Here is a 42,316-nt window from a genome sequence, read left to right as displayed (position 1 = left end):
TAAAAAGTCTTTTTTACAGGCAGTGTTAAGTTTTAAGTGATTAAGTATTAAGTAAAATCAATAAGTTGTCTCTTTAGTGGTTGACGGTGATATCCGTTTCAGGACTTTTTACGGCACCATCAAACCCTGACAGGTTATTCTTGTTTCTCCGCAACCGGCACAGATTCGGTGCCGGGGGGCATGGGTACCAAAAAAACCGGTACAGGGCTGTGTCTGAGCAGGTTTTTTGAAGAAAGTCCCGTAATGGCGCTTTCAATAAATCCGTAATCTTGGCGGCCCATTACCAGACAATCGTAATTGCCGGTTTCAACATAATTGAGAAGGGTCTCCCGGGGCCGGCCGAATTCCACAATGACATCGGCAAGGGAAAACCGGCAGTCCGGCAGCTGGCAGCCGAGTTCGCCGCACATTTGCCCAAGGCGTTCTTTTATTTCTTCAGTGATCTGGGCCCGGCTTTTCTGCTTTACCTCCTCTTTGCTGCTGTAGCCCAGAAATGCCTGGATCAGCAGCTCTGCATTGGGAGAGGTCTCCTTAATAACATGGACCACTGTAAGGGATGCTGACATGGCGTTTGCCAGGGCCACGGCATATCCCATGGCCCTGCGGGCCCCGTCGGAAAGGTCGGTTGCATAAAGTATATGCTTGATGTGCGGAACCATGTCAGAAGCCTTATTCAAAGGTAAATTCTGCAAGATAGGCATCCAGCCTTTCTTTGCTTTCCGGGGCCAGTTCCGTGCAATCACAAACCCCGCGGCCACCTTCCGCCGCCTGGGCGGCAAAGACCATGCAGGTGGGAAGGCCGCATTTTCTGCAGTTGGTTTTGGGCAGCAGCTTTAAGATCTCAAATACCTGCGGCTTTTTCCGGCCCTCTTCGCTGGGGGTGATGGTATCTTTTTCCGTCCAGACCCGGTTGATCTCGTTTTTAAGCCATTGCAGGATCTTTTCGGCTTCAGCCTCGTCAGCCAGGGCATTGATGGCGATTTCGGTGCCGCCCACTTTGATGATCTTGCCGTGCGCGTGGAGCATGACTGCCGGGGGTTCCCTGAAATACTGGTTGCCGCCCAGTTCAGCATTCAGGTAGGGCAGGGCGGCCGAGATATCCTGATCCAGCCGGGCGATGCAGTGCACGGATTGGAAACTCGGATTGCATTCCGGCCGGAATATGGTTTTGGTATAGGATTGCAGCAGCATTTTACCCCCCGGCGGGTCTTTTCTATTTAATCCATTTGAGGACATCGTCTTTTGTGGGGATTTTGCCTACGACCTTGACCTCTCCGTCCACCACCACGGCCGGTGTGCCAAATACCCCGTAGCCGGCGATCTTCATGGTGTCAGTGACTTTTTCAACATCTGCCTCAACACCGGCCTCGGCCACTGCCTGCTTTACGTTTTCCTCTGTTTGCTGGCATTTCGGGCATCCCGGGCCCAATACTTTGATTTCCATAATGACACTCCTTTTGCTTGAAAATGGATATTGTGCATCCGGTTCAGATTGCGACCGGATTCATGTTTCGTTAAAACAGAATATAACAATCTGCCGGCCAGGTTCAAGTCTTTATTTCATGTCCATTTCCTTTATATCGGCCTTCTGCTGGATCTGTATGCAGGGATGCAATATTAAATCGTTATATCATAATATATAAATAGTATTCTGTGGTGTCAAGTCTGATCTGAAATTACCGTTCCATGCGCCGTCCGGAAGGGTGCGAGTTTGTGAGATTCTACCTTGCTTATGCCGTTGTCCTGAATGCAGACCAGATGCTGCCGTTGGCTGCCCGGTCATTTGAAACAACCGCAGCCTATGTGCAAGGCGGATGAAACCATCTGAAAAGGGGGCGCATCTTGGCCACGACCGCTTTGACACACTGGTTTTTTTTCAATATGTTTATTTTTTTCGGTTCTTAAGTCTGTTTTTGGCAAACATCCATAATAATAACCTTTCGATTTGAAGGCGTATTGTATGAAAAACGCTCGGAAAAAGACCGACGGCAGCTTTGGGGAGAAAAACCCTGGCGTTTTCTGTGATATCACTTCGGTGGTCCGCTCTCCGTGCTGTGCCATTCTGGAAAGCATCAGCGACGGGGTTTTCACCATAGATACGCAAAAGCGGATCACGTCCTTTAACCGGGCGGCTGAAAGCATTACCGGTTTTACCCAGGAAGAAGCCGTCGGCCAGTTCTGCTTTGATGTTTTCCGGGCCGATATCTGTGCAAAAAATTGCGCTCTGGAAAAAACGCTTACCGACAAAGCGCCGCAGATCGACATTTCCGCCCGGATTATCACCAGAGGCGGGGAAGAAAAGCCCATCAGTCTCAGCACAAATCTGCTTTGCGATGCCGGGGGCCGGGTTATCGGGGGCGTGGAGACCTTCCGGGATCTTTCGGATATACAGGAACTCCGGCGCCGGATTGACAGGCAATATGTAAAAGAAGACATTGCGGGCAAGAGTCCGCAAATGCAAAAGATCCTGTCTTTTCTACCGGATATCGCAGAAAGCGACAGCGCGGTTTTGATCCAGGGCCCCACCGGCACCGGAAAAGAGCTGGTGGCCCGGGCCATTCACAACCTGAGCCAAAGAAGCAAGGGCCCGTTTGTTGCGGTCAATTGTGCGGCAATGCCGGAAGGGCTTATCGAGTCCGAACTTTTCGGCCATGTCAAAGGGGCGTTTACCGGTGCAGACCGGGATAAGTCCGGCTACTTTCGTTCAGCCGACAAGGGAACCTTGTTTCTCGATGAAATCGGGAGCACGTCGTTTGCTTTTCAGTCAGACCTGCTTCGGATCCTGGAGCAGAAAGAATTCATCCCGGTGGGCGGGACCCGGACCCGAAAATCCGATTTCCGGATCATTGCCGCGGCCAACATTGCTCTCAGTGACCGGGTCGCCGGCGGACGGTTCAGGGAAGATCTGTTTTACCGCTTAAACGTGGTTGCCCTGGAGCTGCCCCCCTTGCGGGAGAGAACCGAGGACATCCCCCTGCTGGTGTATCGTTTTATTGAGAAGTTCAATCGAAGCAAGGGGAGAAATATCCGGGACATCAGCACCCAGGCCCTGCAGGTGCTCATGGAATACCCGTTTCCCGGAAATGTGCGCGAGCTGGAAAACGCCATTGAATTTGCCTTTATCGCCTGCAAGGGCTCGGTCATCCGGTCGGAGCATCTGCCCGGCAGCCTGATTAAGGATAAAGCGTTTCATCCCCCGCGGCTCACAGAAGAGCAGAAGAAGGAAGCCGAAAAGATCCGGGCGGTTTTGCAGCAATGTGCCAGCGGCCGGGAAAAGGCCGCACAGGCACTCGGCATCAGCCGGAGCACCCTGTGGCGGAGAATGAAAAAGCTGGGCATTACAGCCCCCGAAAGTGAAACATAGCCGGCAACGGTTTTAATGTTTGAAACATCTTCTGTCGGTCAAACCCGTGCCTTTCTTTTCCAGGTTCTTCCAAAAACCCCTTTAAATACGAAATCTGGTTAACCCTTTTTCTTTCATTCTTGACGGAAAAGATGCGGCATGTTTGAAAAAATTGCGTGTCCAATAAATTTTTGCATTAATCGGCAGATTTTTACCGGTTGATTCGTGTGGTTCCCTTTTGGATCAGATTATCGGCCCTGTAATCAGAATCCTGATGGCCGCCGCCCTTGCTCAACCCGCACCCGCTGGATATCCCAGATCCTTCCACCGGTCCCAGCCTTTTTCCAGGACCCGGGCGTTTGCATAGCCCATGTTTTTGAGCATCCGCACCAGTTCCCGGCTCAGGGAGCAGGGCGCTTTTTGGCAATAGACGACAATAATTTTGTTTTTATCCGGTACCGCTTCCATGAGGGTTTCCAGATGCCCGAATACATCATGCTTCGGGATGTTGATCGCTCCGGCAATGCGGCCTTCGGAAAATGCCTTGGCAACACGGGTGTCAATAAAAACGGTCTTGCCGGATTTATGGAAAGCCGCTGCCCGGTGAGCTGATATTGTTATATCTCCCTGGTCTGTTGCGGCTTCCAGCCGGGCGGAAGGGGACCAGTCTGCGATTACAGCAATGCCGTCTTCCCGGAAATAATGATTGACCGCAAAGGCCATAAGGCTTGCCGCGGCAACAACAGCGCCCGCCTGCCAAAAAGCCTTTTTCAGATTTTGCCGGTTGTTATCTCCCATTGTGTCAGCACGCAGCTTTCAATTATTTTGATGACATTTCATCAAGCAGTCGTCCCAGCGCCTCTGGTATGGCTTTGCCGCCCCTGTATTGCCGGGGTTCTTTGCCGGGCCGGATAATTATGCAGGTCGGGGTGCTGCGGAGATCATGGGTCTCCATGAGTTTTTTCCACTGGTCGATCAGCGGCTGGGTATCGACAAGCTCGATATCCACGCTGTTTTCTTTCAGCGCCTTAACCATGTCCGGCTCGGATTCAATTTTGTCTTTTTCCGCCAGGTCAAACAGCACGCTTCTTGCGTGTATGATGGATTCAGGCGAAGAAGCCGCTTCGGCCGCATAAAGAAAATAACGGGAATACAAAGTGGATTTCCGGCTGAAGGGGGCATCCACAAAGGTCACTTTTGCTCCTGAAGACACCAGTTCGGGCAGTGTATTTTCAAGATAGGGCTCGATGTCCTTACATGGCGGGCAAAAATAGTCTGTGAAAAGAAGAATTTCAACCGGTCCTCCGCCGATGGCAAACGCCTCTGAGGGCTGGGGGCCCACCCCCATTCTGGACAGTTGGCTGTAAACTTTTTCTTTGGGCAAAAACCCCGTGTGCCGCAATACTTCTTTTCCGTCTGCATCGTAGAACACCTGTACCGGAATTGACCGGACACCGAAGCGGGCTGCCAGCATCTGATCTTCTCCCACATGCACGAATACCACGTTGAGACTGTCCGGATAATCTTTGCGCATTTGATCCAGTATGGGCTGCATCCTGTCGCAGGGGGCACAACCGTCGGCTCCGAATTCAACCATTGTGGGCAAGCCTGAGTTCCGGGCTTTGTCCACGGGGTTGTCCATGGCAATACGGCTCTGCTTTTGCACCCACTGCTTGTTTACCTGCATGTCGGTTTTTGCGGCCACTTCATCGATATAATCTGAAATGAATTGCTGCTTTTTTCGCTGAATCAGATAGTCGTGAATGGCATCTCTGACCTGTTGAAAAGGCGCTTGATTGACGATGTCTTTGTTTTCCTGATAGAATTTGCGGGCTTCAATTTCAGTTACCTTGATTGTTTCGGCCTTGTGCTCCAAAAAGGCCTGGAGATTTTCCCCATCGCTTAGATCCCTGGATGCAAACCCGGCTTTTTCCGCCTCGTTTTCCAGGATCGCCCGGGTTGCTTCCTGGTCCAGGAAAAACAGCAGATTTTTTTCCAGTTGTGAACGGGTTGCATCATCCATGGCATTGAGTTGCCTGGTCAGCCCGGCCTGATTGATTGTCACTTTATCTGATTGGAAAAGCATCTGCTCATCCATGGAAGCCAGGCGGGCGTATTTGAGAACGCCGCTGACCAGTCCCGGGTATTTTTTTTCAACGGTTTGGCCCGGTGACTGGCAAAAGACAGTCTCTGCTGTAAATACAAGCAAAAGAGCTGGTATTGCAAGTGCCGCACCTGCAATTCTGAGCCAGGTACCTGTTTGTTGCGGATTCATGTTAAATCCTTTCTGCATCAGATTTAAATGAGATAATGTCTGTCCAATGAATAGAGGATGCTGTTTGTGGATTTTCCGGCAGCCTCATGGTTTGTTCCGCTGATTCTGGCGGTCTTTGGCCCGGCAGATGTCTTCGCGCCGGATATCAAAAATCTGCTTGCTGAGGTCGGCAATTTCTTCTTCATCTTCCAGCCAGTGTCGGATGTTGCCGAGCATTGCGGCGGCATAGGGACTGTCAGAGCCGTCGGCCAGGGTGTAGTTGACCCAGAGACCGTCTTTTTTATAGGTGGTCAGCCCGGCTTCCTCCAGGATTTTTAAATGTTTGCTGGCCGTGGACTGGGCAATGCCCAGGGCATTTTGGATCTCGCAGACGCACATCTGCTTGCGCTGCAGCATTTTTAAAATCTTGACACGGCTGGGATCGGAAAGGGCTTTCATTACTTTCGTGAATTTTTTCATCTGCCGTCGCTCCGTTTTGCAGTGCTGGATAAATCGTTAAATTATAATATATAGATTGAGTGCAGATTGTCAATCCGAAAACATGCAAGCAGCACGCAGGATAAAAGTCGGGGTCAGGATCGGGGTTTTTGGCTGTTATGCCGGTAAGTGATGATATGGGCCTTTTCCAGGGTAACCAGGGCTACGTTGATCATTGGCTCCGCCTGTAGTACTGCATGGCCTCGGGGATCAGGCGCCGGATGTTGGCGATGCGGGTATCATCTGCCGGGTGGGTACTTAAAAATTCCGGAGGGGCCCCGCCTTCTTTCTGCCCGGCCATCCGGGTCCAGAAATCTTCTGCCACCCGCGGGTCATAGCCGGCCATGGCCATGAAGATCAGGCCGAGCCGGTCGGCCTCCTTTTCATGAAGACGGCTATAGGGCAGCATCAGGCCCACCTGTGTGCCAACCCCGTAAGCCGTCATCCAGAGTTGCCGGGTGGTGGCCGGGTGGGTTTGTAACGCTTCGGAAAGGGCAATGCCGCCCATCTGGGCCAGCATGCCCTGGCTCATGCGCTCGTTTCCGTGGTTGGCCACGGCATGGGCGATCTCATGGCCCATGACCACGGCCAGCCCCTCTTTGCCCCTGGCTACGGGCAGAATGCCTGAATATACAACCACCTTGCCCCCGGGCATGCACCAGGCATTGACCGCTTCATCTTCCACCAGCTGAAACTCCCAGTCATAGTGCTGCAATTGGTCTTCCATGCCGTTTTGCCGCATGTAGGTCTCCACAGCATCGGCAATGTCGCGCCCTACATTCCGGACCATTGCAGCCTCTTCAGTGTCCCGGACCGGTTCATGTTCGGCCAGAAATTCGTCATATTGCTGATAGCTCATGGAAACAATCGTATCTGCGGGGATCAGGCTGACCTGGCGGCGGCCGGTGATCGGAACCGTGGCACAGGCGGCCGCCAGAAAACAGATGACGCATAGCGTTCCAATTTTTTTGAGCAAATTGCCGTGCATGGTTCTTCCTTTAATTAATCAATACCCGGAGCAGGCTGCTGGCTTATCCGGAAGCGTTCTCATAGGCCTCATCCAGCCGCTTGCCGATATATTCCACAAGATCCGGATCATTTTCCTCCAGGTCAAAGCAATAGCCGTCTTCACCCATGAGTCCTTCGGGTACCAGGTCCCCGTATTCTTCGGGATCTGTGATCAAGTCCCCGTAAAAACAGACCGAAAGCCATCTGGGATTCTCATCAATGACATCCATGAGAACAAACAGGGGCCGATCCTGACCGATACGCGTTGCCCGAAGGGAATAGGTGAGCCCGGGCCGGTCCACAAAAACGATCGTGATATCGGAATGCGCCTGGATGCGGGACTGAAACTGCAGAAAAATTTCCCGGCAGCCGTTTGGATCCGAGGTCCATTGTCGGAGAAATGTATCGAGTTCCGCTGGTGTTTGCATGCCAGTGCTCCTTTGGGTTGCCTGCTGCCGGGCATTTCCGGCGTTATGGCCCGTCTGTTGTCTGTTTATTCAATAATAATTTCCTCTTCTGGGGCACAAATGTCAAGACGGATTTGCGTGATCCGCCTTGACAACGCCCGGGGTGCCTTTTAAATCTGTCAGTGCAGGATATTGGGTTTGCCGTCGGCTCACTGTTTCTTTCGGCGGGCAGCGGCATTGGCAGGGTTTGTGAAAACCGGCTTGCGGTCTGATTTTTACTATAAGGAAGGATATATGCGTACCTGTGTTTCACCTGAGGGATCTTTTGTTTACGGCATCCATGCGCCGGCGTTTTCAGTAAAAAATTTCCGGCCGAAAGACCGCCGGATGCAGCTTGGCGTATTGGCTGACAATGGGCCCCTTGCCAATGAAGCCAACTTTCCGGAACAAGACGTGGATGTGCCGGCTGCAGACAAGGTTTTTGAGGTGCCCAATGCTTTTGCCTTCCGCGGGGTGACCTATATCAACACCCGGTGGGCGGATGAAAATGCAAAGGATCCGGTCTCCCTGATCCGCCTGCCCGAATCCGAACCGGTATCCTTTGGTTCTGTTTTGTCTGCGTGGCAGCCGGACAGCAGGGTTTCGGACAGGCAAAGAGCACAAATGCTGGGCGCGCTGCCCGGACCGCTGAAACTGGCTTTGGCTGAAACCGGCACGGATCCGGAAGATTTAATGGCGCTTGCCGGTATGGCCTGCGATTTTGTTTTTGATCCGCAAACCGGATGTCCGGACGGACTGGTATACCGGCAGGGGACAGACGGCCGGATCCGGGCGTCTGTCCATGATAACACCCTGTTTGAGACCCTGGCCAACAATCCCTGTCTGCCGGAAATCTACCGGCAGGTCATGGTGCTGCGCCCCGGGGTTCAGGGCGCAAACGAAATTGTCGGTGAATATGGCGGTGCAAACGCGCAAACCCATGTGTATGAATATCTTCGCAGCAACAGCTACATTGCCTGGGGCCATTATGCGGCCAACATGGCCGAAGACGCGGTGCGCTACTCGGCGGCCGGATTGAGCCTTGCGGACATGCGCGGCATGCGCCATCTGTATTATCAGCGCACATACGCACGCCTTGCACAGGATCTGGGCATTTCGGTCAATATATCCAGGCGCGGCATTGAAGAACATGGGCTCGAAGATCTGCGGCTGCGGATTTTCGAGCTGCTCAAAGACGAGCAAAAGCGACGGAATCTGAGGTTTAACCGCACCCTGTGGGGATGGAACTATGGGTTTGACTATGCCCCGTCCGGATACCGCCTGCATGCCTCCCACCAGCAGATACATCAGCAGTATGCCATGATCCCGAAAACAGTTGCCGCAGCGCCGGGCACTGACCCGCAAATGGCGGCCTATGCCATCGGCGACCAGGTGGAAACCTTTGTTTCCCAATATTTCGCCCAAACCGGGGTCTGCTTTTTTGATGCCTATATTTCGGCCATTGAAAACAACCAGCGCATGGACGGCGCAGAAAACCGTGCGCAGAGCCTGATCGTGGACCGGGATGAAAATGCCATGGTTTTTGTGCCCAAGGCCCAGACCTCCCAGTGGGAGCTTCAGGTCATGGCCGCAAAGCCCGCGGGTCATATTGCAGAGGCGGACACGGAAATGCGCCGGTCCCTGGATGCCGCTATCCTGAAAGCCGCAAAAGCCCTGTGCCGTATGGGGGCGAAAATGATCACCTTTTACGAGGTTTCCAGGCGCATGGACATGGGTGACAACGGCCAGCGTCTGTTCTATGTGATCCTGCCCCGCCTGCCCGAATCACCGGGTGCGTTTTCCGAATCCCAGCTGCGCTGGATCAACGGCCACTATCCCGAGGATTTTGCAGCCGCCTGCAGGGCTGCGCTGAAATGAGCCGGGCTTTTTTTCAGGCTTTTTCCCGCTGTTTGCAAAAAAAGCCGGGGCGCACCGGGATTTCGGCTTGCCCCGGCCTGCCGGGGGAATATGATTTGCAGGTCAGCAAAGCCGGTTAAAAATAATAATGAATCCCGATTGTGGCATCAATGCCTTCCAGGTCCAGGTCCATTTTAAAGTAATCCCCGTCGTCGGGGTCTGTGTAACGGTCATCATAGCGATAGGCCTTGTATCCCACGTCAAAGTTGAAACCGATTTCCGGAAATTCCTGAAAATGCCATTCACTGCCGATAAAAAGACCGTATCCCCAGATTTTATCGTCAAAATCACGGCCAAAATAGCCGGTGTTCTTCAGATCAAAGGATCCCCGGCTGACCACCGCGCCCACGTAGAAACGGCTGTATTCCCGCACAACCGGCGCATACATGGCTTTTAGCTCAAACACGTAAAGATCCGCGTCAGATTTGCCGGAGCTTTCGGTATAGCCCGAGAAAGTTTGTTCAGCCGAAAAAGTCCGGGTCTCAATATCCCCGTAAAAATAGTTGGCCTCCACCCCGTATTTTTCCTCTATCCAGGCACGGGCGGAAATGCCGTTTAAAAATCCCCCGACCCACATTCCCTGGTAGCCGAGGCCGGCTTTCCAGTCCAGGCCGGATTCTGATGTTTCCTCTGCAGCAGCCGAACCCGCCGGCAGCATGCCGCTGATCAATAATACGCCGATCAATGATAAAATCGATAAAATCCCTTTGCACTTCATCTGCAACCCTCCTCTTGTTTTGTTTCAATCATGTTTTCCGCGGCTCCGATCCCCCGGGCAACCGCATTTTCAGAAAAGCCAGAGAAACAGGAACCCGTTGTTTTTTCAAGTCGCTGTTTTGTAAACTTTCCGGTTTTTTTTGCTTTTTTTGTCGTCTTTTTGTAAACTCCGCTCAAAAAAGATCCGATAAAAAAAGCCATGACAGAAAAATTCCTGTATCCATATCCGGTATTGTGCTTTGCTGCTTTTGTATTTTGGCTGGTTTCCGTGCCCATGGACGGTCTCCTGGCTGCGGATGTCGTCAACGCCTCTGCGGCCTTTCTGCCAATCCATGTGGCGGCCTTGATCGTGCTCGGACTTTTCTGCCCCCGGCAGATGTTTTCCCGGCTGATGCCGGCCGGCTGCCTGACTACTGCTGTGCTGACCCTGCTGCTTTTTTTCAAACCCTCTGCAGGAAGCTGGATTCTGGCCTGTATGGGCGCAAGCGGTGCGGTGGTGGCCATTGCGGCATGTGTGACCCTATGTCAAAGCCCCAGGCCCCTGTTGTGCGCAGCCGTGGGCCTTGTGGTTGGCAACCTGTTGGTTTTGCCGGTTTTGCTGTGGCCGTTAAACAGTTTTTGGCTTTTTGCGGCAGTGGCTGTATTTTTGATAGCCATACCCGTGCTTGCCGGGCACCTGCCTGATCCGGAATCCACGGAACTGCCCGATGAAACCGGTCCGTGGCATTAGCTGCCGTTTATCCTGTTGTTTAAAGTGATATGCGGGCTGATGTATGTCATTGTGATGCCGGCCTACCACCAGCAGGCAGCATTGCCGGGCTTTGAGATGCTTTTTTACGCTGGAGCCGTCTTTGGGGCATACCGGCTCGCTCGCATCAACCGGGATCTGGCCCTGATAAGCGGGGTGGTGCTGGGCATGGCGGCTTTTACCGTCATGCAGACCGGTCCGGGCTCGGTTCCGGTCAACGCCGGCATGTTTGCCCTCCAGGCGGCAACTGGTATGGTGGATCTGGTATTGATTGCGGTTCTGCTGGATCTGGCCGATCCGGTGCGTGCCTTTGGCATCGGCCTGGCTGTGGTCTGTACCGGGATTGCCGCAGGTGAACTCATTGGGCGCCATTTTGCAGGCATGACAGAGGCCATTGTCATGACCGGTCATTTTGTGCTCAACCTATCTGTGCTGGTTCTTTATTTTCTTGGCCGCTACGGATATATTCCCGGCGCTGTTCCGGCTAAACCCCCGGGCCCGGCAGAATCAAAACCCGGGCAGACTGCGGTTGCTGAGGTGGGGGCGGTGGCGCCGGTTCCGGCCATAGGCGGGAATCGTCCGGACGCTGCAGCCGGTGAGGGTGAAGTTGAAAAAAAGATGCCCAGGTATCTCAGGATGCTTTTATCCGAGCGGGAATATCTGGTGCTCAAAAAAGTGCTGGCCGGAAAAACTTACCGCCAGACCGCCCTGGAGCTGGAACTTTCCGAATCCACGGTAAAAACCTATATGCACCGTGTTTATGAAAAAATGGGGGTCAGCGGCAAAAAGAAGCTGTTTGAAAAGTTAAACAACCTGTAGCCCTCTGCGCCCGCTTATTCGCTCTGCAATCCTCCCTGTGTATTTTCGCCTGAATCCCTGTTGCTTTTCATTTTATCCCCTGTATACTTCTTTATAGCCGATAGAATAATTCCAATTTACAAAATTGTAAGATCATTTGACAATTTTGTTTTGGTTTTTTCAGGTTGTGAAAATTTCTTTGAGTATAATATTTTGATTTTAATATTTATTTGTTTAATCATCCTGGATGGCATACAAGTTGCTTTAGAAGAGCAAACGGAGGAAAGATTTTGGCCGCATACACAGAAAAAAAACAGGCACCCGATCCGGCGATGGTTTTAAAACAGGCCCGGCAGGATCTGTTTGCATCAGCCATGGAATGGGAACCGTCTGAGTTTATCCGCGCCCATGCAGAGCTGTTTGACGCCTATTTCCGGCAGTGCTTTGCCGCCAGCCGGGTGGGACCGCAGCTGGCCATCAACCGCAATCCGTATGCGGTCATTGCCCTGGGCGGATACGGCCGTGCCGAGCAATGCGTGTTTTCAGACGTGGATCTGCTGCTTTTGTTTGAAAAATCCGTGCCCGAAGAAGCCGAGGAACTGGTCAGGGAATACGTCTATCCCCTGTGGGACCTGGGTCTGGACGTGGGCTATGCCATCCGCTCCCTGCGTGAATGCGTGAAAATGGCCAAAGAGGATCTGGAAGTGCTTACCGCAGTGCTGGATGCGCGGTTTTTGTGCGGAATTTCATCCGTATACGCGGACTTGACCGCCCAGGTGCGAGACCGGGTGCTTGGCCGGGCCCCGCATAAGATCATCCGCTCCCTGGTGGACCGCAACCGCCAGCGCCATGATCATTACGGGGACTCCGCCTTTCTGCTGGAGCCAAATTTAAAGGAGGGCGCCGGCGGGCTGCGCGATTATCATACCATGCGCTGGATCGGCCGGATCAGGTTTGATTTGAAGGAATTGCGGGATCTGGAATATCACGGGGCGATTTCCAGCAATGAATATGAAAACCTGGCAGGGGCCGTGGAATTTATATGGAAGGTGCGAAACCGGCTTCATTACTTTACCGGCCGCAAGTGCGATCAGCTTTATTTCAACTGCCAGATCAGACTGGCCGAGGAAATGGGCCTTGAGGAAAAAGACGGACAAATGCCGGTCGAGCGGCTCATGAGCGAGCTGCACGCAAAAATGGGATATGTCAAAAAACAGCTCCTGTTGTTTTTGTTTGAGCTCGGATTTGAAAAACCGTCCCGTCGCAGCTTTGGATTCCGCCGGCACCCGGAAATCCCGGGGATTGAAATCAATCGCGGGGGGCTTGATTTCAAATCCTCGAGCCGGATTGTCAAGTCCCCGGAGCTGCTGATCCGGATTTTTGAGGCCAGCGCCCGGCTCCGCATGCCCCTGACCCGGGAGGCCGGGCGCCTGGTGCGGGAGTTCGGCCACCTGGCAGACGACAAATTCCGGGCCGATCCCACGGTTCGCCGGGCGTTTGAAAACATTCTGCTCACTCCGGCAAAGCCGGTCAATGTTTTGGAGCAGATGCTGGAAACCGGGTTTCTGGTGCGGCTGATCCCCGAGTTTGCCGGAATCGTGGACCGGATTCAGTTTGATGCCTATCATCTTTATCCCGTGGACCGCCACAGCCTGCGAACGGTTTATTTTATCAAGTCCTTTGGCGACAGCCCGCCAGATGGGGTGGATCCTTTGTGCATCAAGGTCTACAACGGTTTAAAACGCAAACATCTGCTGCTTTTGGCAGCCCTGCTCCACGATATCGGCAAGGCAGGGGCCGAGGGAAAGCACTCCATTACCGGCGCCCAAATGGCCAAAGATATCGTGGCCGGCCTGGGCTACGGTCCCAAAGAAGTGGAGTTGATCCGTTTTTTGATTGAAAACCACCTGCTGCTGGTCAAAACCGCCAGCCGCCGCGATATCCACGACGAGGAAACCGCCATCCGCACAGCCCGGCAGATCGGCCATGTCAATCGTTTGAAAATGCTTTACCTGCTGACCGTGGCCGATTCCATGGCCACGGGCCCCAAGGCCTGGAACGACTGGACCGCCACCCTGGTGCGTGATTTTTTTCTAAAGATTTTGCGGATACTGGAAAAGGGCGAGCTTGCCACCACTGGCGCGGTGCGCCGGGTGGAGAAGAAAAAAACATACGTGCGCCAGGCCGTGGATTTTCCGGACACGGATGTCGACTCTTTGCTCAATATTCTTTCGCCCAGGTATCTGCTCTATATCGAGGCCCGGGATGTCGTGTCCCATCTAAACCTTTACCGGCAGCTGCAAACCAATGAATACGTATGGGAGATCAGCCCGGATGAGGCCTCCAATACCCGAACCGTGGTGGTTTGCGCCAAGGACCGGCCCGGTCTGTTTTCCAAAATTTCCGGGGTCTTTACCCTAAGCGGGATTGATGTCTTAAATGCCCAGGTCTTTACCTGGAAAAACAACGTGGCCCTGGACATTTTCACCGTTACCCCGCCGCCGGATGAAATCTTTGAGGCCGAGCGCTGGCAGCGGGCCGGACGGGATCTGGAGGCCGCTTTGGCTGGCCGGCTGGATCTGGGTGCGGCTTTGATGAAAAAGCCGGTTCGGGCGGCAAAGCAGGAAGTCTCCGGCCGGCCCAACCGGGTGGTGGTTGATAATGACAGTTCCAGTTTTTACACCATTGTTGAAGTTTTTGCCTATGATTTTCCCGGTCTTTTGTACCGGATTACGGATGCGCTGACCAGAAGTGGTCTGGATATATGGGTTGCAAAGATTGCAACCAAGGTTGATCAGGTCGTGGATGTCTTTTATGTCCGCGACGACCAGGGCAACAAGGTGGAGGATGCCGGCCAGGTGCAAGACATCCGGCGGCAGGTGCTTTCAGTGTTGTCCTGAATTCGTCTGTATCCGACCGATCCTTTCTATAATTTTGTTAAGAAAATTTGGTAAAAAAGATAAAAACAGAATTTTTTGTCAAGTCAACCTTGATGGGATCGCAAAAAGGCCCAAATCGGATATAATCGCTAATCAATGAACAAATAACTTATTGATTTTACTTAATACTTAATCACTTAAAACTTAACACTGCCTGTAAAAAAGACTTTTTACAGGCTCATCAACCTTGCAGCAGGAGGATAAATCATGAAAAAAATAGAAGCCATCATCAAGCCGTTTAAACTCGACGATGTCAGACAGGCGTTAAATGATATCGGCATCCAGGGAATGACCATCACCGAGGTCAAGGGTTATGGCCGCCAGAAAGGCCACAAGGAGATTTACCGGGGCGCGGAATATCTCGTGGATTTCATGCCCAAAATCAAGCTTGAAATCGTGGTGCCCGCAGACCGGGCCCAGGAGGTGATCGACGCGGTGCGTTCTGCAGCCAACACCGGAAAGATCGGTGACGGCAAGATTTTTGTGATTCCCCTGGAAGGGGTGATCCGGGTGCGCACCGGCGAGGCGGACAACGAGGCCATATAAAAACAGCATTTACATTTGTTGGGTTTTAAAGCATTTTATTCATTAAAAATTCGAGGAGGAAACAGACAATGAAACAGGCAAAAGACGTACTGGAAATGATTCAGCAGGAAAATATCCGGGTGGTGGACATCCGGTTCATGGATTTTCCCGGCATATGGCAGCATTTTACCGTACCGGTCAGCGAAATGAGCGAGGACTCCTTTGAGGACGGCTACGGGTTTGACGGTTCCAGCCTGCGGGGCTGGCAGCCCATCAACGCAAGTGACATGCTCGTTGTTCCCGATGCTTCCACGGCCAAGATCGATCCCTTCTACGAGGAAAAAACCCTTGTATTGATCGGCAATATCGTGGACCCGGTCACACGGGAGGCCTACTCCCGGGACCCGCGGCACGTGGCCCAGAAGGCTGAGAATTATCTCAAGCAAAGCGGTATCGGTGATACGGCCTTTATCGGCCCTGAAGCCGAGTTTTTCATCTTTGATGATGTGCGCTTCGACTCCCAGAGAAACAAGGCCTTCTACATGGTGGATTCAGAAGAGGGCGTGTGGAACACCGGCCGGGAGGAAAATCCCAACCTGGCCTACAAGCCGCGCCACAAGGAAGGCTATTTTCCGGTGCCGCCCATGGACAAGGGCCAGGACATCCGCACGGACATGATGCTGGCCTTAGAGGATCTGGGCATTGACGTGGAATGCCAGCATCACGAGGTGGCCACCGCCGGCCAGGCAGAAATCGACATGCGCTTTAAGCCGCTGATGGAAATGGGCGATCAGCTCGTGTGGTTTAAATATGTGCTCAAAAATGTGGCCCATCAGTACAACAAGACGGTCACGTTTATGCCAAAGCCCTTATTTGAGGACAATGGCACGGGCATGCATACCCATGTCAGTATCTGGAGAGACGGCAATCCCCTTTTTGCCGGCGACAAGTACGCCGGGCTGTCCCAGGAGGCGCTTTACGCCGTTGGCGGGATCTTAAGGCATTGCAAGGCCCTGTGCGCGTTTACCAATCCCACCACAAACTCCTATAAGCGTCTTGTGCCGGGTTTCGAGGCGCCGGTGAACCTGGCCTATTCGAGCCGAAACCGCAGTGCCGCGGTTCGGATTCCCATGTACTCGGCATCGCCGAAGGCCAAGCGCATTGAGTTCAGAACCCCGGATCCGTCCTGCAACGGGTATCTGGCCTTTTCCGCAATTCTTATGGCGGTCATCGACGGGATTGAAAACAAGATTGATCCGGGCGATCCCATGGACAAAAACATCTATGACCTGCCCCCCGAGGAACTGGCCCAGATCGATTCCGCCCCGGGCTCCCTTGAAGAAGCCCTGCAGGGCCTTGCAGATGACCACGAGTTTCTGCTCAAGGGCGATGTGTTTACCAAGGATGTGGTTGAGCGCTGGATTGAGTACAAAATGGAAAAAGAGGTCAATGCCATCAAGCTGCGGCCCCATCCCCACGAGTTTTTCCTGTATTACGACATTTAGTCCCCCCTCCTGACTGCGCAAAAGCGCAGGCGGATAAAAAAGGGCGGCCCCTGTTGCCAGGGGCCGCCCTTTTTTTACGGCGCCATCTGAAATCAGACTTCTAAATAACTTCGTTCAAGGTTCAAGGTTCAAGGTTCAAGGCTCAAGGCTCAAGGCTCAAAAAAATAAAATCAAAGATTTTAAGCATGCGGTAAAAAGTTATTTGCAGTGTTCGGTCTTGGGCTGCGGCCCGGGGGGACACTTCTAAGTAACATCAAAAAAGTTGCTGTTCGTGTCTGGTTCTATGACTTTCGCATGATGCCGGCCCGGTGGCGGTTTGCTCCCTGCTGACCGCTTGCGCGCTCAATGCGACTCGCAAACCACCCCCGGGCCGGCATCATGGCCGATTGTGTGCAAAGTTTCACGCCAAGGGAGTCCGGAGCAACACATTTAAGTTTTAAAAGCATTGTTTTCATGCCCGGTCCCGTGGGGAAACACTTCTAAGTAACTTAAAATTTTATCTAATAATTTTAGTTACTTGTAAACTCGGGTTTCGCCCCCGGCGAAATGGGGCACTTCCAAGGAAATCCAAGGGCGGGGTCTGCTTTAGAAGCGACATTGAGCGTTTTTGCGTGAAAATTTGAACTGTTGGAGGAATGCAGGGCGAATTTGTATATTTTAAGCAAAGGCATTTGATGAATCCGCAAAAACGATCAGGAGCGAAAAAGCTGACGCCGACTGCAGGATTTCCTTCCTGCAACAACAGCGGGCGCGGTAAAAAGCTTTTTACGGTGCCATTTTTTTTGTGCCTAAGGATTTACAATTTTGTTATTTTTCTCTTTTTTCATTGCAAAAATGTAATTTATTTTTTGGGCTTCCGCGATTAAATTTTTTGTATATTCTATAAAATCAATAATTTATTTTTAATGGCAGGTTTAAGGATAAATGGCACGCCAATTGCTGTTATAAAGCCAAGGCCTTTCAGGTCAGCGCATCCTGTTTCTGAAAGCTGAACTTTAAAACCTGTAACTGAATCCGGGAGGTATCAGGAATGAAAACATTGCTATGGACAACGATGATATGGGCCGCGGCTTTGCTGCCGGCGTTTGCCGGCGACGGCCCTTCAATTGAATCAAACCACGCAGCCGTCGGCCAGGTCCAGACCCATGCGGATTACACATGGACCCTGGTTGGCGCAATTCTCGTTTTTTTCATGCAGGCGGGCTTTGCCATGGTGGAAGCCGGGTTTACCCGGGCCAAAAATTCCATCAACATATTGATGAAAAATCTCATGGATTTTTCCATGGGTTCGCTGGTGTTCTGGGCCGTGGGTTTTGGCCTGATGTTTGGGGCCTCGAACACGGGCTGGTTTGGCACCTCCGGGTTTTTCTTAAGCGGTTATGAGCCCGGCGGCGATCCCTGGGTGCTGATGTTCTGGATCTTCCAGGCCGTGTTTGCCGCCACTGCCGCCACTATTGTCTCCGGGGCCATGGCCGAACGGACCCGGTTTATCGGCTATATCCTTTATACCATTTTTATCACCGGCCTGATTTATCCGGTGTTTGGCAGCTGGGCCTGGGGAGGGCTCCTTGATGGCGGCGGATGGCTGGAAAATATGGGCTTCATCGATTTTGCCGGCTCCACTGTGGTGCATTCCGTGGGCGGGTGGGCCGCGCTTGCCGGGGCCGTGGTGCTGGGCCCCAGGATGGGCAAGTACGCAAAAGACGGTTCCATCCGGCCGATTCTGGGCCACAACATCCCCCTGGCCGGCCTTGGGGTTTTTATCCTCTGGATGGGCTGGTTCGGGTTTAACGCCGGCTCCACAACCGCGGCCAACACGGATGTGGCCCTGATCGCGGTCAATACGGCCCTGGCCGCATCCGCAGGTGCCGTGTTTGCAATGCTTACTTCCTGGATCAAGTTTTCAAAACCCGAGGTGAGCATGAGCTTAAACGGCGCCCTGGCGGGCCTGGTGGGGATTACGGCCGGGTGCGCCAATGTCTCGCCCACCGCATCGATTGTCATCGGGGCAGTGGCCGGGGTGATTGTTGTGATGTCTGTTTTGTTTTTTGAAAAAATCCGGGTGGACGACCCGGTGGGCGCAGTGTCAGTGCACGGTGTCAACGGTGCCTGGGGAACGCTGGCCGCGGGCATTTTTAACACCGGGGGAACCTCTGCGGCCATTATCGGCGTGCAGGTGCTGGGCATTGCCGCCGCCTTTGTCTGGACCTTCGGGGTCGCCTTTATCCTGTTTAAGCTGGTGGATATGGTGGTGGGCCTGCGGGTTTCCGCAGAAGAAGAGCGTGAGGGACTCGATTTTACTGAACATGCGGGTACTGCATATCCGGATTTCGAGTTGGTTTCCTACAGCGGGGGGTCTATCTCTTCATCATATAAACCGCAGTAGGCATGTAATCAGCAAGAACTTTGAAACACGAATCGCACAAGGCGGTTTTGGACAAAATTTTGTCCGGCTGCCTTGTGCGGCTTCGTGGTTTTTGTTTTGGTTTGTTTTTGAGATTTATGGTAAAAATATAACCATAGCAACAGGGATTGTTTTTGTTTTTATAATCAAAACTGAGACACAACAATGCTCGGCCGTCGGCCCAACAGTGATCAAAAGTTTATCCTTTCTCATCTGGGCGTTTTTTATGCCCTGGTGGCCACTATTTTTGTCATTCCATTGTTTGCGGCCGTGGTGGTGGTACTCATCAAGGGGGTCTTTGATCTTCGCTATGTGATTTTAATCGGCGGGGCGGTTCTGGTGCTGGGCTTCTGCATCTGGATGGTGATATGGGGGGTCCGGTTTTTCAGGAAAATAAGACAATCCGGCGATACTGCGGCAGGGGATTTTTATGAACAAAAAGCCGCCGGCGAGGCCATGGAGCTGTCTTTTTTCGGCGGCCTTTTCAAGGTATCGTATAAGGGGGGCCCGGAGTCGGGCCGCGGCCATGATGGCAATCTGATTGCTGCAGATCCTGCCAAAACCGCCACCCCCTTGTTAAACAGTCCCAAACAGGCGGATCTCGTATACCGGCTCCAGGCATTGTCTGAGCTCAAAAATGCCGGCCATATTGATGAGCAGGAATACCAGAAGATCAAGCAAAGCCTCATTGACGACGGCACGGAAAATTAAATTTCGCCCGTGACAGGCGGGTATAGATTGCATATCAGAGGTGATGATGCAGACACGCAAAGTCATTGATTATATTGTCGGCTGGCTGCGCGACTATGCCGCAGGCGCAGGTGTCAACGGTTTTGTGGTGGGCATTTCCGGCGGTATTGATTCTGCGGTCACATCCACACTGTGCGCTGAAACCGGGCTTTCTGTGATGGTTGTAAACATGCCCATCCGGCAGGCCGAGGAGCAGAAAAGCCTTGCGGCAAAGCATGTTGACTGGCTTGAAAAACACTATGAAAATGTTTCCGGACAGACCACGGATCTCACCGTTGTGCTTAAAGCGTTTGAAAACTGCCTGCCCCCGGACATTCAGGACCATCTGACCATGGCCAACACCCGGGCCCGGATCCGCATGACAGCGCTTTACGCCTTTGCCACCCACAACCGGATGCTGGTGGCGGGCACCGGCAACAAGGTGGAGGACTTCGGGGTCGGTTTTTTCACCAAGTACGGTGACGGCGGCGTGGACATATCCCCCATTGCTGATCTTTACAAATCCGAGGTCTACCGGCTGGCCCGGCAGCTTGGGGTAATAGAAGAGATCATGGCCGCCCCGCCCACAGACGGGCTCTGGCCTGACAGCCGCAGCGATGAGGACCAGATCGGGGCCACCTATGATGAACTGGAATGGGCCATGGAATTTGACGCACGCGGCGGCCGGCGGCAGGACCTTACCGAGCGCCAGAAACAGGTTCTGTCCCTTTACCGGGCGTTAAACCGGAAAAACCACCACAAAATCGAGGCCATACCCGTGGCCGTGATCCCGGAAGAATTCAGATAGCCGGGATCTGATTCATATGGCCATATTACGGAATCCTTAATGAGAATTATTGCAGGCGCTATTGCCCTGGTTGTTGTTTTTTTTGCCATGCCCGCGGCCGGCTTCGGGCTGGAAAAAGCCGACATGGTGGTTGTGGTCAAGTCTGAATCAAAGCTCTATCTCAAGCGCGGCGGCAAAATTATCAACCAGTATCATGTGGTTTTCGGCCCCGAGCCCCAGGGTCACAAGCTGCAGGAAGGCGACGGAAAAACACCGGAGGGCAGGTATGTCCTGGATTACAAAAACGCAAACAGTGATTTTTACAAATCCATTCACATATCCTATCCCAACCGGGCCGACCGGAAGCGGGCCGCCCGATCCGGTGTGGACCCGGGCGGGGAAATCATGATCCACGGCCAGAAAAACAGTGCCGGGTGGCTGGCCTCCATATCAAAGTATTTCAACTGGACAGAGGGCTGCATTGCTGTTTCCAACAGGGCCATGGATGAGACATGGCTGGCGGTTGACGCGGGCACACCCATTGAAATAAAGCCATAGTTTTGGTCTTTTGCGGCCTTCGGCCCGCATTTGACATGCACCCCCCCGCCTGATACTTTTGACAATCAGGAGGAGTCAGATATGCTGGGGGCCATTGCAGGAGATATAATCGGTTCGGTGTATGAAGGCCGGGGAATGAAAACCCGGGATTTTGCGCTTTTTTCCCGCGGCTGCACGTTTACCGACGATACCGTGCTTACCGTGGCTGTGGCGGATGCGATTTTAACCGGCGCGGATTACATTGACAAGTTCCACGAATATTTCCACAAATATCCCCATGCCGGATTCGGGGGGTCCTTTATGCAGTGGGCTGCACAGCGCTTGCGCAGTCCCTATTACAGCTTTGGAAACGGATCAGCCATGCGGGTCAGCCCTGTGGGATTTGCATTTGATGATCTGGAAACCGTTCTGGCAGAGGCTGAAAAAAGCGCGACTGTCACCCACAATCATCCCGAAGGCATCAAGGGTGCGCAGGCAGCGGCGGCCGGCGTGTTTCTGGCCAGAACCGGGGCGGGAAAAGACCAGATCCGGGAGTTTGTCACCGATCGGTTTTCCTATGACCTGGAGACCCCATTGGCTGAAATCCGCAGGGCCTACCGGTTTGACGTATCCTGCCAGGGCTCTGTGCCCCAGTCCATTATTGCCTTTCTTGAAGCCCCGACCTGGGAGGATGCCGTGCGAAACGCGGTGTCTTTGGGCGGGGATGCAGACACCATGGCCGACATTGCCGGCGCCGTGGCCGAAGCCTTTTTCGGCATGCCTGAAGATGTGGAATCCAAAGCCATTTCATATCTTGACCCTGCCTTAAAAGAGGTGGCAGCCGAATTTTCCCGGCGCTTCGGACTGTCTTATCATAAAATTTTCACCAGCGGGTGATCTTATATGACACAGCAAAAAGACAAGGGCACGGAAAGCCGGGTGGAAAAACTGATCCGGTTTTTCAAAAATATGCCCGCAAAAACCCCGGATACATCCGAGGCGGACTATACCGGCTGGCACCAGAGCGAGGCGGAATATCAACGGCAGCAGCAGCAGTGGTTAAACCAGGTGCAGGAGCGCAAAAAACAGAAGCGGCCGGGACATGACAAAAAACGCAAATGAGGCGTCTGAAGGCCTGGTTCGCAGGGTGACCTGGTGGGGTCTTGGCGTCAATATCCTGCTTGCGGCCTTTAAAGTGATTGCCGGTTGGCTGGGCCACAGCCAGGCCCTGGTGGCAGACGGGATTCACAGTGTCACGGATACGGTTACAGACGTGGCCGTGATCCTGGGTTCTTATTTCTGGTCCCGGCCCGCCGATTTTGCCCACCCTTACGGCCACAAACGCCTGGAGACAACGGTTTCCATATTTATCGGGGCAATGCTGTTTTTGGCCGGAGCCGGCATCGGCTGGGATGCGGTCATATCCGTGCACAAGGTCCATGCCCATAACGTCCGCATGATTGCCCTGGTTGCGGCTGCTGTATCAATCGTCATCAAGGAGTTTTTATACCAATGGACCCGGCGGGCCGGCAGGCGTGTCAATAGCGTGGCCCTGGCGGCAAACGCCTGGCATCACCGGCTGGATGCATTCAGCTCCGTTCCGGTGCTTGCTGCCGTGGCTGTCTCCTTTGTCCGCCCGCAGTGGCATCTGGTCGATCATGTGGCTGCATTTTTCGTGGCCATTTTGATCTGCTATGCCGCCATCGGCATTATTGCTTCCGGGTTTAAGGAACTGGTGGATCAGGGCGCGCCCCCTGAAGTTTGCGAACAGATCCGGCAGATCGTAACGACCCATCCGGCGGTTCGCCAGGTGCACAATATCCGCACCCGGTATTCCGGCAGCCAGCTCTGCGTGGATCTGCACGTGGTGGTTGACAGTGATATGAGTGTTTATGAGGGTCACCGGGTGGCCGAACAGGTCAAAGGCCTGCTTTTGCACCAGGGTCCTGAGATACTGGATGTGGAAGTGCATATCGAGCCTGTGGAGGCGGCCCTGTCAGATGAGGAATGCAGGCGGCTTTGAAATGAAGTTTCATATTGTTCATTATGCCCGGGGCGCTGAAAAAGCCCGGGGCCTTGCGGTTGTCATTGACGTGTTCAGGGCCTTTTCGGTTGCCTGTTATGCATTTGACCAGGGAGCGGAAAAAATTGTGGCTGCAGAAAGCCTTGATGCAGCCCGGGCGGTGAAGCAGAACCACCCGCATTATCTGCTCATGGGAGAGCGCCACGCCAAAAAGCCCCCGGATTTTGATCTGGGCAACTCCCCGTCAGAGATTGCGGGAAAAGACCTTTTTGGCAAAACCCTGGTGCATTCCACCCATGCGGGTACAAAGGCGCTTTTGGCCGCGCGCGGTGCACAAACCGTAATTACGGCAGGCTTTGTCAATGCCGCCGCGGTTGCCCGCTATATTGTCCGGACTTGCCCGGATGACGTTTATCTGGTCTGCGCCGGGTTTGAGGGCAAAAGCGAGGCCCTGGAGGATGTGCTTTGCGCCCGGTATATCCGGGGACTTGTCTGCGGGGACAATCCCGATGTTGCCCCCATGGCCGAAGAGCTCAAAACCGCTGCCTCGGCCCTGCGCTTTTTTGACCCCCAAGATCCCCACTCGCCTGAGGCGGATTTTTACATGTGCATGGATGCCAATCGGTTCAACTGCATTATCACCAAAACAGAAGCAGATAAGGCAACCTGTGTGCTAAAGCCCGTGTTTGGCAGCTCAGTTTAGGTCTCATGCCTGCTGTGCCGTCTGTCCGGAGGCCAGATCAATCATTTGCTGATAATCTTCAGGTGTGTCCATGTCCCGGACAATTGCCGGGTCATTTACGGCAATTCGGCAAACCCGGTCGGCATTGGCCCGGACCACTGCATTTAACGGGGTTCCGGGGGCGGCAGCCCTGCACAGGTGCGCGGGAAAAACAGTGGGGTGTCCGCCCCGGCGGTTGTAAACCGGCAGGAGGATGGATTCCGGGTTTTTTCGGTGAAGTGCGGCAAGACCGGCATAGGTGCTTTGGGCCACCAGGGGATGATCGCACAGGGCCACCATGACCCCGGTTATGTCATCTGGCAGCAGCGCCATGCCGCAGGCAACCGACTCGGCCATCTGGCTGCCGGGCTCCGGGTTGACCGCAATATCTGCGGCAATGTCTTTTATCACGGGCCGTATTCGGTCCTGGTTTGCGCCGAGCACCACGATGACATGGTCCAGGCCGGCATTGCAGATCCGGCTGAGACACAATCGTATGGCGGGCTCACCCAGCACAGGGAGAAGCTGCTTGATCCGGCCCATCCGGCCCGAGGCTCCCGCGGCCAGTAGTATGATCCCGGTTTTTGCAGCCATTTTGTCTCCTTTGCGAAATGAGTTGTCCCACAATGCTGAATCCGATCTCCCTTGGGGTTTTCGCGCCGATATCAAGGCCAACGGGCGTGTGAATCCGGTTCAGGTCCGCATCGGAAAACCCTGCGGCCCGGAGGTTGTCAAAAAACGCCGCCTTTTTGCTCCTGCTGCCCAGCAGGCCGATGTAGCGCACCGGGGTTTTCAGCGCATTTTCCACCACTGTGTAATCGTGGGCATGGCCCCGGGTGCAGACAACCACAAAAGTCTCCGCATCCACCCGGATTTGGGAAAACAGGTCTTCAAAGGCGCAGGCCCTGACCTGGTGGACATCCGGCAGGTTTTCCGGGCTTAAAATATCCTCCCGGTCATCGGCTGCGGTCACGCAAAATCCGGCATACGCCCCCAGCCGGCAGACAGCCTGTCCCACGTGGCCGGCACCGCATACGATCAGGCGCGGTGCCGGAAGCACCGGCTCCATATACAAACTCACCTGCCCGCCGCATACATGGCCCGACGATTGGGTCAGATCCATATGGATCAGTTCGGGACCGCCGCCCCGGCGGATCAAATCCCGTGCCTTTTCAGCCGCCTTCTGCTCCATTGCACCGCCGCCAACAGTGCCCACGGTGTGTCCGTCTTCGGCTACCAGCATTTTTGACCCCGGGCCGGCGGGAACCGATCCCCGGCAGTCCACGACAATGACCAGGGCACAGGCCGTGGCCTGCTGCTTGTACTGATAAAGGGCCTCTAATACCGCTGTGTCTGTCAAGATTCTTCCCGCTTTGGTTTATGCCGCCATGGCTGCGGCATGCAATTGTTCTTCAACAACCCCTTTGAAAAGATTTAGCTTGTAGGCGTTTTGGCTCAGGGGGTCTGCCTCCCGGACCACGGCTTCGGCTGCTTCTGCAATGGCTGCATCATCGAGGCGCTGTCCGTTTATGGCCTGCTCCACGGCCCGGCTGCGCCATGGCACCGGCGCGGCCCCGGAGAGAAACACCCGGGCGTTTTTTACCTGATCGCCGTCTTTTTCAAAGGCCAGGGCCAGCCCGGCAAGGGCAAAGTCCCAGGAACGCCTGGCCCTGACCTTGCGGTATGCGCTGTAGAGGTTTTCGCCGGGCGGCGGCAGCTCGATGCGGGTGATGAGCTCGCCGGGTTTGAGCACGGTTTCAGCCTGCACGTCCTGTTTGGGCAGCACGTGGAGCTTTTCCACTTCAATGCTTCTGGTGCCTTCCGGGCCGGATGTGCTGACCTTTGCCCCCAGCGCGGCCAGGGGCGGGGCGGTATCCGAGGGATGGGTGATGGCACAGATATTGTCGTGGCCGAATATTGCATGAAACTGGTTTTCTCCGTCAAAGGCATAACACATATCACCGCCCTTGCGCAGGCAGGCAAATTCGCCCCGGTAATACCAGCACCTGGGCTTCTGGCAGAGATTTCCCCCAAGGGTGCCCTGGTTTCTGAGCTGGGGGCTGGCCACTTCAGCGGCGCCCCGGGCCAGGCCCGGGTATTTCTCCCTGACCAGGGGGCTTTCGGCCACCCGGGTGATGGTGGCCAGTGCGCCGATGGACAGCCCGCCGCCTTTGGTCTGCCTGATTTCGTAAAGGTCGGCAAGGGCGCTGATGCTGACCACCTTGTCAACATCCATGATCCCTTCGTGCAGGCATCCGAGCAGGTCTGTGCCACCGGCATGCACGGCTGCACCCTTTGCGTTTAAATGCCGGATTGTATCCTTGACGGTTTCCGGACGGACGTATGAAAAATGCGGCAGCACGGTTTATACCTCCTTTTGTAGATCAAGATGTCTGCGCACTTCAATCGGCGTGACCGGAGCCCGGGTGAACCGGATGCCGGTGGCCATATAAAGGGCGTTTGCAATGGCCGGGGCCGTGGGTATGGTCACGGGTTCCCCCAGACCCTTGGCACCGGTGTTGTTGGCTTCCGGATCATCGATTTCAATGGGCAGGCTTTCCATGTCCGCGGGCACGTCCAGGGCAGTGGGCAGCTTGTAGTCGTGCCAGTTGCGGTTACAAAGCTTTCCGGTCTGCCGGGCATCGAGCTGTCTGAATTCGGTTAAGCCAAAACCGATTCCCATGACAATGCCGCCGAATACCTGGTTGTCGTATGTGAGCCGGTTCATGACCCGGCCGCTGTCATGGGCGGCCACAAATCGCAAAATCCGGATTTCGCCTGTTTTCAGGTTGACTTCCAGCTCGCAGAACTGGGCGCCGAACGGGTTGACGGTCTTTTTTTCCGGATTGGGCCCGCGGTAGCCAACCCCCATAACAACGCCGCGTTTTTTCAGGCGGCTGACCTCGGTGACCTGTATCCGTTTGTCTTTGTTGCTTCTGGAAACGATTTCCGCGCCTGTGTAGTCCAGATCCTCTGCCGGGACCCCGAGGTCCTCGGAGGCCATTTCAAGCACCCGGCGTTTGACCTCCAGGGCTGCGTTGCGCACGGTCGGCGCCTCTGTGGGTACGGTCTTGCTGCCGCCGCTGGGCGTGGCATACTGGGTGGTGCCGGTATCTGCATGCTCGATCTGGATCATTTCGGGCCTGACCCCGAGTTCCTCGGCAGCCACCTGGGCCATGATCGTCTTGGTGCCGGTGCCGATATCGCTTGCCCCCATGTTGAGGTTTATGGATCCGTCCCGGAACAGCCGGATCACAACAGTTGAGGGCTGCCCTCCGCCCCCGGCGATCCACAGGCATGCCGCCATGCCGGCCCCGCGCTTTACATGGCCGTTTGATCGGTTATGCTGCCGGGCCTTTTCCACCGCGGTTTTCCAGCCGAATTTTTCCGCCCCTTCCAGGATGCACCTGCGAAGCCCGGTGGTGGTATAGGGCATGCCGCCCCGGGCCTGGCTGACTTCAGGGATGTTTTTCAGCCGCAGATCCACCGGGTCCATGCCGGTTTTTTCCGCAAGCTCGTCTATCATCTGCTCCAGGGCCCAGCTGCCCTGGGGATGGCCGGGGGCCCGAAACGGCCTGGCCGGGCCCGCGTTGATATAAACATCGTTGGAGCGGCAGGAAACATTGTCGCATTGATAAAGATCCCGGACCAGCCAGTCCATCAGGGATGTCCCGCCGGCCGGGTATGCCCCGCTCGGGCCTGTGCAGCGGAAATCAAGGGCGGTCAGGGTTCCGTCGCTTCTCACCCCTGCCTTCAGGTGCATGGTGCTGGCCGGGCGGTTGCCCACGCTCAGATAGGTTTCCTCCCGGGTGAGTGTCATTTTGACCGGACGGGCGGCCTGACGGGCCATCAGAGCGGCCAGCACTGTGTATTTGCCGGGCTGCAGCTTGCTGCCAAATCCGCCGCCCATGTAATGACCGATCACCCGGACCCTGGAAAATGGCAGATCGAGCACTTCCGAGATGGTGGACTGCACGGCATAGACGCCCTGGCTCGATTCCCATATGGTAAGGCGGTCTCCTTCCCAGTTGGCCACGCATCCATGGAGTTCCATGGGGGTGTGAAGTTCGCACTGGGTATGGTAAGTCCTTTCCAGTACCGCATCTGCCCGGTCAAATCCTTTTTCCACATCACCGCGTGAATATTTATCCTTGCCCACAAGGTTGCCTGTTTTGTGCACTTTGGGCGCGTTTTCGTCCATGGCCCGGTCATGATCGGCCAGATGCGGCAAAACCTCGTATTCCACATCGATTGCCGCCAGTGCATCCCGGGCCTGGTAGGGGGTGTCTGCGGCCACTGCGGCCACGGCCTCGCCCTCAAACCGGCAGTGCGGATCCAAAAGCGGGGCCGTAAAATTATTATAGCGCCATTTCAGATTTTTGGCCTCGTCTGAATCCCCGGTAATCAAGGCCCTGACTCCGGGCATTTGACGGGCCCGGCCGGCATCGAGTTTTTTGACCCGGGCATTGGGGTGCGGACACCGGAGTATGGCGCCGTAAATCATGTTGGGCAGTTTGATATCCGCGGGGTAGACGGCTGTGCCGCTTAGCCGTTCATACCCGTCAACCCTCGGGGAAGGCTTTCCCACCACTGCGGTTTTTTCCCAGAAATCCGGCTCGGCTCCCGGCTCGGGTGTTTCGGGTACTTCCATGCCCCGGGTGTAATAGATATTGTCATCCTGTGCCATGGGCCCCCCTTATTTGGTTTTCAGGCTTGCAGCCTTTTTTCCGGCCCGGAAAATGTTTTTGTATGCTCCGCACCGGCAAAGATTGCCGGAAACCGCGGTGCGGATTTCTTCCAGGCCGGGGTCGGGATTTTTGCGCAGCAGACCTTCCACGGACATGATCTGTCCGGGAGTGCAGTATCCGCACTGGTAGGCGTCTTCCTCCAGAAACGCGCTCTGCACGGGGCCGAGCTGCTCGCCGTTCATCAGCCCCTCCACTGTGGTGATTTTGCGTCCCTCGGCTTCCACCGCAAGGGTCATGCAGGCGTACCTGGGAATATCGTCGATGAGAACCGTGCATGCGCCGCATTCGCCCCGGCTGCAGCCCTCCTTGGTGCCGGTCAGGCCCATGACCTCGCGCAGGACATAGAGCAGGTTCCACCGGGGTTCTGCCAGGACTTCCCGCCTGGCGCCGTTGACATGAAGACGGATTTTTACCGTGTTTTCGGCAGGAATCATCTTTTCCGGGGGCGCCGGCTTTGGCCGGGCGGCCAAGGCCACGCCGGCAAAAGATGCGCCCACGGCCCCTGTGCCGATGATCTGCATAAATCCACGCCGGGTGACCCCGCTGCCACACTTTTTTTCATCAGAGCGCATACACACCTCCGTGCCGGACTGTGTTGGTGATTGTTGATCTTTAGTGAAAAAATGAATCAAAAGGCTTATTTGTAAATCTATAACGTATTTGGTTGTTTTGGGAAAATACAGGATATCCCGTATTTGATTCTGCCCGGGACTGTAGAGAACATATGCATTGCTTGCCGTCCGGGGATGAAATTGCTAAAGTCAGAATATGTTCAGGTCATTGAAAATCATGATATTGAACAGGCCAGGGACAAGATTCTCATGGGCCTGGTGCGCCAGGGACTGGCCCTGACAGAGGAGGAAAAACAGATGGTGGCCTATCACGAGGCCGGCCATGCCGTTGTGGGGGCATCCCTGAAATACGCCGATCCGGTCCACAAGGTTTCCATCGTGCCCAGGACCCGGGCCATGGGCGCCACACAGCAGTTCCCGGAAGGGGAGAAATACATTTACCACAAGCAATACCTAATAGACCGGCTTTCGGTGATGATGGGCGGCCGTGCCGCGGAGATGCTGGTATTTGACACCGCCACCAGCGGGGCGGCCAATGACCTGCAGAGCGCCACCCGGATCGCCAGGCGCATGGTCCTGGAATGGGGCATGAGCGGCCGGTTCGAACACATGGCCCTGGGCTCGCAGGGCGGCGAGGTTTTTTTGGGAGAAGAGCTTGCCAAGACCCGTGAATACAGCGAAATGACCGCCCAGGAGGTGGACGGGGAGGTCGAGGCGCTGCTCAGCCATGCCTTTGCCCAGGCCAAAAACATCCTGGAAACCAACAGAGAGGCCATGGATCAGCTGGCTGAAACGCTGATCGAAAACGAGGAAGTTTCCGGCCAGCGGGTTTATGCGCTTTTGGACGGAAACCGCAAGCAAAGGAAAAATTCCAATTGATCCGGCCGCGGAAGCGCAATTGAAAATGCAGGCCTTTAGTATTTATCAGGAAAATGGTATTGGACAAAAAAGTTTCAAATATCGTATTGATTGGCATGCCGGGTTCGGGAAAAAGCACCGTGGGCGTGATTCTGGCCAAAAAAACCGCCAGGGCGTTTGTGGATACGGATGTTTTGATCCAGACGGCGGAAAATCAGACCCTGCAGCAGATCGTGGATCAAAAGGGCCATGCTGAGCTGCGGAAAATCGAGGAGGCGCTTCTGCTGGGCCTGAAGATCAAAAATCATGTGATTGCCACGGGCGGCAGTGCTGTTTACAGTGATGCGGCCATGGCGCATTTGAAATCAGACGGCATCATTGTTTTTCTGGACGCGGATCTGGCCACCCTGGAGCAAAGGGTGGGGGATTTCAGTGCCCGGGGCATTGCCAAGCGCCCGGAGCAGAGCTTTGCCCAGTTGTATGCCGAGCGCCTGGAGCTTTATCAAAAACATGCGGATATTACCGTTTACTGTGCCGGAATGGCTCAGGAGGCGGTTTGTGATCAAATCACGGCAAAATTGACTGCAATTCATTCAAACCAAAGGAGAAAAACCGGTTATGACGCAAGAGGCCAACATTGACGAAAAATACAAGCAGGTGGGGCATGTCATTTCTTCGGCCGGGGGTACGCCTGTGCCGGTCAATGACACCCTGGTCAAGCTGCTGAAATATTTTCTCGGCGAAGAAGACCTGGATTTTGTCCTGGCTTTCAGTGATCACAAGTCCCAGACCCTTGATCAGCTAAAGCAGACCACAGGGCTTTCCGAATCCGAGGTTGTGGAAAAGGCCAACAAACTGGCCTCCAGGGGGGTTATCTTCAACCAGCCCAACCGCAAGGGGACAATGGTCTATCGGTTGCTGCCCCTGCTCAATGTGGGCACTTTTGAATACATGTTTATGGGCAAAATCGAGCACAACGAGCGCAACCGGAAGATCAGCGCCCTGTTTGACCAATTGTTTGAAGAGCTCGAAGATATCGTGCAGAGCAACTATGACAGCCTCATGCCCCAGTTGATGCAGGCCCCGCCGGTGGACCGCACCGTGCCCATGGCCGAGAACAAATCCACGGGCACACCCATTAAAATCATGGTGGACGAATCCGTGGAGGAATCGGCTGACCGGATCCTGCCGGCTCAGCAGGTGGATGCGCTGATTGAAAAATTTGACGAAATCGCACTTGGTTACTGCTTCTGCCGGCATCACAAGGATTTGAGCGGCCAGCCCTGCAAGCAGACCGATTTGCGGGAGACCTGCTTTACATTCGGCAAATCGGCCCGCTACACCAGCGAACAGGGATTTTCCCGGATGATTTCAAAACAGGAGGCCCGGGAAATACTTAAAAAGTCAGAGGCCGACGGCCTGGTGCACAAGGCCTATCATCCCAATTTTGACATCAGCAAGGATGAGACAAGCGTGTGCAACTGTTGTCGGTGCTGCTGCGGCAACTCCGTGGAAAACATGATCGCCCCGATTTCCAATGCCACCAATTTTCTGGCCGTCATTGACCCGGAACTGTGCGTGGGATGCGGCACGTGCGTGGATGAGTGTCACACCTATGCCGCTTACCTGGGAGACGACGACAAGGCGCGGAGAAATGAGGAGCTGTGCATCGGATGCGGGGTTTGCGCCGCGTTTTGTCCGGAAAACGCCATCTCCATGGTCAAGGGCCCCACGCGGATCGTGCGCATCGCCCCGAAGAAGAAAAAAGCGTCGTAATCCAGGACCCGCAAAAGCCGGCTATGAGGCGGGCTTTTTTTTTCAATCCTGCGGTTTTGTCGACAAATATGGCCGGCGGCATTATTGTTTTCATGCAAAACCGGTCGTTTTGCGCCCGGACAATCTTACGGTTGAATTCAGAATGATTATAAGGAGGGGCGATGAAGGTTCGAATCGATTATGATCTTTGCATGGGAGACGGCAATTGCGCCAAGGTCTGCCCGGAAGTGTTTCAGTATGATGACGATCAAATGCTTGCCCGGGTCACTGTTGATGAGGTGCCTGGCCAATATGAACAAAAGGTTGTCCGGGCCGCAGAGGAGTGTGCCCCCGGGGCGATCGTTGTTGAACAATAACCCCGGGTTTAACCGGAAAAAAGGGGGCGCAGCCCGCCCCCTTTTTTAAAACCGTTCAATGAGTTTGTCGATGAGATAGGAACTTTCCCGGATGGCCTGTTCGCCAAAGGGGCCGAACCACTCGGCAATTTGGTTGAACTCCCGGATAAAGCGATCCTTGTCGCCTTTTTCCACCATCTCCAGGTTGTCATTGATGTTTTGGATGTAGGCTTTTAACAGTTCCCGGCGCTGTGGGGAGGCAAAGATGATTTCCGCATACATGGCCGCATCCTGGGCAAACAGGCGGCCCACCATGCCGAGTTCCAGGCGGTAGATGGGGCTGGAAAATTCCAGGGTGCGCGCCACCGGTACCTGCTTGCGCGCCATGAACTGGCCGAAGGCAAATGTGGCAAAATGCCGCAGGGACTGGACCACCGCCATTATCTCATCATGTTCTTCCGGCGTGGACTGCACAATGACCGCCCCCCAGGCGGTGAACTGGTCTATGACCCACTGACAGGCCTCCGGGTTCCGGCCCGGGCAGGCCACAATGATCTGCTTGTCCAGAGACGAGGTGGTGGGGCCGAACAAGGGGTGCAGGCCCATGACCGGGCCCTTGTGGGCGGCTGTCATGGCTTGGGTGGGGACCTGTTTGATGCTGGTCAAATCTGTGAGAACGGCATCCGGCGGCAGGTGCGGGGCAAGGGCGTTGATGGTGTCAACGGTTTTTTCAATGGGAACAGACACAACAGCCAGGTCCACATCTTTGCACAATTGTCCCACCCGTTCCCAGTCCTGTCTGCCCATCAGGCGAACCTGATAGCCGGCTGCGGAAAAACAGGCCTCAAAATACCGCCCCATCTCCCCGTAGCCGCCCACAATGAGCACCACCGCCCCGGGGTACAGTCCTTTTTTTCGCATCTGCCCGCTTTGTTCCTTTCTGGAGCGGCGCAGCACGGACCGGAACAATTCCTCCACAAAATCCGGATTCAGGCCTGCTTTTCGCGCCTGGTCCCGGCGCCCGGAAATCAGGTCCTCTTCCCGGGCCGGGTGATAGACGGGCAGGTGGTGCTTTTTTTTGATCTCAACGATCTGCTCCACCTGCTTCTGCCGCCGGGCAAGCAGGGAGATGATCTTTTCATCGGTTTGGTCAATGTTTTGGCGCAGCTGTGAAAGCTGTTTTTCGTAATCCTTGTCCAGGCTGTCGGCCATGATTTGTTCCTTTGGATAAAATCCCGGTGTTGAAAAGAATTTTGACGCATGCCATGCAAGGCCAAAAGCATATAAAATTCCCCCCGGATGTCAAGGGCGGGACGTGTTAATTTTTGCATCCGCCATAAAAAAACGCTATATTTATTGGGTTAATGGGTGTTTATCTTTGGGATAACAGGCCGATTCGGAGCTGTCATGAAGCGCAATATGTGGATTTCCCTGGCTGCCGGCGTTTTGCTGTCAATGCTGGGGTTTTATTTTGCATTTAAAAATGTTCCCCTTGAAAACCTGATCCAGAGCATGGCCGGACTCCGGTACGAGTGGCTGGCAGCCGGAGCGGCCGTGGGGCTGCTTTCCTTTGCGATGCGGGCCGTCAGATGGCAGCTGATTCTGGGCACCTCCAGGAAGCTGCCCTTTGTTGCGGTATATCACCCCCTGATGATCGCCTTTATGATCAACACGGTGCTGCCGGGCCGCATCGGGGAACTGGCCCGGCCTGCGATTATCAAAAAACGCAATGACGTGCCCTTCTCCCTGGGCATGACAACGGTGATCGCGGAACGGATGTTTGACATGATCATCCTGGTGGCGTTGTTTGCCTGGGTCATGGCATTTGTTCATATTGATCCAAACCTGGAGATCAGTTTCCGCTCCTGGCAGCTGGACCGGCAGGTGCTGGAAAACATTGCACACAATATAAGCCGGGTGTGTGCCGGTATCACAGTGGCCCTGGCGGCAATCAGCGTGCCCGCGGTTCAGCGCCTTCTAAAATCGTTTGTGCTGGCGGCCCCGGGTCGTATGTTTTCAAAACGCCCAAATGCGGCCCGCAAACTCGAAGAAAAAATCAGCCGTCCCATTGCGGCCGTAATTGATCATGTGGGCGCCGGGTTGTCCATGATCCGGCGGCCCCTGCATCTGGTGCTCTGCCTTGGCTATTCCCTGGTGATCTGGCTGCTGCAGGCCTTTGCCCTGCATCTGGCCACATTTGCATTTCCGGCCGTGGAACTGGCGTTTTCCCAGACCATGGCCGTGTTTATCATTGTGTGTTTCTTTATTGTCCTGCCGTCTGTTCCGGGCTTCTGGGGGATCTGGGAGGCGGGCAGCGTTTTTGGTCTTGCGCTTTTCGGGGTGCAAAAGGATGCGGCTGCCGGGTTTTCCCTGGTGTCCCATGCCATGCTGCTGTTTCCGGTGCTCATTGCCGGTCTGATTTCCGCTGTGGCAACCGGTGTGAAACTTTCATCTGTTGGCCGGGCGGATCAGGAAAGCGCGGGCTGACCGTAAAACCAGCCCTGGCCGTACTCGCAGTTTAACTGCTTTAAGGTTTCCACCTCTGACTCGGTTTCAATGCCTTCGGCGACTACCTGCATGCCCAGTCGGTGGGCCAGTTCAATGGTGCTGCTGACAATGGCCTGGTTGCGGCGGTTGGATTCAATGTTGCGCACAAAGGACTGATCAATTTTCAGGGTGTCAAAGGGATACCGGTGCAGGTAGTTAAGCGAGCAGTAGCCGGTGCCGAAATCATCCAGGGAGGTGCGAACTTTGATCCGGCGCAGTTCGTCGAGCACTTCCGTGACCTGTTGGCTGTTGTCGATCAGTGCGGTCTCGGTGAGTTCCAGGCTGATGCAACTGCTGTGGACACCCGATTTCTGAAGGGCGGACTGGATCACCGAGAGAAAGGCCGGTTCGGTGAACTGGTGGGCCGAGACATTGACGCTGATGGTCAGGTGATTGTCCCGGCTGCTGTCGTTTTGCCAGCGTGCCGCCTGATCGCAGACTTCATGGATGACCCATGAGCCAAGGGGGATGATCAGACCGGTTTCCTCGGCCAGCCGGATGAATTCATCCGGCATGATGATGCCTTTTTCCGGGTGCTGCCAGCGCACCAGTGCTTCATAGCCTTTAATTCCGCCGTTTTGAAGCGATACAATGGGCTGGTAATGGATGGTCAGCTGATTGTTTTCCAGGGCCCGGCGCAGGGCCGGTTCCAGTTCCAGCCGGCGCATGGCCGCCTGGTGAATGTTGTCGTCAAAGATTTTGAATCCGCCCCGGATATCCACCTGGCCGGCGGCCAGACCCGCATCCCGGAGCATTGTTTCAGCATTTGAATAGGGCGGGTCGTTGTAGGCCACGCCCACCTGGATGTTGCCCGTAAATTCGCGGCCTTCCAGATGTACAGGACATGCCAGGGTGCTGGCAATGGTTTTGGCTGCAGCATTGCCCTCTGCAGGGGACGACAGGTCAAAGAGAATCACGCCGAAGGTCTGCTCTCCTGTGCGGGCAATCACCGCATCATCGGGCAGGATTTGTTTGAGCTGGCCGGCGCGCTCCAGGATATAGCGATCCCCGCTTTTCCGGCCCAGGGTTTCAAAGATGGCCGGGTATTTGCCGATTCGCACCGCAAGTACGGCAAAAAGGGAAGGGCGCCGTTGGCTGCGGTGGAGCTGTTCAGTGAGCCGCTGGACAAAATATCGCCGGTTGGGCAGGCCGGTGGCCGAATCGTACATGCGCAGATATTCCTTTTCAATCTCGCGCAGCCGCTTTTTTTCCAGGCTTGCAGTGATGCGCGCACGGAGCATCACCGGATTAAACGGTTTGATCAGGTAGTCCTCGGCGCCCATTTCAATGCATTTCACAGCGCTGTCCATGTCATCGATGGCCGTGATCATGATCACCGGCACCAGACGCAAGCCGGCATCGCCTTTCATGGCCTTGAGCACTGCAAGACCGTCGATTTCCGGCATCATGATATCGAGCAGCACAAGGTCAATGCCCTGGCTGCGCAGGATATCGATTGCCTGCTGTCCGTTTTCAGCTTCATAAATTTTGGTAAAACCCTGTTTTTTGAGCATACTGACCAGGGCATGACGCGACGAGGGCACGTCTTCTGCAACAAGAATGGCTTCTTCGCTTTTTTCCATCAGGGCTTCCGCAAGTGAATTTGGCAAAACGAAAACAAAGCTAACAGATGCTGTCAAACTTTTAATATCGCTCAAATAAGCCCAAAAAGCAAGCCATTATCCGCAGATTTCAGTGCCGCCGCCCCCCAATTCCCGGCTGCGGTGCAAGCATCTCCTGCCTTTTATTTCATATATTTTTTTATTCCCCCTTAAATACCGGCTGCCGTTTTTCCAGAAATGCGGTAAAGCCTTCTGCCGCATCCTTGGAGGCGGCGGAAACCCGGCTGCCTTCGCTTTCAGATTCCAGGCCCGCGTCAATGCCCTGATAAATACCTGTTGCCATGGCCTTTAATACGCAGCCCATGGCCACCGGAGGCCGCTGGGCCAGGGTAACGGCAAAGCTTCGGGTTTGCTCCATGAGTTTGTCCGGAGCCGCGATCTGGTGCACCAGCCCGGCTTCTGCGGCTTCTTTGGCGGTGATGCGCTTGCTCAGCAAAATCATCTCCAGTGCCCGGCTCCGGCCCAGTTCCCGCATCAGCCGCTGGGTGCCGCCCCACCCCGGAATGATTCCGAGGTTGAGTTCGGTCAGCCCCACCCGGGCCTTGGGTGCGTCGGCCATGACCCGGAAATGACAGCAAAGGGCCAGTTCCAGGCCGCCGCCGAAGGCGTGGCCGTTTATGGCGGCAATAAAGGGTTTTTCGAAACAATCGATGCGCCGCCACAGCTTCTGGCCCATGGGTCCGGTTTTGGCGGAATTGGCCGCGTCCTTGACGTCAAAGCCGGCGGAAAAGCATTTGTCCCCGGCACCTGTTAAAATCACCACCCGGACGTTTTTATCGGACTCCACAGCATCGAGCTTTTTTTCAAAATCCTCCATGGCCGCCAGGCTCCACGCATTGGCCGGGGGACGGTTCATGGTGATGCAGGCGATGTGGTCGTTGATTTCCAGAAGATTGAGTTCCTCAGACATGGTTTCCTCCTGTGCTGGGGTTAAATGATTACAAGCCGCCGAAACCTGCGTCCTCAATTTCAATGGCGGCCGCCGAGCAGTCGCTGATGGATTCGAGCTTGCCCATGGCAAGGGGCAGCACGGTGCGGACATAGAATTCCGCGGTTTTGATCTGGCCCTGGTAAAATGCCTGGTCTTTTTTCCTGACCTTGCCCGCCAGTTTTTCCGCTGCGGTTTGTGCCCGCCACAAAAGCATCCAGGCCAGCAGCACGTCTCCGATCACATCCAGAAAAAGCCAGGAATGGGCGAATGCAACCTTTATTTCCTCTGACATGGCTTTTTTGCCAAGGCCCATGGCGGTTTTGCCCAAACGGTTGACCGCCTTTTCCACCCTTTCGGCCAGGCCGGCCAGTTCTTCATGATTTTTGGCCTCAGCCACGGTTTTTTGCATTTCCCCGAGAAGTCCGCCGAATACCTGTCCCTTTTTCATGCCCAGCTTGCGGCCGAGCATGTCCATGGCCTGGATTCCGCTGGTACCCTCGTAAATGGAGGCGATCTTGCAGTCCCTTGCGTACTGCTCCACCGGATAATCCTTGGTATAGCCGGCACCGCCGTAGACCTGGATGGCCTGGACACAGACTTCGTGGCCGTGAACCGACAGGTAGTCCTTGATCACCGGGGTGAGAAAATCATAGAGGCCGTCGAAAAATTCGCGTTCTTCTTCTGTTTTGGCCAGCGAGGCCTTGGTGCGGCAGGAGGCGGTATAGTAGAACAGGCTGCGCATTCCGTCCACGTAGGATTTCATCCACAGCAGCATGCGCCGCACGTCCGGGTGGTTGATAATGGGCACGGACGGGGCTTCGTGGTTGAAATAATCATTCATGTCCCGGCCCTGGACGCGCTGCCGGGCGTAATTGACAGCCTGGATGTAGGCTGCGGATGCGTAGGCCAGGCCCTGCAGGCCGGTTGCCATGCGCGCGCCGTTCATCATGTTAAACATGATGCGCATTCCCTTGCGCTCCTCGCCCAGCAGATAGCCGACGCACTTGCCCTTTGATCCCAGGGCCATGCTGCAGGTGGCGCTTGCATGGATGCCGTGTTTTTCCTCGGTTCCCGTGCACACGATATCGTTTCGCTCACCTATGGAGCCGTCGTCGTTGACCAGGTGCTTGGGCACGATGAAAATGGAAATGCCCTTGCTGCCCGCGGGGTCGCCCTCAATCCGGGCCAGTACCGGATGGATAATGTTTTCGCACAGGTCGTGCTCGCCGTTGGTGATAAAGATTTTGTTGCCGGTCAGGCTGTAGGTGCCGTCGTCATTTCGTACCGCGGAAGTGGTCAAAGCGCCCACGTCCGAGCCGGCCTCGGGCTCGGTGAGCAGCATGGTCCCGCCCCACTTGCCGGAGACCAGGTTTTCCACATAGGCTTTTTTCTGTTCCTCTGTGCCGTATTTGTGGATCATGTCCGCGGTGCCGTTGCCCATGGTGGTGTAGGAATACAGGGCCCAGTTGCCGCCCATGAAATATTCGCTGGCCGCAGAGACCACCAGTCCCGGCGCACCCTGGCCGCCCATTTCCGGGGGGGGTGCCAGGCTGCCCCATTCGCCTTCCAGCAGCAGTTTGTGGACCCGGTGAAAAGCGTCCGGAACCCGGACCTGGCCGTTTTCAAAACGCACTTCCTGGCGGTCGCCTTCCTGGAGGGTTGGCAAAAGCTCCTTTATGGCCAGGTTGCGGGCCTCGTTGATGATCATGTCGCAGGCTTTTCGGTTGAAATCCCTGTAAAGATCATATTTGAGCAGGTCCTCGCCGTTCATCTGCTCCCAGATGACAAAATCAATGTCTCTTCTGTCTGCCAGCTGCTGTGCCATAATGATTTGTTCCTTTCGGGGTGTAATGGTACAAAATAATGCCGGCTGCTGTCGGCGGACTGCCAACGCAGACAACATGTTTGCAAAAAACGTGTAGTATGCTACACGATAATAAAACAAAATACTCCCATGACCGTCTTTGTCAATAAAAAAGATCAGGCATGGAAAAATCAGCAATCGGAGACACACGGCGTGAAAATCAGCGAACTGGTCAAAAAAACCGGGGTTTCCAAGGAAACCATCCATTATTACATCCGCGAGGGCGTGCTGCCCAAACCGGAAAAAACCGGCACCAATCAGGCCGATTACGGAGCGGACTTCGTGGAGCAGGTCCGGCTGATAAAGGCCCTTCGGGAAAATTATTTTCTGCCCATACCCGTGATCAAGAAGCTGATGAAAAAGCACAACAAGCAGTCGCCTGCAGACCGGTCGGCTTTCATGTTTCTCTCCGAGTACATCCGGCCCCTGGATCAGCTGCTTTCCGGCGGAGTCACCGGGCGTGCGGCCTTTATCGAGGCCACGGGCATCAGTGAAAAATGGCTTGACAAAATGGAGCAATGGGGGATTATCACAAGCGAAAACCGCAACGGCAAGCCGCATTACTCCCAGGATGATGTGATCATCGGCAAACTCCTGGTGGACATGGACGGCATCGGCATCGGTCCCAGAGACGGCTTTGATCCGGCAGAACTGCGCAACTTCACCGACTTGTTCCGGGACCTGGTGGCCAGAAACGTCCAGCGGTTCATGGAACTGGGCTGGGAGCAGATGGCCCGGGGGGAACTTCGGAAAAAAAGCAGCCAGTCAACCGAAATCATGAGTTTGTTTTTTTATCATATTTACCGGAAAATGGTCAAAGAGCAGTACCGCCGGTATTTTCAGGAAATCGGGGAGCACCGGCAGGATGAAGAAAACCAATGAATATGCTTATTGAAGCCAGAGATGTGTATAAATCCTTCAACGGGGTCAAGGCGGTAAACGGTGTGGATCTGCGGATCCGCCCCGGTCAGTTCACCGCCCTGCTGGGCCCCAACGGTGCGGGCAAAACCACCCTGGTGGAGATGATCGAGGGCATTCAGGCGCCCGACCATGGGGAGATCAGGATTCTGGGAAGGCCGTGGAAGGGAAACGAGCAATACCTGCGCAGGCACATCGGGCTTTGCCTCCAGGAAACCCGTTTCATGGACAAGTTAAGTGTATGGGAAACCTTGCGGATGTTTGCTTCCTTTTTCGGTCTGGGCAAAGCCCGGGTAAAAGAGATTCTGGCCTTGTCCGGGCTGGGGGCAAAGCACAGCCAGCGGGTGGTGCATCTGTCAGGCGGCCAGCGCCAGCGCCTGGCCCTGGGCATCGCACTGCTCAATGCCCCGCAGGTGCTTTTGCTCGACGAGCCCACCACCGGCCTGGACCCCAACGCCCGCCGGGAGATCTGGTCGATTTTACTGGATTTGAAAAAAAACACCCGCACCTGCCTGGTGCTGACCACTCATTATATGGAAGAAGCGGAAAAGCTCTGCGAGCACATCCAGATCATGGACCAGGGAAGGGTTCTGCGGGAAGGAAGTCTGCAGGATCTGCTGGAAGATTCCCGGGCGGAAAAAATTATCGAGTTTACCATTGACAATCCGGATCAAGCCGGGCCGGAGCAATTGAAAAGCGCCCCGTTTGCGGTGCAGTGGGATCCGGTTGCCGGCCGGGGCACGGTGGCCATTTCCGATATTGAGCAACAGCTTCCGGTTTTTCTCGATTTTCTCAAAACCCGGGGCCTGCATCTGAAAAACATGGAGTGCCGGAGAAAGACCCTGGATGATTTGTTTACCGAAATGACAGGAAGGCGTCTTCATGACTGAGCCAATCCTATCCCGGCACCAGATTTTTCATCTGTTTGCCGCCCATGCACGGGAGGTGATTCGTGAGCCTGCGGTGATTTTCTGGGGGATTGTTTTTCCCATTCTCATTTCCCTGGGCCTGGGTCTGGCCTTTACCCAGCAAGGCGAAACCGTCTACCGGGTGGGCGTTGTCCGGGACAATGCCGAAATTCCGGGCAATGGCACAGCTCTGGAAAGTTTTCTGGAAAACAGGGCCGGGAAGCTGGACTTGCCGGAAAATCACAGCCCTGCCTGGCAGATGACCCTGGAGGATACCCAGCTGGGCAACACCCGGTTTGAATTTGTCCGGACCGACTGGCAATCGGCCATGGTGCAGACCAAGCGGGGCAAGCTCAACCTGGTCATAAGCCCGGGGGAAAACAAAGGGATCCAATATCATTTTGACCCCCGCAATCCAGAGGCTGAACTGGCCTATTTAAAGCTTTCATCAGCCGTGCAGGGCAGGGCCGAGGCAGGTGGAGGCACCCGGGGCCAAATTTCGCCTCTGACGGTGACCGGCACCCGGTATATTGATTTTCTGGTGCCTGGCTTGATTTGCATGAACGTGATGATGTCGTGTATGTGGGGCATCAGTTACGGCATGATTGACAAGCGCTCAAAAAAGCTGCTGCGCCGGATGGTGGCCACGCCCATGAAAAAATCTCATTTTCTCATGACCCTCATGGCGGTGCGCATCGGGATGAACCTGATCGAGGCGGTGTTGCTGTTTGTCTTTGTCTGCATAGTATTTGACATTGCCGTCCAGGGAAGTATCGGCGCTTTGGCGGCCCTGTTTTTTGCAGGAAATATTGCATTTTGCGGCATTGCCATTTTTACCTGTTCCCGCACGGCCAACACCGAGGTGGGAAACGGGCTGGTCAATGCGGTGGTCATGCCCATGGCCGTGCTGTCCGGGATTTTTTTCAGCTATCACAATTTTCCGGACTGGAGCATTGATTTTATTCAGATGCTGCCGCTGACGATTTTTCTCGACGGGCTTCGGGCGGTGTTCAACGAGGGGGCCGGATTTGCTCAAACAGCCATGCCCACGGCCGTTCTGGCCGCCATGGGGGCGGTATTTTTCGGCCTGGGCTTGCGGGTCTTCAGGTGGCACTAGGCCGGATTTTGTCCGACGCGGCGCATTTGAACCCCCGCACAAACAGATTATGTCCTCACTGCTGTATTGACTGCTCCTGCAATGGAAGTTGTGCCGTGGAGGAAGGAAGCCCTTCGGCCGGAGCCGGGTTTTTTTCGCTCCTGAGCCTTTTTGCGGATTCAGCCGATGCCTTCGCCGAAATTTCAAAAACTCGGGCATTCGCCCTCAAACAGTTTGAAATT

Annotated in this window: 42 protein-coding genes; 23 read left to right on the top strand and 19 right to left on the bottom strand. The window is 54.8% G+C overall.

Going from position 1 to position 42,316, the window contains the following annotated elements; genetic code table 11:
- Window positions 1-134 precede the first annotated feature (134 nt).
- From ACTCIA_RS08520 to ACTCIA_RS08510, 3 genes are read right to left on the bottom strand one after another with little or no spacing between them, the layout of a single operon-like run.
- Window positions 135-659, bottom strand: coding sequence for a universal stress protein (locus ACTCIA_RS08520; protein WP_463001386.1), 525 nt, complete (start codon window positions 657-659; stop codon window positions 135-137).
- A 10-nt stretch (window positions 660-669) separates the two neighbouring features.
- Window positions 670-1,191, bottom strand: a complete 522-nt coding sequence (locus tag ACTCIA_RS08515) for a (Fe-S)-binding protein (protein ID WP_463001385.1) — start codon at window positions 1,189-1,191, stop codon at window positions 670-672.
- 22 nt (window positions 1,192-1,213) lie between these two features.
- On the bottom strand, window positions 1,214-1,444 hold the full coding sequence (locus tag ACTCIA_RS08510; RefSeq protein WP_463001384.1) for a thioredoxin family protein: 231 nt from the start codon (window positions 1,442-1,444) through the stop codon (window positions 1,214-1,216).
- A 516-nt stretch (window positions 1,445-1,960) separates the two neighbouring features.
- Here ACTCIA_RS08510 and ACTCIA_RS08505 point away from each other — a divergent pair.
- On the top strand, window positions 1,961-3,364 hold the full coding sequence (locus ACTCIA_RS08505; RefSeq protein WP_463001383.1) for a sigma-54 interaction domain-containing protein: 1,404 nt from the start codon (window positions 1,961-1,963) through the stop codon (window positions 3,362-3,364).
- Window positions 3,365-3,634: 270 nt separating this feature from the next.
- Here the strand turns inward: ACTCIA_RS08505 and ACTCIA_RS08500 are convergent, their stop codons facing one another.
- The 5 genes from ACTCIA_RS08500 to ACTCIA_RS08480 form a co-directional block, all read right to left on the bottom strand.
- Window positions 3,635-4,141, bottom strand: coding sequence for a rhodanese-like domain-containing protein (locus ACTCIA_RS08500; protein WP_463001382.1), 507 nt, complete (start codon window positions 4,139-4,141; stop codon window positions 3,635-3,637).
- 22 nt (window positions 4,142-4,163) lie between these two features.
- Complete coding sequence (locus ACTCIA_RS08495) at window positions 4,164-5,618, bottom strand: thioredoxin domain-containing protein (RefSeq protein WP_463001381.1); 1,455 nt, start codon at window positions 5,616-5,618, stop codon at window positions 4,164-4,166.
- Window positions 5,619-5,702: 84 nt separating this feature from the next.
- Complete coding sequence (locus ACTCIA_RS08490; RefSeq protein WP_463001380.1) at window positions 5,703-6,077, bottom strand: ArsR/SmtB family transcription factor; 375 nt, start codon at window positions 6,075-6,077, stop codon at window positions 5,703-5,705.
- Window positions 6,078-6,267: 190 nt separating this feature from the next.
- Entirely contained in the window at window positions 6,268-7,083 is an 816-nt protein-coding gene (locus tag ACTCIA_RS08485; protein ID WP_463001379.1) for a M48 family metallopeptidase, read from the bottom strand.
- Window positions 7,084-7,126: 43 nt separating this feature from the next.
- On the bottom strand, window positions 7,127-7,531 hold the full coding sequence (locus tag ACTCIA_RS08480; protein WP_463001378.1) for a hypothetical protein: 405 nt from the start codon (window positions 7,529-7,531) through the stop codon (window positions 7,127-7,129).
- A gap of 273 nt (window positions 7,532-7,804) precedes the next feature.
- On the opposite strand from ACTCIA_RS08480, the gene ACTCIA_RS08475 reads away from it, so the two are divergent.
- Complete coding sequence (locus ACTCIA_RS08475; RefSeq protein ID WP_463001377.1) at window positions 7,805-9,427, top strand: hypothetical protein; 1,623 nt, start codon at window positions 7,805-7,807, stop codon at window positions 9,425-9,427.
- 115 nt (window positions 9,428-9,542) lie between these two features.
- Here the strand turns inward: ACTCIA_RS08475 and ACTCIA_RS08470 are convergent, their stop codons facing one another.
- On the bottom strand, window positions 9,543-10,184 hold the full coding sequence (locus ACTCIA_RS08470) for a hypothetical protein (RefSeq protein ID WP_463001376.1): 642 nt from the start codon (window positions 10,182-10,184) through the stop codon (window positions 9,543-9,545).
- Complete coding sequence (locus tag ACTCIA_RS08465; protein WP_463001375.1) at window positions 10,181-10,459, bottom strand: hypothetical protein; 279 nt, start codon at window positions 10,457-10,459, stop codon at window positions 10,181-10,183. Before ACTCIA_RS08465 ends, ACTCIA_RS08470 begins: the two co-directional genes overlap by 4 nt.
- Here ACTCIA_RS08465 and ACTCIA_RS08460 point away from each other — a divergent pair.
- The 13 genes from ACTCIA_RS08460 to ACTCIA_RS08400 all read left to right on the top strand — a co-directional run bounded on the left by ACTCIA_RS08460 (window position 10,458) and on the right by ACTCIA_RS08400 (window position 23,881).
- Window positions 10,458-10,913: a hypothetical protein gene (locus ACTCIA_RS08460; RefSeq protein ID WP_463001374.1), complete on the top strand. Its 456-nt coding sequence runs from the start codon at window positions 10,458-10,460 to the stop codon at window positions 10,911-10,913. The two genes, ACTCIA_RS08465 and ACTCIA_RS08460, sit on opposite strands and share 2 nt — an antisense overlap.
- Before the next feature lie 39 nt (window positions 10,914-10,952).
- Window positions 10,953-11,750, top strand: a complete 798-nt coding sequence (locus ACTCIA_RS08455; RefSeq protein ID WP_463001373.1) for a helix-turn-helix domain-containing protein — start codon at window positions 10,953-10,955, stop codon at window positions 11,748-11,750.
- A gap of 269 nt (window positions 11,751-12,019) precedes the next feature.
- Window positions 12,020-14,629 carry a [protein-PII] uridylyltransferase gene (gene glnD, locus ACTCIA_RS08450; protein WP_463001372.1) on the top strand — a complete coding sequence of 870 codons (2,610 nt, stop codon included), beginning with the start codon at window positions 12,020-12,022 and terminating at the stop codon, window positions 14,627-14,629.
- Between the two features lie 246 nt (window positions 14,630-14,875).
- Window positions 14,876-15,214, top strand: coding sequence for a P-II family nitrogen regulator (locus ACTCIA_RS08445; protein WP_463001371.1), 339 nt, complete (start codon window positions 14,876-14,878; stop codon window positions 15,212-15,214).
- Window positions 15,215-15,282: 68 nt separating this feature from the next.
- Window positions 15,283-16,698, top strand: coding sequence for a type I glutamate--ammonia ligase (gene glnA, locus ACTCIA_RS08440; protein ID WP_463001370.1), 1,416 nt, complete (start codon window positions 15,283-15,285; stop codon window positions 16,696-16,698).
- Between the two features lie 1,030 nt (window positions 16,699-17,728).
- A complete protein-coding gene (locus ACTCIA_RS08435; RefSeq protein WP_463001369.1) occupies window positions 17,729-19,084 on the top strand; it encodes an ammonium transporter in 1,356 nt (451 codons plus the stop codon).
- A gap of 183 nt (window positions 19,085-19,267) precedes the next feature.
- On the top strand, window positions 19,268-19,813 hold the full coding sequence (locus ACTCIA_RS08430; RefSeq protein ID WP_463001368.1) for a hypothetical protein: 546 nt from the start codon (window positions 19,268-19,270) through the stop codon (window positions 19,811-19,813).
- 46 nt (window positions 19,814-19,859) lie between these two features.
- Entirely contained in the window at window positions 19,860-20,639 is a 780-nt protein-coding gene (gene nadE, locus ACTCIA_RS08425) for an NAD(+) synthase (protein ID WP_463001367.1), read from the top strand.
- A gap of 39 nt (window positions 20,640-20,678) precedes the next feature.
- Window positions 20,679-21,176 carry a L,D-transpeptidase family protein gene (locus ACTCIA_RS08420; RefSeq protein ID WP_463001366.1) on the top strand — a complete coding sequence of 166 codons (498 nt, stop codon included), beginning with the start codon at window positions 20,679-20,681 and terminating at the stop codon, window positions 21,174-21,176.
- 81 nt (window positions 21,177-21,257) lie between these two features.
- Window positions 21,258-22,052: an ADP-ribosylglycohydrolase family protein gene (locus tag ACTCIA_RS08415; RefSeq protein ID WP_463001365.1), complete on the top strand. Its 795-nt coding sequence runs from the start codon at window positions 21,258-21,260 to the stop codon at window positions 22,050-22,052.
- Between the two features lie 6 nt (window positions 22,053-22,058).
- Window positions 22,059-22,277 (top strand): hypothetical protein, encoded by a 219-nt coding sequence (locus ACTCIA_RS08410; RefSeq protein ID WP_463001364.1) that lies wholly within the window; start codon window positions 22,059-22,061, stop codon window positions 22,275-22,277.
- The gene (locus tag ACTCIA_RS08405) at window positions 22,258-23,178 is read left to right on the top strand and encodes a cation diffusion facilitator family transporter (RefSeq protein ID WP_463001363.1); all 921 of its coding nucleotides are present in this window, start codon (window positions 22,258-22,260) and stop codon (window positions 23,176-23,178) included. Before ACTCIA_RS08410 ends, ACTCIA_RS08405 begins: the two co-directional genes overlap by 20 nt.
- Window position 23,179: 1 nt before the next feature.
- Window positions 23,180-23,881: a 2-phosphosulfolactate phosphatase gene (locus tag ACTCIA_RS08400; protein ID WP_463001362.1), complete on the top strand. Its 702-nt coding sequence runs from the start codon at window positions 23,180-23,182 to the stop codon at window positions 23,879-23,881.
- 3 nt (window positions 23,882-23,884) lie between these two features.
- Here ACTCIA_RS08400 and ACTCIA_RS08395 read toward each other — a convergent pair whose 3' ends face one another.
- The 5 genes from ACTCIA_RS08395 to ACTCIA_RS08375 are packed head-to-tail and all read right to left on the bottom strand — an operon-like array spanning window position 23,885 to window position 29,219.
- Complete coding sequence (locus ACTCIA_RS08395) at window positions 23,885-24,493, bottom strand: nucleotidyltransferase family protein (protein WP_463001361.1); 609 nt, start codon at window positions 24,491-24,493, stop codon at window positions 23,885-23,887.
- The gene (locus ACTCIA_RS08390) at window positions 24,405-25,259 is read right to left on the bottom strand and encodes an XdhC family protein (RefSeq protein ID WP_463001360.1); all 855 of its coding nucleotides are present in this window, start codon (window positions 25,257-25,259) and stop codon (window positions 24,405-24,407) included. Before ACTCIA_RS08390 ends, ACTCIA_RS08395 begins: the two co-directional genes overlap by 89 nt.
- Before the next feature lie 18 nt (window positions 25,260-25,277).
- Entirely contained in the window at window positions 25,278-26,261 is a 984-nt protein-coding gene (locus tag ACTCIA_RS08385; protein ID WP_463001359.1) for an FAD binding domain-containing protein, read from the bottom strand.
- A gap of 3 nt (window positions 26,262-26,264) precedes the next feature.
- The gene (locus ACTCIA_RS08380; protein WP_463001358.1) at window positions 26,265-28,586 is read right to left on the bottom strand and encodes a xanthine dehydrogenase family protein molybdopterin-binding subunit; all 2,322 of its coding nucleotides are present in this window, start codon (window positions 28,584-28,586) and stop codon (window positions 26,265-26,267) included.
- 9 nt (window positions 28,587-28,595) lie between these two features.
- Window positions 28,596-29,219: a (2Fe-2S)-binding protein gene (locus tag ACTCIA_RS08375; RefSeq protein ID WP_463001357.1), complete on the bottom strand. Its 624-nt coding sequence runs from the start codon at window positions 29,217-29,219 to the stop codon at window positions 28,596-28,598.
- 180 nt (window positions 29,220-29,399) lie between these two features.
- Between ACTCIA_RS08375 and ACTCIA_RS08370 the strand changes: the two genes are divergently transcribed.
- The 4 genes from ACTCIA_RS08370 to ACTCIA_RS08355 all read left to right on the top strand — a co-directional run bounded on the left by ACTCIA_RS08370 (window position 29,400) and on the right by ACTCIA_RS08355 (window position 32,209).
- Window positions 29,400-30,098: an ATP-dependent metallopeptidase FtsH/Yme1/Tma family protein gene (locus tag ACTCIA_RS08370; protein WP_463001356.1), complete on the top strand. Its 699-nt coding sequence runs from the start codon at window positions 29,400-29,402 to the stop codon at window positions 30,096-30,098.
- 59 nt (window positions 30,099-30,157) lie between these two features.
- Complete coding sequence (locus tag ACTCIA_RS08365) at window positions 30,158-30,718, top strand: shikimate kinase (RefSeq protein WP_463001355.1); 561 nt, start codon at window positions 30,158-30,160, stop codon at window positions 30,716-30,718.
- A complete protein-coding gene (locus ACTCIA_RS08360) occupies window positions 30,696-31,853 on the top strand; it encodes a 4Fe-4S binding protein (RefSeq protein ID WP_463001354.1) in 1,158 nt (385 codons plus the stop codon). Before ACTCIA_RS08365 ends, ACTCIA_RS08360 begins: the two co-directional genes overlap by 23 nt.
- A gap of 161 nt (window positions 31,854-32,014) precedes the next feature.
- Complete coding sequence (locus ACTCIA_RS08355) at window positions 32,015-32,209, top strand: ferredoxin (RefSeq protein ID WP_463001353.1); 195 nt, start codon at window positions 32,015-32,017, stop codon at window positions 32,207-32,209.
- A 45-nt stretch (window positions 32,210-32,254) separates the two neighbouring features.
- Here the strand turns inward: ACTCIA_RS08355 and tyrA are convergent, their stop codons facing one another.
- Window positions 32,255-33,400: a bifunctional chorismate mutase/prephenate dehydrogenase gene (gene tyrA, locus ACTCIA_RS08350; RefSeq protein ID WP_463001352.1), complete on the bottom strand. Its 1,146-nt coding sequence runs from the start codon at window positions 33,398-33,400 to the stop codon at window positions 32,255-32,257.
- Between the two features lie 195 nt (window positions 33,401-33,595).
- Here tyrA and ACTCIA_RS08345 point away from each other — a divergent pair, with 195 nt between their 5' ends.
- On the top strand, window positions 33,596-34,675 hold the full coding sequence (locus tag ACTCIA_RS08345) for a lysylphosphatidylglycerol synthase transmembrane domain-containing protein (protein WP_463001351.1): 1,080 nt from the start codon (window positions 33,596-33,598) through the stop codon (window positions 34,673-34,675).
- On the opposite strand, the gene ACTCIA_RS08340 is transcribed toward ACTCIA_RS08345, so the two are convergent.
- From ACTCIA_RS08340 to ACTCIA_RS08330, 3 genes are all read right to left on the bottom strand, one after another.
- A complete protein-coding gene (locus ACTCIA_RS08340) occupies window positions 34,657-36,318 on the bottom strand; it encodes an EAL domain-containing response regulator (protein WP_463001350.1) in 1,662 nt (553 codons plus the stop codon). The two genes, ACTCIA_RS08345 and ACTCIA_RS08340, sit on opposite strands and share 19 nt — an antisense overlap.
- Before the next feature lie 178 nt (window positions 36,319-36,496).
- Complete coding sequence (locus tag ACTCIA_RS08335; RefSeq protein WP_463001349.1) at window positions 36,497-37,267, bottom strand: enoyl-CoA hydratase/isomerase family protein; 771 nt, start codon at window positions 37,265-37,267, stop codon at window positions 36,497-36,499.
- A 28-nt stretch (window positions 37,268-37,295) separates the two neighbouring features.
- Complete coding sequence (locus tag ACTCIA_RS08330; protein WP_463001348.1) at window positions 37,296-39,113, bottom strand: acyl-CoA dehydrogenase; 1,818 nt, start codon at window positions 39,111-39,113, stop codon at window positions 37,296-37,298.
- 192 nt (window positions 39,114-39,305) lie between these two features.
- Here ACTCIA_RS08330 and ACTCIA_RS08325 point away from each other — a divergent pair, with 192 nt between their 5' ends.
- The 3 genes from ACTCIA_RS08325 to ACTCIA_RS08315 are packed head-to-tail and all read left to right on the top strand — an operon-like array spanning window position 39,306 to window position 42,095.
- Window positions 39,306-40,034: a MerR family transcriptional regulator gene (locus ACTCIA_RS08325; protein ID WP_463001347.1), complete on the top strand. Its 729-nt coding sequence runs from the start codon at window positions 39,306-39,308 to the stop codon at window positions 40,032-40,034.
- The gene (locus ACTCIA_RS08320; RefSeq protein WP_463001346.1) at window positions 40,031-40,960 is read left to right on the top strand and encodes an ABC transporter ATP-binding protein; all 930 of its coding nucleotides are present in this window, start codon (window positions 40,031-40,033) and stop codon (window positions 40,958-40,960) included. Before ACTCIA_RS08325 ends, ACTCIA_RS08320 begins: the two co-directional genes overlap by 4 nt.
- Complete coding sequence (locus tag ACTCIA_RS08315) at window positions 40,953-42,095, top strand: ABC transporter permease (RefSeq protein ID WP_463001345.1); 1,143 nt, start codon at window positions 40,953-40,955, stop codon at window positions 42,093-42,095. The genes ACTCIA_RS08320 and ACTCIA_RS08315 overlap by 8 nt, the downstream gene beginning before the upstream one ends.
- Window positions 42,096-42,316 lie beyond the last annotated feature (221 nt).

The sequence above is a fragment of the Desulfosalsimonas sp. genome, from assembly GCF_055149105.1.
The sequence above is the reverse complement of the archived record's forward strand: the minus strand, read 5'-3'. Positions and strand labels throughout refer to the sequence as shown.

Bases quoted from the DNA above. Each gene is read 5' to 3' on its own strand.
- ACTCIA_RS08470 (WP_463001376.1), bottom strand. From the start codon at position 10,184: ATGAAGTGCAAAGGGATTTTATCGATTTTATCATTGATCGGCGTATTA.
- ACTCIA_RS08505 (WP_463001383.1), top strand. From the start codon at position 1,961: ATGAAAAACGCTCGGAAAAAGACCGACGGCAGCTTTGGGGAGAAAAAC.
- ACTCIA_RS08380 (WP_463001358.1), bottom strand. From the start codon at position 28,586: ATGGCACAGGATGACAATATCTATTACACCCGGGGCATGGAAGTACCC.
- ACTCIA_RS08480 (WP_463001378.1), bottom strand. From the start codon at position 7,531: ATGCAAACACCAGCGGAACTCGATACATTTCTCCGACAATGGACCTCG.
- ACTCIA_RS08345 (WP_463001351.1), top strand. From the start codon at position 33,596: ATGAAGCGCAATATGTGGATTTCCCTGGCTGCCGGCGTTTTGCTGTCA.
- ACTCIA_RS08360 (WP_463001354.1), top strand. From the start codon at position 30,696: ATGACGCAAGAGGCCAACATTGACGAAAAATACAAGCAGGTGGGGCAT.
- ACTCIA_RS08485 (WP_463001379.1), bottom strand. From the start codon at position 7,083: ATGCACGGCAATTTGCTCAAAAAAATTGGAACGCTATGCGTCATCTGT.
- ACTCIA_RS08490 (WP_463001380.1), bottom strand. From the start codon at position 6,077: ATGAAAAAATTCACGAAAGTAATGAAAGCCCTTTCCGATCCCAGCCGT.
- ACTCIA_RS08430 (WP_463001368.1), top strand. From the start codon at position 19,268: ATGCTCGGCCGTCGGCCCAACAGTGATCAAAAGTTTATCCTTTCTCAT.
- ACTCIA_RS08315 (WP_463001345.1), top strand. From the start codon at position 40,953: ATGACTGAGCCAATCCTATCCCGGCACCAGATTTTTCATCTGTTTGCC.
- ACTCIA_RS08335 (WP_463001349.1), bottom strand. From the start codon at position 37,267: ATGTCTGAGGAACTCAATCTTCTGGAAATCAACGACCACATCGCCTGC.
- ACTCIA_RS08435 (WP_463001369.1), top strand. From the start codon at position 17,729: ATGAAAACATTGCTATGGACAACGATGATATGGGCCGCGGCTTTGCTG.
- ACTCIA_RS08500 (WP_463001382.1), bottom strand. From the start codon at position 4,141: ATGGGAGATAACAACCGGCAAAATCTGAAAAAGGCTTTTTGGCAGGCG.
- ACTCIA_RS08495 (WP_463001381.1), bottom strand. From the start codon at position 5,618: ATGAATCCGCAACAAACAGGTACCTGGCTCAGAATTGCAGGTGCGGCA.
- ACTCIA_RS08475 (WP_463001377.1), top strand. From the start codon at position 7,805: ATGCGTACCTGTGTTTCACCTGAGGGATCTTTTGTTTACGGCATCCAT.
- ACTCIA_RS08510 (WP_463001384.1), bottom strand. From the start codon at position 1,444: ATGGAAATCAAAGTATTGGGCCCGGGATGCCCGAAATGCCAGCAAACA.
- ACTCIA_RS08420 (WP_463001366.1), top strand. From the start codon at position 20,679: ATGAGAATTATTGCAGGCGCTATTGCCCTGGTTGTTGTTTTTTTTGCC.
- ACTCIA_RS08400 (WP_463001362.1), top strand. From the start codon at position 23,180: ATGAAGTTTCATATTGTTCATTATGCCCGGGGCGCTGAAAAAGCCCGG.
- tyrA (WP_463001352.1), bottom strand. From the start codon at position 33,400: ATGGCCGACAGCCTGGACAAGGATTACGAAAAACAGCTTTCACAGCTG.
- ACTCIA_RS08415 (WP_463001365.1), top strand. From the start codon at position 21,258: ATGCTGGGGGCCATTGCAGGAGATATAATCGGTTCGGTGTATGAAGGC.
- ACTCIA_RS08355 (WP_463001353.1), top strand. From the start codon at position 32,015: ATGAAGGTTCGAATCGATTATGATCTTTGCATGGGAGACGGCAATTGC.
- ACTCIA_RS08460 (WP_463001374.1), top strand. From the start codon at position 10,458: ATGGACGGTCTCCTGGCTGCGGATGTCGTCAACGCCTCTGCGGCCTTT.
- ACTCIA_RS08340 (WP_463001350.1), bottom strand. From the start codon at position 36,318: ATGGAAAAAAGCGAAGAAGCCATTCTTGTTGCAGAAGACGTGCCCTCG.
- ACTCIA_RS08405 (WP_463001363.1), top strand. From the start codon at position 22,258: ATGACAAAAAACGCAAATGAGGCGTCTGAAGGCCTGGTTCGCAGGGTG.
- ACTCIA_RS08520 (WP_463001386.1), bottom strand. From the start codon at position 659: ATGGTTCCGCACATCAAGCATATACTTTATGCAACCGACCTTTCCGAC.
- ACTCIA_RS08515 (WP_463001385.1), bottom strand. From the start codon at position 1,191: ATGCTGCTGCAATCCTATACCAAAACCATATTCCGGCCGGAATGCAAT.
- ACTCIA_RS08395 (WP_463001361.1), bottom strand. From the start codon at position 24,493: ATGGCTGCAAAAACCGGGATCATACTACTGGCCGCGGGAGCCTCGGGC.
- ACTCIA_RS08445 (WP_463001371.1), top strand. From the start codon at position 14,876: ATGAAAAAAATAGAAGCCATCATCAAGCCGTTTAAACTCGACGATGTC.
- ACTCIA_RS08330 (WP_463001348.1), bottom strand. From the start codon at position 39,113: ATGGCACAGCAGCTGGCAGACAGAAGAGACATTGATTTTGTCATCTGG.
- nadE (WP_463001367.1), top strand. From the start codon at position 19,860: ATGCAGACACGCAAAGTCATTGATTATATTGTCGGCTGGCTGCGCGAC.
- ACTCIA_RS08465 (WP_463001375.1), bottom strand. From the start codon at position 10,459: ATGGGCACGGAAACCAGCCAAAATACAAAAGCAGCAAAGCACAATACC.
- ACTCIA_RS08320 (WP_463001346.1), top strand. From the start codon at position 40,031: ATGAATATGCTTATTGAAGCCAGAGATGTGTATAAATCCTTCAACGGG.
- ACTCIA_RS08410 (WP_463001364.1), top strand. From the start codon at position 22,059: ATGACACAGCAAAAAGACAAGGGCACGGAAAGCCGGGTGGAAAAACTG.
- glnA (WP_463001370.1), top strand. From the start codon at position 15,283: ATGAAACAGGCAAAAGACGTACTGGAAATGATTCAGCAGGAAAATATC.
- ACTCIA_RS08455 (WP_463001373.1), top strand. From the start codon at position 10,953: ATGTATGTCATTGTGATGCCGGCCTACCACCAGCAGGCAGCATTGCCG.
- ACTCIA_RS08375 (WP_463001357.1), bottom strand. From the start codon at position 29,219: ATGCGCTCTGATGAAAAAAAGTGTGGCAGCGGGGTCACCCGGCGTGGA.